At 72.7% G+C, this 57,671-nt stretch carries 49 protein-coding genes and 1 pseudogene (1 of these 50 running past the window's edge); 36 read left to right on the plus strand and 14 right to left on the minus strand.

Going from position 1 to position 57,671, the window contains the following annotated elements:
- Positions 1-393 (minus strand): IS607 family transposase (locus tag ABZV00_RS19860; protein WP_355608224.1); only part of this gene is annotated, 393 nt, incomplete at its 3' end.
- A 163-nt stretch (positions 394-556) separates the two neighbouring features.
- Between ABZV00_RS19860 and ABZV00_RS19865 the strand changes: the two are divergent.
- Positions 557-1,012: pseudogene (locus ABZV00_RS19865) on the plus strand (hypothetical protein); the annotation flags it as partial.
- Between the two features lie 25 nt (positions 1,013-1,037).
- On the opposite strand, the gene ABZV00_RS19870 reads toward ABZV00_RS19865, so the two are convergent.
- Positions 1,038-1,280 (minus strand): CPCC family cysteine-rich protein, encoded by a 243-nt coding sequence (locus ABZV00_RS19870; RefSeq protein ID WP_355608226.1) that lies wholly within the window; start codon positions 1,278-1,280, stop codon positions 1,038-1,040.
- 154 nt (positions 1,281-1,434) lie between these two features.
- On the opposite strand from ABZV00_RS19870, the gene ABZV00_RS19875 reads away from it, so the two are divergent.
- Positions 1,435-2,034: a hypothetical protein gene (locus ABZV00_RS19875; protein WP_355608229.1), complete on the plus strand. Its 600-nt coding sequence runs from the start codon at positions 1,435-1,437 to the stop codon at positions 2,032-2,034.
- Between the two features lie 35 nt (positions 2,035-2,069).
- On the opposite strand, the gene ABZV00_RS19880 is transcribed toward ABZV00_RS19875, so the two are convergent.
- Positions 2,070-6,734 carry an ATP-dependent helicase gene (locus ABZV00_RS19880; RefSeq protein WP_355608232.1) on the minus strand — a complete coding sequence of 1,555 codons (4,665 nt, stop codon included), beginning with the start codon at positions 6,732-6,734 and terminating at the stop codon, positions 2,070-2,072.
- 178 nt (positions 6,735-6,912) lie between these two features.
- On the opposite strand from ABZV00_RS19880, the gene ABZV00_RS19885 reads away from it, so the two are divergent.
- The 10 genes from ABZV00_RS19885 to ABZV00_RS19930 all read left to right on the plus strand — a co-directional run bounded on the left by ABZV00_RS19885 (position 6,913) and on the right by ABZV00_RS19930 (position 17,258).
- A complete protein-coding gene (locus ABZV00_RS19885; protein ID WP_328424727.1) occupies positions 6,913-7,299 on the plus strand; it encodes a hypothetical protein in 387 nt (128 codons plus the stop codon).
- A gap of 170 nt (positions 7,300-7,469) precedes the next feature.
- Entirely contained in the window at positions 7,470-10,304 is a 2,835-nt protein-coding gene (locus ABZV00_RS19890; protein ID WP_355608236.1) for a Na+/H+ antiporter subunit A, read from the plus strand.
- Positions 10,305-10,359: 55 nt separating this feature from the next.
- Entirely contained in the window at positions 10,360-10,836 is a 477-nt protein-coding gene (locus tag ABZV00_RS19895; protein ID WP_355608239.1) for a Na(+)/H(+) antiporter subunit C, read from the plus strand.
- Complete coding sequence (locus tag ABZV00_RS19900) at positions 10,836-12,341, plus strand: Na+/H+ antiporter subunit D (RefSeq protein WP_355608241.1); 1,506 nt, start codon at positions 10,836-10,838, stop codon at positions 12,339-12,341. Before ABZV00_RS19895 ends, ABZV00_RS19900 begins: the two co-directional genes overlap by 1 nt.
- The gene (locus ABZV00_RS19905; protein ID WP_355608244.1) at positions 12,338-12,946 is read left to right on the plus strand and encodes a Na+/H+ antiporter subunit E; all 609 of its coding nucleotides are present in this window, start codon (positions 12,338-12,340) and stop codon (positions 12,944-12,946) included. Before ABZV00_RS19900 ends, ABZV00_RS19905 begins: the two co-directional genes overlap by 4 nt.
- Positions 12,943-13,206 carry a monovalent cation/H+ antiporter complex subunit F gene (locus tag ABZV00_RS19910; protein WP_355608247.1) on the plus strand — a complete coding sequence of 88 codons (264 nt, stop codon included), beginning with the start codon at positions 12,943-12,945 and terminating at the stop codon, positions 13,204-13,206. The genes ABZV00_RS19905 and ABZV00_RS19910 overlap by 4 nt, the downstream gene beginning before the upstream one ends.
- Positions 13,206-13,565 (plus strand): monovalent cation/H(+) antiporter subunit G, encoded by a 360-nt coding sequence (mnhG, locus tag ABZV00_RS19915; protein WP_355608492.1) that lies wholly within the window; start codon positions 13,206-13,208, stop codon positions 13,563-13,565. The genes ABZV00_RS19910 and mnhG overlap by 1 nt, the downstream gene beginning before the upstream one ends.
- Before the next feature lie 183 nt (positions 13,566-13,748).
- On the plus strand, positions 13,749-15,116 hold the full coding sequence (locus ABZV00_RS19920) for a hemolysin family protein (protein ID WP_355608249.1): 1,368 nt from the start codon (positions 13,749-13,751) through the stop codon (positions 15,114-15,116).
- On the plus strand, positions 15,113-16,177 hold the full coding sequence (locus ABZV00_RS19925) for a hemolysin family protein (protein ID WP_355608251.1): 1,065 nt from the start codon (positions 15,113-15,115) through the stop codon (positions 16,175-16,177). Before ABZV00_RS19920 ends, ABZV00_RS19925 begins: the two co-directional genes overlap by 4 nt.
- A 151-nt stretch (positions 16,178-16,328) precedes the next feature.
- Positions 16,329-17,258 (plus strand): sporulation protein, encoded by a 930-nt coding sequence (locus tag ABZV00_RS19930; protein ID WP_355608254.1) that lies wholly within the window; start codon positions 16,329-16,331, stop codon positions 17,256-17,258.
- Between the two features lie 11 nt (positions 17,259-17,269).
- Here the strand turns inward: ABZV00_RS19930 and leuE are convergent, their stop codons facing one another.
- Both leuE and ABZV00_RS19940 read right to left on the minus strand, forming a co-directional pair.
- Positions 17,270-17,941, minus strand: a complete 672-nt coding sequence (gene leuE / locus ABZV00_RS19935) for a leucine efflux protein LeuE (protein ID WP_355608256.1) — start codon at positions 17,939-17,941, stop codon at positions 17,270-17,272.
- The gene (locus ABZV00_RS19940; RefSeq protein WP_355608259.1) at positions 17,941-19,182 is read right to left on the minus strand and encodes a bifunctional pyridoxamine 5'-phosphate oxidase family protein/GNAT family N-acetyltransferase; all 1,242 of its coding nucleotides are present in this window, start codon (positions 19,180-19,182) and stop codon (positions 17,941-17,943) included. Before ABZV00_RS19940 ends, leuE begins: the two co-directional genes overlap by 1 nt.
- A gap of 34 nt (positions 19,183-19,216) precedes the next feature.
- Here ABZV00_RS19940 and ABZV00_RS19945 point away from each other — a divergent pair, with 34 nt between their 5' ends.
- The 8 genes from ABZV00_RS19945 to rny all read left to right on the plus strand — a co-directional run bounded on the left by ABZV00_RS19945 (position 19,217) and on the right by rny (position 28,286).
- Positions 19,217-20,557, plus strand: coding sequence for an aminotransferase class I/II-fold pyridoxal phosphate-dependent enzyme (locus ABZV00_RS19945; protein WP_355608262.1), 1,341 nt, complete (start codon positions 19,217-19,219; stop codon positions 20,555-20,557).
- 294 nt (positions 20,558-20,851) lie between these two features.
- Positions 20,852-21,556 carry a UdgX family uracil-DNA binding protein gene (locus ABZV00_RS19950; protein WP_355608265.1) on the plus strand — a complete coding sequence of 235 codons (705 nt, stop codon included), beginning with the start codon at positions 20,852-20,854 and terminating at the stop codon, positions 21,554-21,556.
- Between the two features lie 91 nt (positions 21,557-21,647).
- On the plus strand, positions 21,648-23,030 hold the full coding sequence (locus ABZV00_RS19955) for an MFS transporter (protein WP_355608268.1): 1,383 nt from the start codon (positions 21,648-21,650) through the stop codon (positions 23,028-23,030).
- A 4-nt stretch (positions 23,031-23,034) separates the two neighbouring features.
- Entirely contained in the window at positions 23,035-23,235 is a 201-nt protein-coding gene (locus ABZV00_RS19960) for a DUF3046 domain-containing protein (protein ID WP_074318010.1), read from the plus strand.
- A 184-nt stretch (positions 23,236-23,419) separates the two neighbouring features.
- Complete coding sequence (recA, locus tag ABZV00_RS19965; RefSeq protein ID WP_053656326.1) at positions 23,420-24,466, plus strand: recombinase RecA; 1,047 nt, start codon at positions 23,420-23,422, stop codon at positions 24,464-24,466.
- A 14-nt stretch (positions 24,467-24,480) separates the two neighbouring features.
- Positions 24,481-25,179 carry a regulatory protein RecX gene (locus tag ABZV00_RS19970; RefSeq protein ID WP_328424757.1) on the plus strand — a complete coding sequence of 233 codons (699 nt, stop codon included), beginning with the start codon at positions 24,481-24,483 and terminating at the stop codon, positions 25,177-25,179.
- 48 nt (positions 25,180-25,227) lie between these two features.
- Positions 25,228-25,932 (plus strand): 3-keto-5-aminohexanoate cleavage protein, encoded by a 705-nt coding sequence (locus ABZV00_RS19975; protein WP_355608277.1) that lies wholly within the window; start codon positions 25,228-25,230, stop codon positions 25,930-25,932.
- A gap of 587 nt (positions 25,933-26,519) precedes the next feature.
- Complete coding sequence (gene rny / locus ABZV00_RS19980) at positions 26,520-28,286, plus strand: ribonuclease Y (RefSeq protein ID WP_328424761.1); 1,767 nt, start codon at positions 26,520-26,522, stop codon at positions 28,284-28,286.
- Positions 28,287-28,485: 199 nt separating this feature from the next.
- On the opposite strand, the gene ABZV00_RS19985 is transcribed toward rny, so the two are convergent.
- From ABZV00_RS19985 to ABZV00_RS20000, 4 genes are read right to left on the minus strand one after another with little or no spacing between them, the layout of a single operon-like run.
- Positions 28,486-29,463 (minus strand): amino acid ABC transporter permease, encoded by a 978-nt coding sequence (locus ABZV00_RS19985; protein ID WP_355608280.1) that lies wholly within the window; start codon positions 29,461-29,463, stop codon positions 28,486-28,488.
- Positions 29,460-30,167, minus strand: coding sequence for an amino acid ABC transporter permease (locus ABZV00_RS19990; protein ID WP_328424765.1), 708 nt, complete (start codon positions 30,165-30,167; stop codon positions 29,460-29,462). The genes ABZV00_RS19985 and ABZV00_RS19990 overlap by 4 nt, the downstream gene beginning before the upstream one ends.
- Positions 30,168-30,208: 41 nt before the next feature.
- Entirely contained in the window at positions 30,209-31,084 is an 876-nt protein-coding gene (locus ABZV00_RS19995; RefSeq protein WP_355608283.1) for a glutamate ABC transporter substrate-binding protein, read from the minus strand.
- Between the two features lie 57 nt (positions 31,085-31,141).
- Positions 31,142-31,897, minus strand: coding sequence for an amino acid ABC transporter ATP-binding protein (locus ABZV00_RS20000; RefSeq protein WP_328424769.1), 756 nt, complete (start codon positions 31,895-31,897; stop codon positions 31,142-31,144).
- A 194-nt stretch (positions 31,898-32,091) separates the two neighbouring features.
- Here ABZV00_RS20000 and selD point away from each other — a divergent pair, with 194 nt between their 5' ends.
- Together selD and ABZV00_RS20010 are read left to right on the plus strand one after the other, a co-directional pair.
- Complete coding sequence (gene selD / locus ABZV00_RS20005; RefSeq protein ID WP_355608287.1) at positions 32,092-33,081, plus strand: selenide, water dikinase SelD; 990 nt, start codon at positions 32,092-32,094, stop codon at positions 33,079-33,081.
- A 236-nt stretch (positions 33,082-33,317) separates the two neighbouring features.
- Entirely contained in the window at positions 33,318-33,797 is a 480-nt protein-coding gene (locus ABZV00_RS20010; RefSeq protein ID WP_328424773.1) for a hypothetical protein, read from the plus strand.
- Positions 33,798-33,848: 51 nt separating this feature from the next.
- On the opposite strand, the gene ABZV00_RS20015 is transcribed toward ABZV00_RS20010, so the two are convergent.
- Entirely contained in the window at positions 33,849-34,103 is a 255-nt protein-coding gene (locus ABZV00_RS20015) for a DUF2277 family protein (protein ID WP_328424775.1), read from the minus strand.
- Positions 34,104-34,273: 170 nt separating this feature from the next.
- On the opposite strand from ABZV00_RS20015, the gene ABZV00_RS20020 reads away from it, so the two are divergent.
- The 6 genes from ABZV00_RS20020 (at position 34,274) to fxsT (ending at position 43,477) form a co-directional block, all read left to right on the plus strand.
- Positions 34,274-34,462: a hypothetical protein gene (locus ABZV00_RS20020; protein WP_328424777.1), complete on the plus strand. Its 189-nt coding sequence runs from the start codon at positions 34,274-34,276 to the stop codon at positions 34,460-34,462.
- A gap of 63 nt (positions 34,463-34,525) precedes the next feature.
- Positions 34,526-36,820, plus strand: a complete 2,295-nt coding sequence (locus ABZV00_RS20025; protein ID WP_355608292.1) for an FxsB family cyclophane-forming radical SAM/SPASM peptide maturase — start codon at positions 34,526-34,528, stop codon at positions 36,818-36,820.
- Complete coding sequence (locus tag ABZV00_RS20030; RefSeq protein WP_355608294.1) at positions 36,804-37,631, plus strand: AAC(3) family N-acetyltransferase; 828 nt, start codon at positions 36,804-36,806, stop codon at positions 37,629-37,631. Before ABZV00_RS20025 ends, ABZV00_RS20030 begins: the two co-directional genes overlap by 17 nt.
- A gap of 52 nt (positions 37,632-37,683) precedes the next feature.
- Positions 37,684-38,343 (plus strand): TIR-like protein FxsC, encoded by a 660-nt coding sequence (locus ABZV00_RS20035; RefSeq protein ID WP_328424783.1) that lies wholly within the window; start codon positions 37,684-37,686, stop codon positions 38,341-38,343.
- Positions 38,340-39,611, plus strand: coding sequence for a TIR-like protein FxsC (locus ABZV00_RS20040; RefSeq protein WP_355608297.1), 1,272 nt, complete (start codon positions 38,340-38,342; stop codon positions 39,609-39,611). Before ABZV00_RS20035 ends, ABZV00_RS20040 begins: the two co-directional genes overlap by 4 nt.
- Complete coding sequence (fxsT, locus tag ABZV00_RS20045; protein ID WP_355608300.1) at positions 39,608-43,477, plus strand: FxSxx-COOH system tetratricopeptide repeat protein; 3,870 nt, start codon at positions 39,608-39,610, stop codon at positions 43,475-43,477. The genes ABZV00_RS20040 and fxsT overlap by 4 nt, the downstream gene beginning before the upstream one ends.
- A 67-nt stretch (positions 43,478-43,544) precedes the next feature.
- Here the strand turns inward: fxsT and ABZV00_RS20050 are convergent, their stop codons facing one another.
- Positions 43,545-44,453: an alpha/beta hydrolase gene (locus ABZV00_RS20050; protein ID WP_355608302.1), complete on the minus strand. Its 909-nt coding sequence runs from the start codon at positions 44,451-44,453 to the stop codon at positions 43,545-43,547.
- A gap of 218 nt (positions 44,454-44,671) precedes the next feature.
- Here ABZV00_RS20050 and miaB point away from each other — a divergent pair, with 218 nt between their 5' ends.
- On the plus strand, positions 44,672-46,165 hold the full coding sequence (gene miaB / locus ABZV00_RS20055) for a tRNA (N6-isopentenyl adenosine(37)-C2)-methylthiotransferase MiaB (protein WP_328424791.1): 1,494 nt from the start codon (positions 44,672-44,674) through the stop codon (positions 46,163-46,165).
- A 387-nt stretch (positions 46,166-46,552) separates the two neighbouring features.
- On the opposite strand, the gene ABZV00_RS20060 is transcribed toward miaB, so the two are convergent.
- A complete protein-coding gene (locus ABZV00_RS20060) occupies positions 46,553-47,761 on the minus strand; it encodes a DUF349 domain-containing protein (RefSeq protein WP_355608305.1) in 1,209 nt (402 codons plus the stop codon).
- Positions 47,762-47,911: 150 nt separating this feature from the next.
- Here ABZV00_RS20060 and ABZV00_RS20065 point away from each other — a divergent pair, with 150 nt between their 5' ends.
- Genes ABZV00_RS20065 through dapF form a run of 3 tightly spaced genes read left to right on the plus strand, consistent with a single transcriptional unit; the run spans position 47,912 to position 50,467 of the window.
- Complete coding sequence (locus ABZV00_RS20065) at positions 47,912-48,679, plus strand: hypothetical protein (protein WP_355608308.1); 768 nt, start codon at positions 47,912-47,914, stop codon at positions 48,677-48,679.
- On the plus strand, positions 48,676-49,608 hold the full coding sequence (gene miaA / locus ABZV00_RS20070) for a tRNA (adenosine(37)-N6)-dimethylallyltransferase MiaA (RefSeq protein WP_355608311.1): 933 nt from the start codon (positions 48,676-48,678) through the stop codon (positions 49,606-49,608). Before ABZV00_RS20065 ends, miaA begins: the two co-directional genes overlap by 4 nt.
- Positions 49,609-49,615: 7 nt before the next feature.
- Positions 49,616-50,467, plus strand: coding sequence for a diaminopimelate epimerase (gene dapF / locus ABZV00_RS20075; RefSeq protein WP_355608314.1), 852 nt, complete (start codon positions 49,616-49,618; stop codon positions 50,465-50,467).
- 86 nt (positions 50,468-50,553) lie between these two features.
- On the opposite strand, the gene ABZV00_RS20080 is transcribed toward dapF, so the two are convergent.
- Positions 50,554-52,020, minus strand: a complete 1,467-nt coding sequence (locus ABZV00_RS20080; RefSeq protein WP_328424801.1) for an NAD-dependent malic enzyme — start codon at positions 52,018-52,020, stop codon at positions 50,554-50,556.
- Between the two features lie 184 nt (positions 52,021-52,204).
- On the opposite strand from ABZV00_RS20080, the gene hflX reads away from it, so the two are divergent.
- Together hflX and ABZV00_RS20090 are read left to right on the plus strand one after the other, a co-directional pair.
- Complete coding sequence (hflX, locus tag ABZV00_RS20085) at positions 52,205-53,659, plus strand: GTPase HflX (protein ID WP_355608317.1); 1,455 nt, start codon at positions 52,205-52,207, stop codon at positions 53,657-53,659.
- 49 nt (positions 53,660-53,708) lie between these two features.
- Positions 53,709-55,403: a hypothetical protein gene (locus tag ABZV00_RS20090; protein WP_355608319.1), complete on the plus strand. Its 1,695-nt coding sequence runs from the start codon at positions 53,709-53,711 to the stop codon at positions 55,401-55,403.
- 96 nt (positions 55,404-55,499) lie between these two features.
- Here the strand turns inward: ABZV00_RS20090 and lexA are convergent, their stop codons facing one another.
- On the minus strand, positions 55,500-56,285 hold the full coding sequence (gene lexA, locus ABZV00_RS20095; protein ID WP_074318043.1) for a transcriptional repressor LexA: 786 nt from the start codon (positions 56,283-56,285) through the stop codon (positions 55,500-55,502).
- Between the two features lie 592 nt (positions 56,286-56,877).
- Between lexA and nrdR the strand changes: the two genes are divergently transcribed.
- Entirely contained in the window at positions 56,878-57,381 is a 504-nt protein-coding gene (nrdR, locus tag ABZV00_RS20100) for a transcriptional regulator NrdR (protein WP_328424809.1), read from the plus strand.
- 62 nt (positions 57,382-57,443) lie between these two features.
- On the plus strand, positions 57,444-57,671 hold the beginning of the coding sequence (locus tag ABZV00_RS20105; RefSeq protein ID WP_355608323.1) for a vitamin B12-dependent ribonucleotide reductase. It continues 2,664 nt past the right edge of the window; 228 of the gene's 2,892 nt are visible here — the first part of the coding sequence; its start codon is at positions 57,444-57,446; the stop codon falls past the right edge of the window.

The raw sequence follows: 57,671 nt of genomic DNA on the forward strand, positions 1-57,671 counted from the left end.
TATCTCCACCATGTCCCGCACCAGGTCGTCTTCGACTTCACCTTCGTCCAAGACGACGAGACGACGGCCGTGGGCGGCGAGCGTGGCTTCGACCAGCTCCACATTCATCCGGCCCAGCCGGTCCTTGTGCTCCACCACCACGATGCTCACCTGCGGGTCGGCCAGCAGCCGACGGGCCTTGGAACGGCCACCGTTCATCCCGGAGCCGATCTCCGACTCCACACGGACGACACGGTGACCAGCCTGCGCTGCCCACCGGGCCAAGCGGGCGGTCTGCCGCTCCAGATCGTCCGTCCGGCCATGCGCGGAAACACGGGCATACAACCCGACACCACCGACCGTTTCCGGCACGGTGTTCGCTTCGATGTTCACCAGGATCGTGCGCGGCCCCACCCGTCGCGCAGGACCGGCAACGTGCCCTCACGGAACCAGCGATACGCAGTACGCGGTGCAACACCTTGCGCCTTAGCCCATTCCGTCAGATTCACAACGAGGATCATACAACACTAAAAGCACCTAACAGTCACTCATGGACACTCCACAACAAGCAGTTAGCAACCCCTCCGCGGTGCGGGAGAACTGGAAGAACCTGCCGCAGGGCCGACCCGAGGCGCAGGCCGCGTACCAGTCCGGCTACAACGGCGGGCGGGACCAGTTCGGCCGCACCGTGCTCAACCCGGCCGGCGTCGACCTGGCCGACGGCACCTTCTGGGACGGCTTGAAGCTGACCACCAACGCCTGGGTAGACGTGGCCTACCTGTGGACCGGTGGCGGGCCGCGCGGGGTGGTGGGCGACGGGCCGCTCAACATCCGTACCGCCGCCAGCACGTCGTCCCCGATCCGGGGCCTCGCCGCCCGGTTCGCCAACGTGCCGATCCAGTGCTAAGTCACCGGCCAGTCGGTGGCCGGCCGCTACCGCACCACCACCCGGTGGAACCGCCTGGCCAGCGGGCAGTACGTCAGCCACGCGTACATCTCCAGCTTGTACGGAGGCGCGGTGCCGGTCTGCTGAGCCGAGTTCGTTCCGTCGGGCGCCGTCAGGGGCGCTCGTCGGAGCGGGCCTGGCGCACCATGTCCTGGTAGCGCGGGTGGCTGGCACCGTAGACGGCGTAGTTGAGGCGGGCGTGCGAGAGGCTGAGATCGCCGTTGGGGCCGCCCCGGACGGCGTCGGCATCGGCGTCGGTCTGACCGTCGTCGGTCCAGAAGCAGACCGGGCACGTCCCGCCGCCGGTCCGGGAGGCGCAGCAGGGACAACCCACGGGAACTACGTGTTCACCCACCGGGGAAGCATTCCACAGTTGAATATCAGCGGGCGACCCGCAGGAGGTCGCCCGGAGCCACCCCAAAGGCCCACCGCCGGCTGGCGGATATGGGACAGGCGCACTGGCCCACCGGCCACTCCCGCCGCCGAGTGCCGTTGGGGAGACTGCCCTGGTGACATATCGGAGCATGCCGGCCGTCGGAGCACTCATGGTCGCCGTCGCCCTCACCGCCGGCTGTGGCAGCGACGACGCCGACCGGCCGGACGCCTCGTCCGTCTCGGCTCCGGCGGCCACCGGGCTGCCGGCGGCGCCGATGCCCTCGACAGTCGCGCCCAGCGCCGGCAGTGCCGCGCCCTCGTCGGCTCCGTCAGCCCGGCCAGTCCTGCCGGCCCCGCCGCCCGCCGCTCCGCAGGGGCCGACTGAGCGCCGGTCCAGCCCGCCGCCGGTGGTGCTGCCCCAGCGCCCACCCGGGGCGCCCGGCGCGAAGCAGGTCGTCGACGCGTTCGTCGCCGCCGGTCTGAAGGCGACGCACCCGAAGGACCGCTCGGTCGACTGCGGCCCGGACGGGCTCGGCCTGGGCTGTTCCGAGCTCATCGCCACCGACGCCGTCACGGTGTACGTGTTCCCCGACGAGATCAGCGCCAGTGACATCGCGGCGACCTGGAGCGGCCAGTCGTACCAGCGCGGTGCGGTGGTGCTCAACTACCTGGAGGCGAAGACCCCGGCCGCCGACCGCCCGCGCTACGAGAAGGTCCTCGCCAACCTGCGCTGAGCACCGAGCCGGCGTAGGCCGTTCGGCAGGCGGGGTCAGCCGCGGAGGCGCAGGCCGCGCGGGGTGGCCCGGAAGCCGGCGGCGGTCAGCGCGTCGCGCAGCGCCGACGAGCGCACCGCCTCGCCGTCGGCCCGCTCCACCGACATGGCACCCAACGCTCCGGAGTGGACAGCGTCGGCGAGCGCCTTGCCGGCTGCGGCGAGCGTGTCGCCTTCGTCGGTGAAGGAGAGCAGCGTCCGGCCGCCGCGCTCCACGTAGAGCACCAGGTCGCCGCCGACCTGCACCACCAGGGCGCCCGCCTTACGGCCGGCCCGGTGCCCGGTCGCGGGGACGGCCCCGTCGCCAGAGTCGACCACCCGTTCCGGCCAGGGCAGCGCCGCACCGTACGGATTGGCCGGGTCGGTGGCGGCGAGCACCGTGGCCGGGGTGCCCCGGCCACGGGCGCCGTCGGCCGGCTCTGCCAGTGCGCGCAGCCGGTCGACCGCGCCGGGCACCGCGAACTGCGCTGCGCCCAGCCCTTCCACGAAGTAGCCCCGGCGGGCCGCGCCGCGCTCCTCCAACGCCGACAGCACCGGGTAGACGGCGGCGAACCCGCCGACCACCTGCTCGGCCATCACCGCGCCGCGAGTGACCACCCCGTGCCGCTCCAGCAGCACGTCGGCGAGGGCGGCGGCGCGCCGGGTCGGGTCGAGGTCCCGCTCCGGCAGCCGCGACCAGCGGCCGGCGACCGTCGGCGGACCTCCCCGGCTGGGCAGCGCCACCCGGCCCGGCCGCCGGTAGCGGGTACGCGGCGCGGACGGTCGGGAGCGGTGCGCACCGCCGGCGCCGAGCACCGCGCGTAGCGGGGCGAGGGTGTCGTTGGTGAGGTGACCGGCCCAGACCAGGTCCCAGATCACGGCGGTCAGCGCCGCGTCGTCGGTCGCGCCGACCCGGTCGGCCAGTGGCCGGAAGAACAGCGCCTGCCCGTCGCCGAGTGCGTCGAGCACCGCCTCGTGCAGCGGGGTCCGGGTCAGCGCCTCGTCGGGCGGCGGGAGCAGCAGCGGCGCGGAGTCCGCGTACGCCAGGGTGACCCAGCCGTCGCCGCCGGAGATCGCCCCCGACCCGGCCCAGAGCACCTCCCCGCTGGCGCACAGCTCGTCGAGCTGGGCGGGGGAGTAGTCGGCGACCCGGCCGGGCAGCACCAGCCGCTCCAGGGCGGACGCTGGCACCGCCGCGCCCTGCAACTGCTCCACGGTCGCGGCGAGCGCCTCCACCCCCCGGGCGGACGAGCCGACCTGTTGCCAGCGGGGCAGGAAGGTGGCCAGCGCGCGGGGCGGCACCGGCTCGATCTCCCGGCGCAGCGCCGCGAGCGAGCGGCGGCGCAGCAGCCGCAGTACCTCCGCGTCGCACCACTGGGCACCGGCCGAATCCGGGGTGAACTCCCCGGAGACGACCCGCCCGGTGGCGCCGAGCCGGCGCAGCGTCTGCTCCACCACGAACACGCCGAGCCCGAAGCGGGCCGCGCAACTCGCCGCGGCGAACGGCCCGTGGGTGCGGGCGTAGCGGGCCACCAGGTCGCCGAGCGGGTCGGCCACCGGGGCGAGGTACGCCTCGGCCACCCCGACCGGCAGTGCCACGCCGAGCGCGTCGCGCAGCCGGGCGGCGTCCTCGACGCCGACCCAGCGCTGCTGGCCGGCGATCCGGACCCGCAACACCCGGCGGGCGGCCTCCAGCTCGGTCAGCCAGGTCTCCGGCGCGCCCCGCTCGGCCAGCTCCGCGGTGCTCAGGTCGCCGAGCACCCGCAGTAGCTCGACCACGTCCTCGGCGTCGCGTGGGCGGCGCTGCTCGGTCAGCCAGCGCAGCTGCCGCTCGGTCTCGGCGAGCACCGTCGGGTCCAGCAGTTCGCGGAGGTCGACCCGGCCGAGCAGCTCGCCGAGCAGCGTCGAGTCCAGGGCGAGCGCGGCGGCGCGCCGCTCGGCGAGCGGGGCGTCGCCCTCGTAGAGGAACGCCCCGACGTAGCCGAAGAGCAGTGACCGGGCGAACGGGGACGGCTGGCTGGTCTCCACCTCGACCAGCCGCACCTTGCGGTTGGCCAGGTCGCGCATCAGCCCGGCCAGCGCAGGCTGGTCGAAGACGTCCTGGAGGCACTCCCGGGCGGCCTCCAGAGTGACCGGGAAGTCGGCGTACTCGCGGGCCACGTCGAGCAACTGCGCGGCACGTTGCCGCTGCTGCCAGAGCGGTTGGCGGCGGCGCGGGTCGCGGCGGGGCAGCAGCAGCGACCGGGCGGCGCACTCCCGGAATCGAGCGGCGAACAGCGCCGAGGTGCCGACCGACTCCTCCACGAGCTGGGCGATCTCGTCGGGCTCGAAGACCACCACGTCGGCGCCGGGTGGCTCGTCGGCGGTGTCCGGCAGGCGCACGACGATGCCGTCGTCGGAGGGCATCACCTGGGCGTCCACCCCGTAGCGCTCGGCCAGCCGGCGGCCCACCGCGAGGGCCCACGGCCCGTTGACCCGCGCGCCGAGGACGCTGTGCACGGCCAGCCGCCAGTCGCCCAGCTCGTCGCGGAACCGCTCGACCACGATCGTCCGGTCGTCGGGCAGCGAGCGGGTGGCTTCCCGCTGCTCGCGCAGGTACGCCATCAGGTTGGCGGCTGCCCAGTCGTCCAGCCCGCCGGCGCGCAGCGCGGCCAGCGCCGCCTCGTCGGTCTGGCGCAGCAGGGTGCGCACCCGGGCGCCGATGGCGCGGCCCAGCTCGACCGGCCGGCCCAGCTGGTCGCCCTTCCAGAACGGCATCCGGGCCGCCTGCCCGGGGGCCGGCGAGACCAGCACCCGGTCCGGGGTGATCTCCTCGATCCGCCAGGAGGACGAGCCGAGCAGGAAGACGTCGCCGACGCGCGACTCGTAGACCATCTCCTCGTCCAGCTCGCCGACCCGGGCGGCGCGCTCGGCGCCGGCCAGGAAGACCCCGAACAGGCCCCGGTCGGGGATGGTGCCGCCGCTGGTCACCGCGAGTCGCTGCGCGCCGGGGCGGCCGGTGAGCAAGTCGGTGGCCCGGTCCCAGACCAGCCTGGGGCGCAGCTCGGCGAAGGCGGTGGACGGGTAGCGGCCGGAGAGCATGTCCAGTACGGCGTGCAGCGCGGAGTCGGGCAGCTCGGCGAAGGGCGCGGCCCGGCGGACCAGCACGGCCAGGTCGCCGACCCGCCACGGCTCCAGTGCCACCATGGCGACGATCTGCTGGGCCAGCACGTCCAGCGGGTTGCGCGGGTAGTGCAGCTCCTCGATCGCGCCGTCGGTCATCCGCTCGGCGACCACCGCGCAGGAGAGCAGGTCGCCGCGGTGCTTGGGAAAGACCACCCCGCGGGAGACCGCGCCCACCTGGTGCCCGGCCCGGCCGACCCGTTGCAGCCCGGCGGCCACGCTCGGCGGCGCCTCGATCTGCACCACCAGGTCGACCGCGCCCATGTCGATGCCCAGCTCCAGGCTGGAGGTGGCCACCACCGCCGGGAGCTGGCCGGACTTGAGCGCCTCCTCGATGTGCTTGCGCTCCTCCCGGGAGACGCTGCCGTGGTGCGCCCGGGCGATCACCGGCGTCGCGCCGGTGGCCGCGCCGGACTGGGCCATGACCTCGGCTGGGGGCCGGCTGCGGACCGGACCGGCCGGGCCACCCCACCGCGGCGCGTCGCCCACCGGGCCGTCGCCCGGCGACCACCCGTCCGGTACGCCGACCGCGCCGTCGCCTGCCTGTGCGGCGGCCTGCGCGCTGGCCACCTCCTCGGCGGCCAACTCGTTGAGCCGCGCGCAGAGCCGCTCGGCGCTGCGCCGGGAGTTGGTGAAGACGATGGTGGAGCGGTGTGCCCCGATCAGGGAGAAGACCCGCTCCTCCACGGCCGGCCAGATCGAGGCGCGGCGCGGCCCGGGACCGCCGAGGGCGTCCTCCGACGGCTGCTCCTGCTCGTCCAGGCGGGTCATGTCCTCCACCGGGACCTGCACGCTGACCTCGATGGTCTTCGGCGTGGCCGGCTGCACGACGTCGACCGGCCGGGCGCCGCCGAGAAAGCGGGCGCAGGCGTCGATCGGCCGGACGGTCGCGGAGAGGCCGATCCGCTGTGCCGGGGCGGGCAGCAGCTCGTCGAGCCGTTCCAGCGAGAGGGCGAGATGGGCGCCGCGCTTGCTGCCGGCCACCGCGTGCACCTCGTCGACGATCACCGTCTGGACGCCGCGCAGTGAATCCCGGGCGGCGGAGGTGAGCAGCAGGAACAGCGACTCGGGCGTGGTGATGAGGATGTCCGGTGGGGTGCGGGCGAAGGCTCGGCGCTCGTCGGCCGGGGTGTCGCCGGTGCGCATCCCGACGGTGATGTCGGGCGGGGCGACGCCGAGCCGGGTCGCCGCCTGCCGGATGCCGGCCAGCGGGGCGCGCAGGTTGCGCTCCACGTCGACGGCGAGCGCCTTGAGCGGGCTGACGTAGAGCACCCGGCACCGCTGTCGGGCCTCGGCCGGAGCCGGCTCGCGGGCCAGCCGGTCCAGCGACCACAGGAAGGCCGCGAGCGTCTTGCCGGAGCCGGTGGGCGCCACGACGAGGGCGTTGCGGCCGGCGGCGACCGATCGCCAGGCGCCGGCCTGGGCGGCGGTGGGCGCGGCGAAGGCGGCGTCGAACCAGGCGCGGGTGGCCGGGCCGAACCCGGCGAGCGCCGCGCCGGTGTCTGCGTCTGCGCCGGTCACCGGTCCATCGTGCCCCGCTGGTACGACAACCACGAACGATCCACGGTGGAATGTGTCCGGCTGAACGGCATAAGCACCGAACGCGCGCTTAATACGTTAAGTCTCACTTAACTGCTTGCTTCTGAGGAGCAACATAAAGTAACTTCACTCGCAACGCGAACCGGGGTGGAGGGATCGGATGGCCGGCGAGCAGCGCAACGTCGAACCCGGCACCGATGTGCTGATCCGCAAGGTCGACAGCCACCTCGCCACGCTCCGCGGCGGCCTGCACGGTGCCGAGCTGCAGCTCGCCGAACGCCTCGCCCGCTGCCTGCGCGAGTTGGTCGTCTCGACCGCCCAGGCCAGCGCCGCCGACCGCGGCCAGGTCCGCGTCGCCGTCCACTACTTCGTGCTGCGCCGGGAGAGCCGTGGCCGGCTGCTCTCGGTGCGGTCGCTGGCCGCCGCGGAGCGGGTGGTCGACAAGGTCGCGCGTCAGCTCGGTCGCGTCGACCTGCTCGCCGAGTTGGCACGAGGCCGCCCGGCCAGCGACGACACGGTGCCCGTCGAGGACGCCCTGCTGCGCTGACCGCCGACGATGTCCGCGGCCTGCTGCCGCACCTCGCACGCCTGGCGCACCCGCCCGTCGCCGACAGCGCACGAATTCCGGCAAAACGGCCCGGCGAGCGACGAACTGACGTCTGATCGCTGCTAGGCGCCACCGCTGTCCGGCGTCGGCCACCTCGATCGGGAGCGCGAGTGCTGGTACTGCTCATCCTCCACCTCGTGGCGGCCCTATCCGCGCCGCTGCTCGTCCGGTGGTGGGGGCCACGAGCGTGCTACCCGCTGGCGCTGGCGCCGGCCGCCGCGTTCTGCTGGGCGGTGGCCCGCACCCCGGCCGTCAGCCACGGCGGGGCGGTGGTCGAGACGTACCCGTGGATCCGGCAGTTGGGCCTCGACATCGCGCTACGGCTCACCACGCTGTCCTGGCTGATGACCCTGCTGATCGGCGGCATCGGCGCGCTGGTGCTGGTCTACTGCGCCCGGTACTTCGCCGCCGGCTCGACCGGGCTGGCGCAGTTCGCCGGGGTTCTGGTCGCCTTCGCCGGCGCGATGCTGGTGCTGGTCTTCGCCGACGACCTGCTGCTGCTCTACGTGGGGTGGGAGCTGACCACGATCTTCTCGTACCTGTTGATCGGCCACAGCACCGAACGGCGGTCCAGCCGGTGGGCGGCAGCGCACGCGTTGACCGTCACCACGCTGGGCGGGCTGGCAATGCTGGTCGGGTTCATCATGCTGGGCGAGCACGCCGGCAGCTACCGCTGGTCCGAGATAGCCGCACAGCCGCTGCCCGGCGGCGGGTACCTGGTCACCGCGGTGCTGCTGATCCTGACCGGCGCGCTGTCCAAGTCGGCGGTGCTGCCGTTCAGCACCTGGCTGCCGGCCGCGATGGCGGCACCCACCCCGGTCAGCGCGTACCTGCACGCCGCCGCCATGGTCAAGGCCGGCGTCTACCTGATCGGGCTGCTCGCGCCGGTGCTCGCCACGGTCGGCCCGTGGCGGCCCGTGGTGCAGGTCGCCGGCCTGGCCACCATGCTGTTCGGCGGCTGGGCGGCGCTGCGGCAGACCGACCTGAAGCTGTTGCTGGCATACGGGACGGTCAGCCAGCTTGGCCTGCTGGTCACGGTGACCGGGGCCGGCACCCCGGACGCCGCCCTGGCCGGCACCGCGATGCTGCTGTCGCACGCGCTTTTCAAGGCGGCGCTGTTCCTGGTCGTCGGCGTCATCGACCACAGCGCCGGCACCCGCGACCTGCGCCAACTGTCCGGGCTGCGGCACTGGTCCCGGCCGCTGTTCGTGGTCGCTGTGCTGGCCGCGGCGTCGATGGCCGGGTTGCCGCCGCTGGTCGGCTTCGTGGCCAAGGAGGCAGTGTTCGCGGCGTTCACCGACCAGCCGGTGATCCTCGCTGGTCTGGTTGCCGGGACGGTGCTCACCGTCGCGTACAGCGCCCGCTTCCTCTGGGGCGCGTTCGCCGACCGGCCCGGCGTGGAGCCGGTCCAGGCAGGCCGGGTCGCCGGGTCGCTGCTGGTCCCACCGGCCGTGCTGGCCGGCGCCAGCCTGCTCGCCGGCCCGGCCGCCAGCGTGCTGGACGGCCTGCTGCGCCCGTACGCCGATCTGCTCGGCGGGGTGCACGCGCATCTGGCGCTCTGGTCCGGACCCAGCCCGGCGCTCGGCCTGACCGTGCTGGCGCTCGCCGGCGGCGGCCTGCTCTTCGCCCTGCGCGGACCGCTCGCCCCGGTGCTGGCCCGGACCCACTCGCCGATCACCGGCAGCCAGGGGTACGAGTGGATCGTGGGCCGGTTCGACCGGATGGCCATCGAGGTCACCGGAGCGACCCAGCGTGGCTCCCTGCCACAGTATCTGGGCATCATCCTGGTCGTCCTGGTGCTGCTGCCCGGCGGGGCGATGCTCGCCGCGGGCCCGTGGCACGCTCGGATCCCGCTCTGGGACTCCGCGCTGCAACCGGTTGTCGTGGTGGTGATCGCGGTGGCCGCGGTGCTGGCGGTCGGTGCCCGCCGCCGGCTGACCGCGATGCTGCTGGTCGGGATGACCGGCTACGGCATCGCCCTGCTGTTCGTCCTGCACGGCGCGCCCGACCTCGCGCTCACCCAGTTCCTGGTGGAGACCGCGACCATCGCGGTCTTCGTGCTGGTGCTGCGCCGCCTGCCGGAACGGTTCTCGGCCCGCCCGCTGCGCCGCAGCCGGTGGGCCCGCCGGGCGATCGGGGTGGCGGCCGGCGTGGTGGCCGCCGGGCTGGCCCTCGTCGCGGCGGGCGCCCGCCGGGCACCGGAGATCTCCGCCGCCTTTCCGGATCTGGCGGTGGCCCAGGGATACGGCCGCAACGTGGTCAACGTGACCCTGGTCGACATTCGGGCCTGGGACACCATGGGGGAGCTGTCGGTGCTGGTGGTGGCCGCGACCGGGGTGGCCAGCCTGGTCTTCGAGCGGTCCCGCGGCGGGCCACGGCCGCGCCGGCCGGGGTCGGACAGTCGGGCCACCCGAACCGGCCGGCCGGTGTGGCTGCGCGGAGGGCCCACGCTGCACGAGGAGCGGCGGTCGATCGTCCTGGAGGTGGTCATCCGGCTGATCTTCCACACCGTGGTGCTGTTCTCCCTGTTCCTGCTCTTCTCCGGGCACAACGCGCCGGGCGGCGGCTTCGCCGGTGGGCTGGTGGCGGGTCTCGCCCTGGTGGTCCGCTACCTGGCCGGCGGCCGGTACGAGCTGGCCGAGGCTGCCCCGGTCGGCGCCGGCACGGTCCTCGGCGCCGGGCTGGCCGTGTCGGTGGGCACGGGCGTGGTGGCGCTGCTGGCCGGCGGATCGGTGCTGGAGAGCGCCAAGGTCGATCAGTCCCTACCGCTGATCGGCGACACCCACCTGGTCACCTCGCTCTTCTTCGACGTCGGCGTGTACCTGGTCGTGATCGGGCTGGTGCTGGACGTCCTGCGCAGCCTGGGAGCCGAGGTGGACCGGCACATCGAGGCGACCGGAACCGCCACCGGCGGGCTCGCCGTCGACAAGGGGGATCGGGCGTGAGCGCGAGGAGTGAGCCGGTTTTGCGAGCCCCGCAGTCGCGATCAGAGGTGGCACCGTGACCGGCGGCGCGGGGCCCACGCTGGTGCTGGTGCTCGCCGTCGGGGTGCTGGTCGGGTGCGGGGTGATCCTGCTGCTGGAGCGCAGCCTGACCCGGATCCTGCTCGGCGTGATCCTGATCGGCAACGGGGTCAACCTGCTGATCCTGTTGGGCGGCCGGTCCGGTGGGGCACCGATCGTCGGCACCGGCCCGGTGGACCGGATGAGCGATCCGCTGCCGCAGGCCATGGTGCTGACCGCCATCGTGATCACCTTCGGGTTCACCGCGTTCCTGCTCGCCGTGGCGTACCGCAGCTGGTATCTCAGCGGCGACGACGAGGTGCCCGACGACCTTGAGGACCAGCAGATCATCCGCCGGGCCGAGCGCAACGAGACGGGCGCCATGGACGTCGGTGGGGAGGGCCCGGACGAAGACCCGGAGCAGGTCGATCCCGAGCCCGCCCGGCGTCGGCTGCGGCGCGGGGACGAGGCGTGATGAGCGCGCTGCTGCCGCTGCCGGTGGTGGTGCCGCTGCTCGGTGCGGCGCTGACCCTGCTGCTGGCTGCCCGGCCCCGGCTCCAGCGGGCGGTCAGCACGCTCTGCCTGAGCGGCACCCTCGCCGTGGCGGTTCTGCTGCTGGTGCAGGCGTACCGGCACGGGCCGGTGGTGATGGCGGTGGGCGCTTGGCCGGCGCCGGTCGGCATCGTCCTGATCGCCGATCAACTCGCCGCACTGATGCTGGTGGTCTCGTCGGCGGTCACCCTCTGCGTGCTGCTCTACTCGATCGGCCAGGGCGGGAGCGAGAGGGACGAGACCGCGCCGGTGGCCATCTTCCACCCGACGTACCTGGTGCTCACCGCCGGCGTCACCAACGCGTTCCTCGCCGGTGACCTGTTCAACCTCTTCGTCGGTTTCGAGATCCTGCTGGCCGCCAGCTTCGTGCTGATCACGCTGGGCGGCACCGAGACCCGGATCCGGACCGGCTCGACGTACGTCGTGGTCAGCATCCTCTCATCGATGATCTTCCTGACCGCGGTGGGGCTGGTGTACGCGGCCACCGGCACACTCAACCTGGCCCAGCTCGCCCAGCGCCTCGACGACCTGCCGGACAGCGTCCGGCTGACCCTCGAGCTGATGCTGCTGCTCGGCTTCGCGATCAAGGCGGCGGTCTTCCCCCTGTCGGCCTGGCTGCCGGACAGCTACCCCACCGCGCCAGCCCCGGTCACCGCCGTCTTCGCGGGGTTGCTCACCAAGGTGGGCGTCTACGCGATCATCCGCACCGAGACGCTGCTCTTCCCGGGCGGGCAGGTCGACGGGCTGCTCATGGTCGTCGCCGGGCTGACCATGCTGGTCGGCATCCTCGGCGCGGTGGCCCAGTCGGACCTGAAGCGGCTCCTCTCGTTCACCCTGGTCAGCCACATCGGCTACATGATCTTCGGGGTGGCGTTGAGCACGGCCGCCGGCCTCGCCGGCGCGATCTTCTACGTGGTGCACCACATCACCATCCAGACCACGCTGTTCCTGGTCGCCGGGCTGGTCGAGGAGCGGGCCGGCAGCACCGACCTGCGCCGCCTTGGCGGGCTGGCCCGGATGGCGCCGCTGCTCGGCGTGCTGTTCTTCGTCCCGGCGATGAACCTCGCCGGGGTGCCGCCGTTCTCCGGCTTCCTCGGCAAGCTCGGCCTGCTCCAGGCCGGGGCGGCAGCCGGCGGTCCGCTGCCCTGGGCACTGGTCGCGGCCGGCACGCTGACCAGCCTGCTCACCCTCTACGTGGCCTCCCGGGTGTGGAACATCGCCTTCTGGCGGTCGCCCCGGCTGGCCACCGCGGAGCCCGCCGTCCGAGTACCCACGCTGATGCTCGGGGCCACCGGGGGCCTGGTCGCGTTCGGGCTGGCGCTCACCGTGCTGGCCGGCCCGATCTTCGACGTCACCGCCGACTCGGCCGCCGACCTGATCTCGCGTACCCCGTACGTGCGGGCCGTGCTGCCGGGTGGCGCACCGTGACCGGCCCGCGCGGGACGGCTCCGGCGGCCGCCGGCCCACCCCCGCGGCGGGGTCGGCTCGGGCGCTGGCGGGACCAGGCGCTGGCGCTCGGCTGGCTGGTGGTGGTCTGGAACCTGCTCTGGGGCGAGGTCAACTGGGCCAACCTGGCCGGCGGCCTGCTGGTGGGCGGTGCGGTGCTGCTGTTCTTCCCGCTGCCGCCGGTCACCTTCGGCGGCCGCCTGCGCCCCTGGGCGCTGCTGGTGTTCGTGGTCAATTTCGGCACGGAACTGGTGAGCGCGAGCCTGCACGTCGCCCGGATCGCCGTGCAGCCCGGCTACCGGCCGCGCGGGGCGATCATCGCGGTTCAGCTGCGGGTGCCCACCGACCTGAACCTGGCGCTCACCGCCGAGGCGGTCTCGCTGGTGCCCGGCACGCTGATCCTCGAGCTCGACCGGGATTCCGGGACGCTCTACCTGCACGTGCTGGACACCCACGGGCCGGCGGACCTGACCGCCGCCCGGGAGCGCACCCTCGCCGTCGAGCGGCGGATCATCCGCGCGGTGGGCTCCGCCGCCGAGCTGCGCCGCGTCCAGTCCGATCCCGTCGAGAGGGGTACCCGCCCGTGACCACGTTCCTGGCCGTCGTCCTCACCGCCCTGCTGTCGGTGACCGCGCTGCTCGCGCTGGCCCGGCTCTACCGGGGCCCATCGCTGCTGGACCGGGTGATCGCCGCGGATGTGCTGCTCGCCACCATGGTCGGCGCGGTGGGCGCCGAGGCGGCGGTCAACCGACACGCCACCACGCTGCCCGTGCTGGTGGTGCTCTCCCTGCTCGGCTTCGTCGGCACGGTGTCAATGGTCCGCTTCGCCGTCCGGGAGCAGCCGTGATCGGGACGATCGCGGACTGGCTCGGTGCCGGTTGCCTGGTGGCCGGCGCGCTGCTCGGCCTGGCCGCAGGGATCGGCGCCCTGCGCTTTCCGGACGCGCTGTCCCGGATGCACGCGGCCACCAAGCCGCAGGTGCTCGGGGTGCTCCTGCTGCTGCTCGGCATCGCGCTGCGACTGCGTAGCCCGGCGGATCTCGGCATGATCCTGCTGGTGGGGGTCTTCCAGCTGGCCACCGTGCCGGTCGCGGCGCAGATGGTCGGCCGCGCGGCGTACCGGTCCGGCCGGCTGGACCGAAATCTGCTCGACGCGGACGAACTGGCCGGACGCAACCCGGGTGGCGGCCGGGCAGGACCGGCGTGACGATCGAACGGCGGCGCGTGAACCGGACGATCAGGCCCCTTCGGCCCACCCCCAGCGGAGTCCCAGACAGCGCCGATAAAATAGCGACATGATCGACTCGTCTGCCCAGGAGGGCAGCAGTAGCCAGCCGGGTTGTGCCCGGCATCTTCCCGCCCCGACGACCCCGGGAGCCCTGAGCGACCCGTGTTGATCGTCGTTGGCCTTCTTCTGATTATCGTGCTCACCGCCGCCACCGGTTACTTCGTGGCGCAGGAGTTCGGCTATGTCGCCGTGGACCGGGGCAAGCTCCGCCAGCTCGCCGATGACGGCGACCAGGCCGCCGCCCGGGCACTGGCCGTCACCAGCCGGCTCTCCTTCATGCTCTCCGGAGCGCAGCTCGGCATCACCGTCACCGCACTGCTGGTCGGGTACGTCGCTGAGCCGTTCCTCGGCGGCGGCCTCGCCGACCTGTTCGGCCTGGCCGGCGTCAGCGAGGCGATCAGCCTGCCGCTGTCGGTGGCGCTGGCTCTGATCTTCGCCACCGTGGTGCAGATGGTCCTCGGTGAGCTGGCCCCCAAGAACCTGGCCATCGCCCGGGCCGAGCCGCTGGCCCGAGTGCTGAGCCGGTCCACCCTGGTGTACCTCGCCATCGCCGGGCCGGTGATCCGGCTCTTCGACCGGGCGTCGGTGCGGCTGCTCCGCCGGATCGGCATCGAGCCGATCGAGGAGCTGCCCAGCGGTGCCACCCCTGCCGACCTGGAACAGATCATCGCCGAGTCCCGCGAGGAGGGCACGCTGGACGCCGAGATGTCCACGCTGCTCGACCGAGGTCTGGACTTCCGGGAGCTGACCGCCGGCGAGGCCATGGTGCCCCGGGTCGACGTGCACACCGTACGGGCGCACGAGCCGGTGAGCCGGGTGGTGGAGTTGCTGGACACCGGTCACTCCCGGTTCCCCGTGCGCGGCGCGGACGGCGTCGACGACCTGATCGGCATCGTCGGCATCGCCGACGTGCTGGGCGTACCGCCGGGGGAGCGGGCCACCACCCCGGTGAGCGCGGTGGCCGGGCCGCCGCTGCTGGTGCCGGAGACGCTGCCGCTGCCCACGGTGCTCGACCGGCTGCGGTCCGGGCACCGACAGATGGCCTGCGTGGTCGACGAGTACGGCGGCTTCGCCGGCGTGATCACGTTGGAGGACATCGCCGAGGAACTGGTCGGCCCGATCCGGGACGAGGACGACCCGCCCGAGCGGGCGCCCGCCCGGCAGGACGACGGGTCCTGGGTGGTGCCGGCCCGCTGGCGGATCGACGAGGTCGCCGACAGCACTGGCATCGCACTGCCCGAGGCCCCGGAGTACGACACCCTCTCCGGGCTGGTCATGCGGGAGCTGGGCCGGGTACCGGAGGTCGGCGACCGGCTGGAGATCAGGCTGCTGCCCGAGGGCGCCGACGCCGAAGACGGCGAGGCGGAGCCCCGGGCGCTGGTCGAGGTGCTGGCCGTGGACCGGCACGTGGCCGACTCGGTCCGGCTTCAGCTGACCGAGCCGGGCGAGCGAAGCGAGGTGTCCGCATGAGCCCCGGGATCGCACTGTTCGTCTCGGTGGTCCTGCTGGCGCTGAACGGGTTCTTCGTGGCCGCCGAGTTCGCCCTGATCGCCAGCAAGCGGTACCGCCTGGAGCAGGCGGCGGCGAGCGGCGGCCGGGCGGCCCAGGCCGCGCTGGACGGCGTCCGCGAGCTGTCGCTGATGCTGGCCGGCGCGCAGCTCGGCATCACGCTGTGCACCCTGGGGCTCGGCGCGCTGGCCGAGCCGGCCATCGAGCACCTGCTCAGCCCTCTGCTGCACGCCGTGGGTCTGCCGGACGCGGCCAGCCACGGGATCGCTCTGATCTTCGCACTCGGTGTGGTCACCTTCCTGCACCTGGTGGTGGGGGAGATGGCGCCGAAGTCGTGGGCGATCACCGACCCGGAGCGCTCGGCCATCCTGCTCGCGCTGCCGTTCCGTGCTTTCGCCCGGGTGTCCCGGCCGGTGCTCTCCGCGCTCAACGCCATGGCCAACGCGATCCTGCGGCTGTTCGGGGTCAACCAGCAGGATCAGCTGGCCCAGGTGCACGGCCCGGACGAGCTGCGGATCCTGCTGGAGCAGTCCCGCGAGCACGGGTTGCTCGGTGCCGAGCAGCACCAGCTGCTCACCAGCATGCTGGAGTTGCAGGGCACATCGGTCGCGCAGGTGATGGAGCCGTTCGCCACCATGGTCACCGTTGGCAGGGACGACCCGGCCGAGCGGATCGAGCAGGTCAGCCGGGACAGCGGCCGGTCCCGGCTGGCGGTGCTGGACGAGGCGGGTGACGTCTGCGGCCTGGTGCACGTCCGGGAGGCGGTGCGGGTGGTCACCGCCGGCCGCAGCGCCACCGTCGGGGAGCTGATGACCCCCGCGTTCACCCTGCCCGCGACCTCCTCGGTCACCGAGGCGGTGGCCGCGATGCGGGCCCGGCAGTCCCAGCTCGCGCTCGTGCGCAACGGGGGTGGCCCGGCCCGGCCGATCGGTTTCGTGGCGCTGGAGGACCTGTTGGAGGAGGTCATCGGCGAATTCGACGACGAGACCGACACGGTGCCGCGCGGCCGCCGCATGAGATGAAACCGGAGGGGTGGTCCCTCTTCGCGGAAGTTGAGGTGGCCATGCGCGGGGTCCGCGAGAGTTGAGGGGGCCACGCGCGGGGTCCGCGAGAGTTGAGGGGGCCTCGCGGGGGTTGAGGTGGCTGTGAGCGTGGCCTGGTGGAGGGGGCGCGGTGCGGCTGACGGGGGTGTCCCGGGAGTCCGGCTGGACCGGGCTGTCCGTGCAGACCACGCTGGCCAATCCGAGCACCCGACCGGGCCTGCGCCTGCCAGGGCGGGTGACGCTGGCGGCCGGGCCGGACGACGTGCTGGTGCGGCACATCCGGCTCGGCCTGGTCACCACGGTCGAGCCGGATGACCCGGCCGCTGCCCGGCGCCTGATGCAGTTCTGTCAGGTGCCGATCGCCGGCCGGTTCGTCGTGCCGGCCGGTCGTCGGCGAGCGGTCGACTTCGCGATGCCGTTGCCGTGGGAGACCCCGGTGACCATCTTCGGCGGGGTGCCGCTGCTGAACCTGCGGATGGGGCTGCGGACCGAGGTGTCTGTCGACCCGGAGCTGGATCAGGGCGCCATGGTGCCGGTCTTCGTGCACCCGATCCCCACCCAGCAGCACGTGCTGGCGGCGCTGGAGACGCTGGGTTTCGTGATCCGCCAAGCCGGGTTGCAGGAGGGTGGGCTGCCCGGGGTGGAGCACACCCTGCCGCTGCACCAGCGGTGGGGCTACTGGGTGGCGCCGCTCTACGCCGGCCCGATCACCGAGCTGGAGGTGATCTTCGTGACCAACTCGGCGGGTCTGGAGGCGATTCTCTGGATGGACCGCCGGCTGGCGCTGGCCGGGATCACCCACCAGAGCATCAGCCGGTTCCGGATCTGGCACGCGGACGCCGACCGGCGGGACTGGGTCACCACCGTGGACGGCTGGTTGCGCCAAGCCATCAACCGGCACGCCGCCGCAGCCGCGCACGCCGATTGGTCCGCGCAGATCAGCGAGTCCGCCCATGTGAGTCGCCATCCCGACGAGCCGGTCCGGCCCGGCTTCGGCCTGGGCGGCACCGCTGGCGGGGCCGGCGTCGGTGGTGGCGGCTCCGGCGGTGACGGCACCTGACCAGGGTCGGGTCAGCCGGCGCTGGCGGTGGCGAGCTTGAGGCTGAAGGCGAGGAAGAGCGCGGCGACGGCGGTGGTGCCGCCGGCGGCGAGCCGGCGGCGCTGGCTGAACTGCGCGGCCAGGAAGGTGCCCGCGAAGATCAACGCGGTCAGGTAGAGCGCGCTGGTCACCTGAGCGATCAGCCCCAGCAGCAGGAACGACAGCGCCGGCCAGGCGTAGCCGGGGTCGACGAACTGGATGAAGAACGAGATGAAGAACAGGATCGCCTTCGGGTTCAGCAGGCTGATCACCAGCGCCTTGCGGAACGGGCTGCGCATCGCCGCCGGCTCCGCGGCGTCGATGAGCCGCGGCGTGCTCGGGTTGTTGCGGTCGCGCCAGCGCCGCCAGGCGCCGCGCAGCATGGTCACCCCGACATACCCGAGGTACGCGGCGCCGACGTACTTGATCACCATGAACACCGGCGGGTACGCCTTGAGCAGCGACGCCACCCCGGCGGCGGAGAGGAACATCAGCACCCCGTCGCCGACGAACACCCCGCCAGCGGCCCGGTAGCCGGCCCCCACGCCCCGTTTGGCGGCGGTGGAGAGCACGAAGAGTGAGTTCGGCCCGGGCAGCAGGATGATGGCCACGGTGCCCAGCACGTACGTCCAGATGTCGGTGATCCCCAGCACGCCCGCCATCATCACGCCACCGGTGCCGTCCGGCGAAGCCTTTCCCGGAGCCTGAGCTGTGCGTTCGGCCACTCGTCGACGGTCATCGCGTACTGCACGGTGTCCCGCCAGGAGCCGTCCGGGCGTTGCCGGTGCATCCGCAGCACGCCCTCCCGGGTGGCGCCGAGCCGTTCGATGGCCGCCTGCGAGCGTTCGTTGCGGATGTCGGTGTGCCAGGCCACCCGCACCGCGCCCAGCTCGTCGAAGGCCCGACTGAGCAGCAGCAGCTTCGCCTCGGTGTTGATCCCGGTACGCCACCACGGCCGGCCCAGGAAGGTGTAGCCGATCGCGACCGACCGCCGTTCCGGGTCGATCTCGTAGTAGGACGTGCTGCCGACCACCGCCCCGGTCGCCGCGCAGCGCTGCACCCAGGGCACCCGCTCGCCGCGGTGCTGCGCGGCCAGCGCGGCGGCGATCACCTCGGCGGTCCCGTCTGGCGCGCTCGGTGCCGCGACGTTCATGTGCCGCCAGACCTCCTCGTCGGCGGTGGCGGTGTGCAGCTCGTCGGCGTGGGCCAGGTCCAGCGGCTCCAGCCGGACGTGTTCGCCGCTCATCGGGGCCGGGTCGTGCCAGGGCGTGCGGGGCGCCCGGAGGTACGCCGGCAGCGGCGCGGTGACTCCGGCGTCCGGCTCGGGCAGCCCGGCGGTCAGCCGCAGCGGCAGGACCCCGGCCCAGTGCGGCAGGTGCAGGTCGGCCTCGTCCTCGCGGACTCCTCCGCTGCGGGCCCGGACCGACACCTCGCGCAGCGGCAGTGCCAGTACGGCGGTCTCGGCCAGCTCCCGCCGGCTGGGCGGGCGGCTGTCCGCGCTGCGTCCCGCGCCCACCTTCTCCACCAGCGCGGTGAGCATGGCGATCTTCTCCCGCTCGTCGGTGACCAGCCGGGCGGTGCCCAGCGCGACCACTGAGCGGTAGTTGGCGCTGTGGTGGAACTGGGAGCGGGCGTAGACCAGCCCGTCGAGCAGGGTCACCGTGACGCAGACCGGCAGCCCGTCGCCCCGGGCGGCGAGCAGCGGCCGGCTGCCGGTGGAGCCGTGCAGGTAGAGCGTGTCGCCGATCCGTACGTGCAGGGTGGGTAGCACCCGCGGCTGGCCGTCGACGGTGAACCCCAGCGCGCAGTGGTACGCCTCGTCGAGCACGGCGTGCGCGGCGTCCCGGTCGTAGCTCATCTTGTCGCGGGAACGGTTGGGAGTGGTCCGGGCGGTGGGTGGGTACATGCTCGCCCCTTTGTTCTAGTACAATCTCCGATTTGTGTCAGCACGCTATCAGTTCGCCGGGACGACGGCCGTCGCGATTTCGGCCAGCATCGAGTCGGGCATCCGTACGGGTGCCCTGCCACCCGGGACCGCCCTGCCACCGGTCCGGGTGCTCGCCGCCGAGCTGGGCGTCAGCCCGGCCACTGTCGCCCGCGCCTACCAGGAGCTGCGCCAGCGCGGCCTGCTCGCCACCGCCGGGCGGCACGGCACCCGGGTGCGCCCCCGCCCACCGGTGGCCGCCCGGCGCTCCGCGCTGCGCCCGGCGCCGTTGCCCGGCGCCCGTGACCTGTCCCGGGGCGAGCCCGACTCCCGGCTGCTGCCCTCGCTCGGCCCGCACCTGGCGGCCCTCGCCGCCGAGGCCGGCCCGCCGGTCGGCTACTCCACCGCCGGAGTGCTGCCCGAGCTTGCGGCGGCGGCCCGCGCCCGGCTGAGCGCCGACGGAGTGCCGGCCGGGGAGCTCACCCTCACCGGTGGCGCGCTGGACGGCATCGAGCGGCTGCTCGGCGCCCACCTGCGTCCCGGCGACGCGGTGGCGGTGGAGGATCCGGGCTGGGCCAACCTGCTCGACCTGGTCGCCGCGCTGGGGCTACGCCCGATCGGCGTACCGCTGGACGACGAGGGTCCGTTGGTGGCCGGGGTGGCGGCCGCGCTCGCTGCCGGTGCGCGGGCGCTGGTGGTCACCAGCCGGGCGCAGAACCCGACCGGCGCGGCCGTCTCCGCCGCCCGGGCCGAGGCGCTGCGGGCGCTGCTCGCCGGCCGGCGGGACCTGCTGCTGATCGAGGACGACCATGCCGCCGAGCTGGCCCGCGTACCCCTGCACCCGCTGGCCGGGGCGACCCCGAGCTGGGCCTTCCTCCGGTCGGCGAGCAAACCCTTCGGCCCGGACCTGCGGCTGGCCGTGCTGGCCGGCGACGAGACCACGGTGGCCCGGGTGACCGGCCGGACGCGGGTGGGCGCCGGCTGGGTCTCCACCGTGCTGCAACGACTGGTGCTCGCGCTGTGGCGGGACCCGGCGGTCGCCGAGCTGGTGGAGCGGGCGGCGGAGAGTTACGAGCAGCGGCGCGAGGGGCTGCTGGCCGCGTTGGCGGAGCACGGCCTGACCGCGCACGGCCGCAGCGGCATCAACGTCTGGCTGCCGGTGGCCGACGAGACCAGCGCGGTCACCGCGCTGCGCGACGCCGGCTGGTCGGTGGCCCCCGGCAGCCTCTACCGAATCGCCGCCCCGCCCGGCCTCCGCATCACCATCAGCCCTCTCGCCACGTCCGATCTCGCCCCGCTGGCCGCCGCGCTGGCCCAGGCCGCGGACCCGACCCCACTCCCCGGCTTCTCCACCTGACCCACCTCTCCCCGACCAGGTCCCGTCAGACAGAAAGCGGGAGATCGCGACGGTTTGGGCTGCGTGGGGTGGGTATGCGGGGCGCCGGAGGTGGGGACCATGGCTTCAGGTGGGACGCGCAAGGGGATCTGGATCGCGGTGGCGGTGGTGATCATCATCATCGTGATCGTGCTGATCGCGATGGCGTCCGGCGACGGCGGCGGCGGCAACGGGTACTGACGCGGTACGACCGGCTGCCCGCAGTCGCCGGGGCGTACCCGGCACGAGGCACCGAACAGGTATATAACAGTCGGCATGGCCAAGGAGACCGGGAGTGCCCCGGGCGCCCAGCGGTTCATCCCTCCCGACGCGGACACCATCGACGAGCTGCGTGCCGCCGCGGGTGGCTGTCGGGGGTGCGAGCTGTACCGGGACGCCTCGCAGACGGTCTTCGGCCGGGGCGACGAGAGCGCGCGAGTGGTGCTGGTCGGGGAGCAGCCCGGCGACCTGGAGGACCAGAAGGGGCTGCCCTTCGTCGGTCCGGCCGGTCGGCTGCTGCGCCGCGCGGTCGACGACGCCGGGCTGGACCCGAGGCAGCTGTACCTCACCAACAGCGTGAAGCACTTCCGTTTTGAGCTGCGCGGCAAACGGCGGATCCATCAGACCCCGGACCAGGTGCACATCACCGCCTGCCGGCCCTGGCTGGTCGCCGAGTTCGCCCGGCTCCGGCCGGAGATCGTGGTGGTGCTCGGCGCGACCGCCGCCAAGGCGCTGCTCGGCCCGTCCTTCCGGGTGACGAAGCAGCGCGGGGAGTTGCTGCCCTGGCCAGCCTCGGCTCAGCACCCGGAGGACTTCACCCGTGTGCCGGTGGACAGCGCCGGCACGGTGGCCGACGTGCCGCCGGCCCGGCTGCTGGCCACCATCCACCCGTCCGCCGTGCTGCGCGCCGACGACCAGGACAAGGCGTACGAGGGACTGGTCGCCGACCTCACCGTCGCCACCCGCGCCCTGCCCGCCTGAGAACGAGCGTCGGATCGGCTGACAGCGAAACCCACTGCCGTCGGCGGCAGCGGGTGCGCGAGGATGGGCACCCCCGTCCTGAGGAGCGCCGATGGCCACCGACCTGAGCGCGCCACGTACCGTCCGCCCCGACGTCGCGCCGATCCAGCGGCGTACCCTGCGGCTGCTCTTCACCACCCAGATCATCGGCGGCATCGGCGTGACCATCGGCATTGCCGTCGGTGCGCTGCTCGCCGCCCGGATCGCCGGCACCGCGGTAGCCGGCCTGGCGCAGAGCGCCGGGGTGGTCGGCGCGGCGCTGCTCGCCATCCCGGTCACCCGGATCATGGCGCGGCACGGCCGGCGGCCGGGCCTGGTGGTGGCGTACGCGGTGGGTGCCGTCGGCGGCGTGCTGGTGGTGCTGGCCGCGGTCACCCGCTCGGTGCCGCTGCTCTTCCTCGGCATGCTGTTCTTCGGCGGAGGCACTGCCGCGAACCTCCAGGCCCGTTACGCGGCGGTGGACCTCGCCGAGCCTGCCCGCCGGGCTCGCCAGCTCTCCCTGATCGTCTGGGCCACCACCATCGGCGCGGTGGCCGCTCCGAACTTCGCCGCCCTGGCCGACCGGGTCACGAGTGGCTGGGGGCTGCCGCCGCTGGCCGGCCCGTTCGCATTCAGCGCGGCCGCGTTCGTGCTGGCCGGCGGCGTACTTCTCGGGTTGCTCCGGCCCGACCCGCTGCTCACCGCGCGCCGTCTCGCGGCGGCTGACGCGCCGGTGGCCGACGTGCCGGCGGCCGTGCTGGCCGCCGAGGCGCCAGCGGACGGCGGCCCGGTCGGTGGCGGTGTGGCGCCGGCCGCCGCGCCGGTCGAGGTGCGCGCGCCGCGCGGCGCCGGGATGCGGGTGGCCTGGTCGGTGGTACGCGGGCGGCCCGCCGCCCGGCTCGGCATCGCGGCGGTGGCGGTCGGCCATCTGGTGATGGTGGCGGTGATGTCGATGACCCCGGTGCGGCTCGGTGAGTCGCACGCCGACGCCGACGTGCTGCGGCTGGTCGGCATCGTGCTGAGCCTGCACATCGCCGGCATGTACGCCCTCTCCCCGCTGGTCGGCTGGCTCACCGACCGGCTCGGTCGGCGGGTGGTGATCCTCGGTGGGGTCGGGCTGCTGCTGGCAGCCTGTGCGGTCGCCGGCACCGCCGGGCACCACACGCCCCGGCTCTCGGTGGGTCTGGTGCTGCTCGGGCTGGGTTGGTCGGGGACGATGGTGGCCGGCTCGACGCTGCTCTCCGAGTCGGTGCCGGCCGGCGTGCGGCCGAGTGTCCAGGGGCTGTCCGATCTGACCATGGGGCTGGCCGGGGCTGGCGCCGCCATGGCTAGCGGGTTTGTCATGCAGGTCGCCGGTTATCCGGTGCTCACCCTGCTCGCGGCGGTCGCGACGGTGCCCCTGGTGGCGCTAGCGTTGCGCCCGGTGCCGACCGGGGCACCGGACGAGGAGGGCTGATCACGTGCGGCTGACCGACTTCTGGGCGCGGCTGGAGGAGGCGTTCGGGCCCGGCTACGCGGCCAGCATCGCCCGTGACCAGGTGCTGTCCCAGCTCGATGGACGCACCATCGAGCAGGCGTTGGCGTCGGGGGAGCAGACGCACGTGGTGTGGCGGGCGGTGTGCGCCGCGTACCCCGACCGAGTGCCCGCCCGACTACGCTGAGCAGCCTTTTCGGCGCTTCCGCGTGTCGCTTGTCGAGTCGTACACCTGTTCGGCTATTGTCCACAGCGGGGTGCTCGTCCACAGCTCGCGGCCCGTCGGCTGGTTTTCTGTCGGACCCAGCGCCTAGCGTGTCCGCGTGACGCGAAGCTCAGCAAAGACGCCGGCGAAGGCAGGGGTGGCAACCATGGCAGCAGGGCCTGACCGGGAGAAGGCACTCGACCTAGCTCTCGCTCAGATTGACAAGCAATTCGGCAAGGGCTCGGTGATGCGGCTGGGGGACCGGCCCGTCGTCCAGACCGCGATCATCCCGACCGGCTCCATCGCGCTCGACGTGGCACTCGGCATTGGTGGCCTGCCGCGCGGCCGGGTGGTCGAGATCTACGGCCCGGAGTCCAGCGGTAAGACCACGGTGGCGCTGCACTCGGTGGCCAGCGCCCAGCGGCTCGGCGGCATCGCTGCCTTCATCGACGCCGAGCACGCGCTCGACCCGGAGTACGCGAAGGCCCTCGGGGTCGACACCGACGCGATGCTGGTCTCTCAGCCGGACACCGGCGAGCAGGCGCTGGAGATCGCGGACATGCTGATCCGCTCCGGCGCGATCGACATCATCGTGATCGACTCGGTGGCGGCCCTGGTGCCGCGCGCCGAGATCGAGGGTGAGATGGGCGACAGCCACGTGGGCCTCCAGGCCCGGCTGATGAGCCAGGCGCTGCGGAAGATCACCGGTGTGCTCAGCAACACCGGCACCACGGCGATCTTCATCAACCAGCTCCGGGAAAAGATCGGCGTGATGTTCGGCAGCCCGGAGACCACCACCGGTGGTCGGGCACTGAAGTTCTACGCCTCGGTCCGGCTCGATGTGCGACGCATCGAGAGCCTCAAGGACGGCACCGACGTGGTCGGTAACCGCACCCGGGTCAAGGTCGTGAAGAACAAGGTCGCGGCCCCGTTCAAGCAGGCCGAGTTCGACATCATGTACGGCAAGGGCATCTCGCGCGAGGGCTCGCTGATCGACGTCGGCGTGGAGCAGGCGATCATCCGCAAGTCCGGCGCCTGGTACACGTACGACGGCGACCAGCTCGGCCAGGGCAAGGAGAAGGCCCGGGAGTTCCTCAAGGAAAACCCGGACGTGGCCGCCGAGATCGAGAAGAAGATCCTGGAGAAGCTCGGCGTCGGGGTCGGTGCGGGTGACGCCGCCGGCGGCCCGGAGCTGCCGCCGGTCGACTTCTGACCGGTCGCTGACCCATGGCAGGACGACGCGCCCGTACGGGACGGGGCTGGGATGCCAGCCCACCCCGTACGGGCGATGCCAGTGACCCGCCCCGCCCTCGCCGGGGTCGCCGTGGCCGGTCCGAGGAGGCCGACGCCGTCGAGTCCTCGGCGCCGCCTCGTGACGAGTCGGAGGTGGCGCGCGAGATCTGCCTGCGCCAGCTCGCCGTCCGGCCACGCACCCGGGCCGAGCTGGCCGGGGCGCTGGCCAAGCGGGGCATCTCCGAGCAGGTCTCAGCCGAGGTCCTCGACCGGTACGACGAGGTCGGCATCATCGACGACGCCGCGTTCGCTCGGGCCTGGGTGTCCAGCCGGCACACCGGGCGTGGCCTGGCCCGCCGGGCGCTCGCCAACGAGCTGCGCCAGCGGGGCGTGGACGGCGAGGTGGCCACCGAGGCGCTGGGCGAGCTGGACGAGGAGACCGAGGCGGAGACCGCCCGTGCCCTCGTGGAGCGGAAGCTGCGCACCGCCCGAGGTGAGCCCGACGCGATCTTCCGGCGACTGGTGGGCATGCTGGCCCGCAAGGGCTACCCACCCGGCGTGGCGATCCGGGCGGTGAAGGACGCGATCGCGGCGCAGAGCGCCGAGGCGGCCGAGTTCGCCGAGCAGATCGACGCCGACGCGCTCGCCGACGCCGAGGGCGAATTGGACCGCGACAACCGTCCGGTCGAGTGAGCGGCCCGGTCGGTGGTCCGGGGCGAATCCCGATGGGGTGTGGGCCGGATGCTGAAGGCATGTCTGAACGGCGGGCGCGGCCGGGAGGCCCATCCGGCCGTGCCGCTCACTCCGACGGAGTTGGCCGCCGACGCGGCCCGCTGCGCGGCACTCGGCGTCGCGGCCGTGCACGTCCATCCCAGGGACGCGGCCGGCGTCGAGTCACTGCGGCCGGCGGTGACCGCTGACGCGCTGACCGCGATCCGCGCCGCCCGGCCGGGGCTGCCGGTCGGGGTGAGCACCGGAGCCTGGATCGAGCCGGATCCGGCCGCCCGGGTCGCCGCCGTCCGGGCCTGGCCGGTGCTGCCCGACTTCGCCTCGGTCAACGCACACGAGCCCGGCGCCGAGGCGGTCGCCGCCGCCCTGCACGAGCGCGGTGTGCTCGTCGAGGCGGGGCTGTGGACGCTCGACGCGGTCGCGGCGTACCGGAGCTGGCGGGTGCCGGCCGGGCGGGTCCTCGTCGAGTGCATGGCCGAGGACGTGGCGGTCGCGCTGGTCGACGCATCCCGGATCCTCGCCGTGCTGCCGTCAGACGCACCGCCGGTGCTGCTGCACGCCGAGGGTCCGGCGACCTGGCCGGTCCTCGCCGAGGCGGTACGCCGGAGTCTGGGCGTGCGGATCGGGCTCGAGGACACCCTGCACCTGCCGGACGGCTCGCCCGCTGCGGACAACGCGGCGTTGGTGGCGGCAGCGGTGGCGGCCGGCGCCGGCTGACCGGAGTCGGGCCGGGTCTCGGGCCGGTGTCCTCAGTTAGACGGATGGGTCACACCCCGCTCGGTCGTCGGCCGTCGCCTGACAGCCGACTGGGCGCGGGCTGAGCAGGCCCGACACGTCCAGGGGGCAGTGCGCCTCGCGGAGTTTGTCCCCTCCTGTCCGACGCGACATCAGCACGCCGTGACGCTGTAACTTCTCTCCGTTCGGGGGGTTTGATCATGAGTCCTTGACCAGACCGCCCCTGGCGACCTAGCCTCGCCATACAGGCTCACATTGCCCGACCAGCGCAGGCTAAGCGCACAACATAGATCGCGTAACAGAACAGCATCACTTTGGCCGACTCCGCGGCCTTTGGCGGCAGTTCCGGACAGGCCGGTCCGGAACGCCGCGACAACTGCACCCGGTCGCCGACGTTGCCCGAGGGCACCGCCGGCGGAGAAAGCTAACCACGGCCAGCCGCTCCGGTCGGGCGTCCACAGCCGCAGGAGTGTGCCCCCGGCACAGTCGCTGCGGTCTCGACGTTCAGGGGAGGCGGCCATGGCGGGGCGGCGGCACAGGTTCACCAGCGGGCCCCACGGGGTCCCGGCATGAACGCCTTCGACATCGTGCTCCTCGCGGCCGTCCTGATCCTCGCCGTGGTGGTGGTCGGGGCCGTGCTGGTCGGCGTCCGGACGCTGCGCCGGATGGGTGCGGCACCGGCGCCGGAGGATCCCGCCTTCATCGCCGAGAAGGACCGCCAGGAGCAGTCGCTGGCCGCCCTGCGCACCGCGGCCGACAAGGCGAACAGCACGATCGACGTGGCGAAATCCGCAGCGGCCGCCGCCCGCGCTGAGGCGGCGGCGGCTACCGCCGAGGCGAAGGCCGCCCGGGCAGAGGCCCGCCGGGTGCTCGACGACGCCCGCGCCGAGGCGGACACTGTGCTGGAACGCGCGCACAAGCAGGCCGAGGCGGACGCCGAGCAGTTGCGCACCACCGCCCGGCGCAGCGGCGAGCGGGAGGTCGCGGTGCTCGCCGCCACCACCCGGGAGCAGGCCGCCGAGGTGGAGCGCCGGGCAGCCCGGATGGACGAGCGGGAGCGGCTGCACACCGAGGAGGTGGAGCGGTTCGCCGAGCGGGAGCGGCAGCTCACCGAGGCGAGGGCCGCGCTGGCGGCCCGGAAGTCCGCGCTCAGCCAGCGCGAGACCGACCTGGCCGAGGCGGAGGAGTTGCGCCGTCGGGAGCTGGAGCGGGTGGCCGGGCTCACCGCCGAGGCGGCCCGGCTGGAGCTGATCGAGGCCATCGAGACGCAGGCCAAGCGGGAGGCCGCGCTGTTGGTGCGGGACATCGAGTCCGACGCGCGCAGCACCGCCGAGCAGCGGGCCCGACACATCGTGGTGGACGCGATCCAGCGAGTGGCCAGTGAACAGACCGCGGAGAGCGTGGTCAGCGTCCTGCACCTGCCCGGCGACGAGATGAAGGGGCGGATCATCGGCCGGGAGGGCCGCAACATCCGCGCCTTCGAGTCGGTGACCGGGGTCAACCTGATCATCGACGACACCCCGGAGGCGGTGCTGCTGTCCTGCTTCGACCCGGTACGCCGGGAGGTCGGCCGGCTCACCCTGGAAAAGCTGGTGCTGGACGGGCGGATCCACCCGCACCGGATCGAGGAGGTCTACGACCTGGCCCGGCACGAGGTGGAGGAGCTCTGCCAGCGGGCCGCCGAGGACGCCCTGGTCGAGGTCGGCATCACCGAGATCCACCCGGAGCTGGTCACCCTGTTGGGTCGACTGCGCTACCGCACCTCGTACGGCCAGAACGTGCTCAAGCACCTGGTCGAGACCGCGCACATCGCCGGCATCATGGCCGCCGAGCTGCGGCTGGACGTGCCCATCATCAAGCGGTCGGCGTTCCTGCACGACATCGGCAAGGCGCTCACCCACGAGGTGGAGGGCAGTCACGCCATCATCGGCGCCGACCTGGCCCGCAAGTACGGCGAGCACGAGGACGTGGTGCACGCCATCGAGGCGCACCACAACGAGGTGCCGCCGCAGACCATCGAGGCCGTGCTCACCCAGGCCTCCGACGCCTGCTCCGGCGGGCGGCCGGGCGCGCGCCGGGAGAGCCTGGAGGCGTACGTCAAGCGGCTGGAGCGGATCGAGGAGATCGCCGCCAGCAAGCTCGGCGTGGACAAGGTCTTCGCCATGCAGGCCGGCCGGGAGATCCGAGTGATGGTCAAGCCGGACGACGTGGACGACATCGGGGCGGCCGTGCTGGCCCGGGACGTCGCCAAGCAGATCGAGGAGGAGCTGACCTATCCGGGTCAGATCCGGGTCACCGTGGTCCGCGAGTCCCGCGTCACCGAGATCGCCCGCTGAGTCAGACCGCCAGCCCTCACCGGGCGGACCGCCCGGGCGGACCGAGCGGCCGGGCGGACCTCCCGACCAAGCGCCCGGGCGGACCAAGCGGCCGGAGTCAGCGTTCCAGATCGCCGACGGGATGGCACGACCCTGGCATTGACCGAAGGGCCGCCCCGAATCATTCCGGGGCGGCCCTTCTTGGTCGGTGTGGCGTGGCTCAGATGCCGCCGCCCCCGCCGCCGCCTTCGGCCTGCGACATGAGCGCGGCCGGCGGCAGGTGGTCCGTCGCGATGCCTGCCGTCTTGCGGCCCCGGGAGAGCCGACGCTGGACGTACTGGGCCAGCTTCGACAGCGAGTAGTTCACCGCGATGAAGAGCACGGCGATCACGACGTACACCGGGATTGGGTTGCCCAGCACGCCGATGATCTGCTTGCCGATGTTCAGTGTTTCCTCGTAGCTGATGATGAAGCCCAGCGAGGTGTCCTTGAGCACCACGACCAGCTGGCTGATCAGCGCCGGCAGCATGATCCGGAAGGACTGCGGCAGCAGGATCATCCGGGTGATCTGCGCCGGGGAGAGCCCGATGGCGGCAGCGGCCTCCGCCTGACCGCCCGGCAGCCCCTCCATGCCGGAGCGGAGGATCTCGGCGATCACCACCGAGTTGTAGATGGTGAGGCCGATCACCAGGTACCAGAGGTTGTCGAAGTAGAGGCCGAACTCGGGGAAGCCGCGGGCCACGAAGAAGATGGTGAGCACCACGGGCAGGCCGCGGAACACCTCGACGCAGACCCGGGTGACCGCCGACAGCAGCGAGCTCAGCCCGCGCAGCAGGTACGCCACCGGCGTCGCCGCGCCGGTGAACCGGCGCCGGGTCAGGCTCTTGAGCTGGATCCGCAGTACGGCGAGCAGCGTGCCGACCACCAGCGAGGCCAGGATGGCCAGTGCCGCCGCGATCAGGGTGTTCTTGAAGCCGAGGCCGATCCGATCCCACACCTGCGAGAAGTTCTCGTTGGAGGGGTCGACCAGCGGGCCCCACAGCTCCATCGACAGCTGGCCCTTGTCGTCCAGCGGCAGGTAGATCAGGAAGTACGCCCCGATCAGCAGCACCACCGTGGCGACCAGGCTGCTGATGAGCGTGATCCGCCGCTGGCGGGGGCCGGGAACGTCGTAGAGGACGCTGGTCTGCCGGGTCATCGGGCCACCGCCTGTCGCTTCTCCAGCCGGTCCAGCAGGGCGCCGAGCGGCACAGTCATGATCAGGTATCCGATCGAGATGCCGATGGCGACGGGGATGAAGGCGTAGCCCTCGGCCGAGGTGAGCTGGTCGGCGGTCTGCGACAGGTCACCGACCACCCCGAAGAAGCCGACCAGCGCGGAGTTCTTGATCATCGCGATGATCACCGAGCCGAGCGGCACCACGGAGGCCTTCCAGGACTGCGGCAGCACCACGTGGCGCAGGTTCTGGCCGAAGGTGAGCCCGAGCGAGCGTGCCGCCTCGGCCTGCCCCGGCGGAACCGCGTTCACCCCGGAGCGCAGCGCCTCGCAGACGAACGCCGCGGTGTAGAGCACCAGAGCGATCAGGGCGAAGCGGAAGTACGGCAGGTCAGTGCCGAGCCGGTTGAACAGCGAGTCCAGGACGGGGATGCGCAGGAAGTCGGCGTTGGAGCCGAGCGCCGGCAGACCGAACGCGGCGAAGAACATCACCACGGTCAGCGGCATGTTGCGGAAGACGTTGACGTAAACCGTGCCGACCGCCCGCAGCGGCGGCACGGGGGAGATCCGCAGTACCGCCACGATGGCGCCCAGGATCAGGGCGCCGATCGCGGCGAGTACGCAGATCTGGAGGGTGAGCCAGAAACCACCCGCAAAGACGTCGAACTTGTCGATGAGCACGTTCACGGGTCGGTGTTCCTCCCCACCCTCCAGATCGAAGGATCAGATCAGTAGCGGTTGATGGTCGGAGCCGCGCCCAGTTCCGCGCCGAACTTGCCGGCGGTGTCGTCCCAGGCCTTCTTCCAGCTACCGTCGGCGACCGCCTTGTCCAGCGTGTCGTTGATGAAGCTGCGGAAGTCCGCGTCCTCCTTCTTCACACCGATGCCGTACGGCTCCTTGGTGAAGTTGGTGCCGGCCAGCTTGAAGGACGCCTCGTCCTTGGCGATGTAGCCGAGCAGGATCACGTTGTCCGTGGTGACGGCGTTGACCTGGCCACCCTTGAGGGCGTCGCGGCACTTGTCGTAGGTGTCGAAGAGCACCAGCTGGGTGCCGACGTCCTTGACGTACTGCTTGATCGTCTCGGCCGGGGTGGAGCCGGTGACCGAGCAGACCTTCTGGGTGCCGTCCTTGAACGAGTCCGGACCGGTGATGGTGGTGTCGTCCTTCTTGACCAGGATGTTCTGGCCGGCCTCGTAGTACGGGCCTGCGAAGGCGATCCGCTCCTTGCGCTTGTCGTTGATCGTGTACGTCGCCGCGACGAGGTCGACGTTGCCGTTGACGATGACGTCCTCACGGACCTTCGACGGCGTCTCGACGTACTCGATCTTGTCCTCGGGGATACCGAGCTCCTTGACGATGATCTTGGCGATCTCGACGTCGAAGCCCTCCGGCTTGCCCGACAGGCCCTTCTGGCCGAAGCCCGGCTGGTCGAACTTGGTGCCGATCTTGATCTTCTGCGCCTTGTTCAGCTTCTCCATGGTGCTGCCGGCCGCGAAGGACTTGCTGCCGGAACCGGCGTCCTCCCCGTCGTCACCGCCACAGGCGGTCAGGCCGAGCGCCAGAGCGGCGACCGCGGCGACCGCGGCAACGCGCTTGATACGCATACTCTTCTCCTTCTTCGACGGAGCCCACCGGTGTCCGGCGCGCCCCACTGCGGACACCTAGTGCGTGAGGATCTTGGAGAGGAAGTCCCGGGCGCGCTCACTGCGCGGGTTGGCGAAGAACTCCGCCGGCGGGGCGTCCTCGACCAGTTGGCCGTCGGCCATGAAGATGACCCGGTTCGCGGCGTGCCGGGCGAAGCCCATCTCGTGGGTGACCACGACCATCGTCATGCCGTCGCGGGCCAGCGAGGTCATCACGTCCAGCACCTCGCCGACCATCTCCGGGTCCAGCGCGCTGGTCGGCTCGTCGAAGAGCATCGCCTTGGGCTGCATGGCCAGCGCCCGGGCGATGGCCGCCCGCTGCTGCTGGCCGCCGGAGAGCTGGGCCGGGAACTTGTCCGCCTGGTTGGCGATGCCGACCCGGTCGAGCAGGGCCAGGCCGCGCTCGCGGGCTGCCGCCGGCTTCTCCTTGCGCACCTTGACCGGACCGAGGGTGACGTTCTCGAGGATGGTCTTGTGAGCGAAGAGGTTGAAGGACTGGAAGACCATGCCAACCTCGCTGCGCAGCTTGGCGAGGGCCTTACCCTCGGCCGGCAGTGGCTCGCCGTCGAAGGTGATGGTGCCTGAGTTGATCGGTTCCAGTCGGTTGATGGCGCGGCACAGCGTCGACTTGCCGGAGCCGGACGGGCCGATCACCACGACCACCTCGCCCCGACCCACCGACAGCGAGACGTCATCCAGCACGTGCAGCGGTCCGAACCATTTGTTGACCGCGTCCAGCACGATGAGCGGTTCGCCCGTCGTCACGTCGTCCACCGTCCCTGTCGTCTCCCGGATCGGGGTCGGTTGACCCCCGGTGCGGCCACTGTAGGCGGCGCTATGTGGCAGAACGCAACCTGGCGGGTCACGGAGCGGTAACACCGGTCACGATCGTCGTGCCGAGTCCGATTCCGGTCACTGTGCGGACTGCGGCGGTGGCATCGGCCGCGAGTAACCGAAATCATAGGGGGATGACCGAACCGGTACGGCTGACCCGTTACGCCCGCGGTGGCGGCTGCGCCTGCAAGATTCCCCCGGGCGAACTCGAGATCATGGTGGCGGGTCTCGGCCCGGCCACCGGCACCGCCGAGCTGCTGGTCGGTCTGGACCACGGCGACGACGCGGCGGTGGTCCGCCTGGACGAGCGGACCGGCCTGGTCACCACCGCCGACTTCTTCACACCGGTGGTCGACGACGCGTACGACTGGGGGCGGATCGCTGCCGCCAACGCGCTCTCCGACGTGTACGCCATGGGTGGCGTCCCGCTGGTCGCGCTCAACCTGCTCTGCTGGCCGCGCGACGTGCTGCCGCTGGAGCTGGCCCGCGAGGTGCTGCGCGGCGGCCAGGACGTGGCCCGGGAAGCCGGCTGTCACCTGGCCGGCGGGCACAGCGTGGACGACGACGGCCCGAAGTACGGCCTCGCGGTCACCGGCACGGTCCGGCCGGAGGAGCTGATCACCCTCGACGCCGGCCGGGCCGGGGTGCCGCTGTCGCTGACCAAGCCGCTCGGGGTGGGCGTGCTGAACACCCGGCACAAGAACACCGGCGAGAGCTTCCCGGAGGCGGTGGCCACGATGAGCGCGCTCAACCGTGATGCCGCCCGGGCGGCGGTCGCCGCCGGCATCCGTTGCGGCACCGACGTGACCGGATTCGGTCTGCTCGGGCATGCCTCGAAGCTGGCCCGGGCCAGCCGGCTCACGGTGGCGATCGACACCGCCCGGGTGCCCTACCTGGCCGGTGCGCGGGAGGCGCTGCGCGACGGGTACGTCAGCGGCGGCACCCGGCGCAACCTGGACTGGGTCACCCCGTGGACCGACTTCGGCGCCGCGGACGAGGGCGAACGGCTACTGCTGGCCGACGCGCAGACCTCGGGCGGCCTGCTGGTCGCCGGTGAGCTGCCGGGCGCGCCCGTGGTGGGTGAGTTGCTGCCCCGCAGCGAGCACCTGGTCGTCCTGCGCTGACCGGCCGGGCGGCCCCGCCGTCGGGGCCCGGAACACGCGGCGGCGGTGGTGCAGATGGCGCACCATACCCGATAAACTGTCACCTTCCGGCCACTCGAAGCAATGCTGCTCGGGGAAATTTTGCCCGGAATGGTCACAGACCGGTAACTTGCCCCCGGCTGAGGTCAAATGCCCCCCACCATCGTCAGTAAGGCCCGATCCGGAGGCCGGTGGGACGAACGCAGCGAGGAGGCGGAATGACCGAGCTGTGGAACTGGAGAATCGACCGGGTACGACCCGTGGAGGTCTACCCGGCGCTGGCCGAGGCGCTCGGTCGGGTGGTGATGCCGCTGGCGGTGGCCGACCCGGCCCGACTGCCGGCGTACGCGGTGGTCTGCGACGTCTGGCAGGCGCCGGGCGACTTCGCGACGATCGTGGACTGCTACGGGGTGCCCGAGCGGCTCTCCGAGCACGCCAGCATCGCCGCGCTGGCCCGGCTACTGGACCGCAACTGCCTGCTGCGCGACGACACGCTCGACGCCGGCCGACACCTGCTCGTCGCTCCGGACGGCACGGTCCGCCCGGTGCACTTCGACATCCGGGACACCGACGACGGCGAGGTGCTCAGCAGGCAGCGGCTCTGCACGCTGGCCGACCCGGGCTGCCGGGGCTGGTCGCAGTGCCACCGCTCGCGTTGGGCGCCGGACACGGTCGCTCCGGTGCTCGCCGCGGCCTGACCCTCCGGTCCGGTCCGGCCGGCTCCCGGTCACCGGGTGCCGCCCTGGCGATCAGCCGCGGCCGGAGGCGGTGGCCGGCTGGTCCGCGGCGGCCGGCCCGGCACCCCGCACCACAAGCTGGTCGAGCAGGGTGCGGGTGGCCTCGGTCACGGCGGCCACGGCGGCGTCGAACGCGGCGGCGTTGTGCGCGGCGGGCGCCCGGAAGCCCGAGATCTTGCGGACGTACTGCAACGCCGCCGCCTCGATGTCCGCCTCGGTCACCTGCGGGGTGAACGGCTCACGCAGCGTCTTGATGCTCCGGCACATATGACACTCCTCGTCTGTCGCTGTCGATACCCCGACTGCCACCGGTGGTGCCGGCGATTGTACCGACGGTGACACTGGGTCGATATTTGTCTATCCTGGTCACGGACCAGAGCCTTTCGAGCCATTGCCGCCGCTCGCGCTCCCGCGCCCCGGGCCCCCGGAGACTCATTGTGGACCATGCCCCCACCCGCCCATCCCGTCCCGCGCTCGCCGATCTGACGCGTTGCCTGCACACCCCGCTGGAGCGGATCGCCGTCGACCATGCCGACTTGGTCGCGACGGTCCGGCAGCGCGTCCTCGCCGGCGATTCGATGCCCTCGGGCACCGTTCCCGTCGCCGCCTTCAACTCGTCCATCTGATCGATGGTCTGCTGGTGTGGTTCGCCCGGGTCGGGCGGATCGTGCCGGCGGATCAGCCAGTTCGTGCTGAAGGTGCACAGCAGGTGTGACCTCAGCTGCGACCACTGCTACGTCTACCAGCACGCCGACCAGACCTGGCGTGGCCGGCCGGTCCGGATGCCACTGGCCACCGTCCGGGCCGCCGCGAAGCGGATCGCCGAGCACGCGCGCGACCACGGGCTGCCGGTGGTGCACGTGGTGCTGCACGGCGGCGAGCCGCTGTTGCTCGGTGCGGCCGGGCTGCGCGAGGTGCTGGTCGAGTTGCGGGCGGCGATCACTCCCTGGACCAAGCTCGACCTGCGCATGCAGACCAACGGCGTGCTGCTCGACGAGGAGCTGTGCGGCGTGCTGGTCGACCACGACGTGAAGGTCGGCGTGTCGTACGACGGCGACCGCGCCGCCAACGACCGGCACCGCGTGTTCGCCCACGGCGGCAGCAGTCACGACCACGTCCGGCGGGCTCTGGCCCTGCTCCGGCACCCGGCTCATCGCGCCAGCTACGCCGGCATCCTCTGCACCGTCGACGTCCGTAACGATCCCGACCGGGTCTACGAGGCACTGCTGGCCGAACACCCGCCCCGGGTCGACCTGTTGCTGCCGCACGCCACCTGGGATCACCCCCCGGCCCGCCCCGATGTCACGGCCACCCCGTACGCGGACTGGCTGGGGCGCATCTACCGGCGGTGGGTGGACGACGGGCGGCCCGTGTCGATCCGGCTGTTCGAGGCGCTGCGCCCGGGTGGAGGCGGCACCGAAGCGTTCGGCCTCGCCCCGGCCGATGTGCTCGTGGTCGAGGCGGACGGCACCTGGGAGCAGGTCGATTCGCTGAAGACCGCGTACCACGGCGCGGCCGGCACCGGATTCGACGTGTTCGGTCAGTCGGTGGACGAGGCCGCCCGGCACCCGGGGGTCGCCATTCGACAGGACGGTGTGGCCGGGCTCAGCGCCACCTGCCGGGCCTGCCCGGTCGTCGACCGGTGCGGCGGGGGCCTGTACGCCCACCGTTGGCGCACCGGTTCCGGCTTCGACAACCCCTCGGTGTACTGCGCCGATCTGCGCGGCCTGATCGACACGGTGGCCGCGTACCCGCCACCGGGCCACGCCGCCCACCCCGCGTCACCCGAGCGGGACGACTCGCCCGTCGACGAGCTGCTGGACGAGCTGGCGACCGGGCACGAGTCGGAGCAGACCCTGGATCTACTCGCCGCCACCCAGCTCTCCATCACCCGGGCGCTGCTGGCGGCGTGGCGGGAGAAGACCGGCCGCACCGCCGCCTGGGAGCTGCTCGCGCACCTCGACGGCACGGCACCGGACGCGGTCCGGGCGGTCCTCACGCACTCCTTCGTCCGCCCGTGGCTGGCGCACTGCCTCGGCCCATCGGCCCGGTCCGGGCTCGCCCGGGCGGTTGACCCGCTACCGGCCCTCGCCATTGCCGCCGCCCTCCGGGCGGGCGTCCCGACCGCGCTGAGCATCCCGGTGCCGGCCGGCACGATCACGCTGCCCACGCTCGGCAGCCTGGTGTTGCCGAGCGGTAGCGGCGAGAGCGCCGAGGTGACCGTCCTCCCGGGCGAGTTCCGGGTCCGAGTCGGGCCGGCGGAGCAGGTGGTGTCCCTCGATCCGGCTGGGCCGCCGTCGGCCGGCTGGCGACCCACGCGCGGCGTGCCGGTGCCCGGTCGTCACCTGTTCGTCGAGGACGGCGACCCGTACCGGGACTGCTACGGCCAGCCCGTCGCGCCCCGCCTGGACGACGCGGCGGCGCGTGCGTTGGGCCGTACCCTGGCCGACGCCTGGCGCGTCGTGCACCGCGACGTGTCGGCCCACGCGGCCGCGCTCGACGCCGGTCTGCGCGCCGTCGTGCCGCTGGCCCCCGACCCGGCGAGACCGCTGCGGAGCGCCACCGCCCGGGACGCGTTCGGTGCGATCGCCGTCACCCCCATCCCGGACCCGGAGACGATGGCAGTGCTGCTCGTGCACGAGTGGCAGCACGCGAAGCTCGGTGCGGTGCTCGACCTGTACGACCTCGTCGAGCCGAGCTCGGCCACCCGGATCCGGGTGCCCTGGCGCCCCGATCCCCGGCCGCCGGAGGGGGTGCTCCAGGGGGTGTACGCCCACCTGGCGGTCACCCAGGTGTGGCGGTCCCGGGCGGACGCCGACCGGCCCGGCCACCGGGACGCGCCCGCGCACGCAGCCCGTTACCTGTCGTGGACCCGCAACGGCGCCGACGCGCTGCTGGCCAGCCGCACGCTCACCCCGGCGGGGGAGCGGTTCGTCGGCCGGATCCGGCACGCCCTGGAGGAGACCCGTGTCGGGCCCGGATGAGGCGCGCGAGCCGCCCGCGCTGGGCCGCCCCCGCCTCGCCGCGGACCTGCGGGCGTTGGGCGTCCGTCTGGGTGCGTGCCTCCTGGTGCACTGTGGCCTCCGGCGGGTGGGTCCGCTGGAGCGCGGCCCCGCGACACTCGCCGGTGCGCTGCGCGACGTCCTCGGCCCGGCCGGCACGCTGCTGGTCCCCACCCAGACCGCCGGCAACTCGACCACCTCCCGGACCTACCTGGCGGCCACCGCCGGCATGGACGCGGCGCAGCTCGCCCGGTACGAGGCGGCCCTGCCGGGCTGGGACGGCCGGACCACCCCCTCACAACGGATGGGGGCGCTCGCCGAGTTCGTCCGGTGTGCCCCCGGTGCGGTGCGCAGCGATCATCCGCAGACCTCGTTCGCCGCGCTCGGTCCCCGAGCGCGGCAGCTCACCGACCGCCACGACCTCGACTGCCACCTGGGCGAACGCTCACCGGTGGGTGCAATGTGCGCGGCGGACGGGCAGATCCTCCTGCTCGGCGTCGGCTACGAGGCGTGCAGCGCGCTGCACCTGGCCGAGTACCGGCTGCCGGTGCCGCCGCCGGAGCGGGACTACCGCTGTTTTCGGCTCGTCGACGGGCGTCGGGTCCGCCTCGACTTCCGCGCCCTCGACCTGGACGACAGCGACTTTCCGACAGTGGGGGCCGCGCTCGACGGCGAGCCGTTCGTCCGGCACGGTCGGGTCGGCCGGGCGAGCGCGCGACTGCTGCCGCTGCGCGCCACTGTGGACTTCGCGGTCGGTTGGTTCGCCGCGAACCGCTTGGCGGCCAGGCATTGACGTGGGGACTACTCTGATGGTCCGGCCGCGTGGGGAGGGCGGAGGGACTGCAGTGAGCACAGTGGACCCGCACTCCGGCACGCGCGCCCCACTGTTCTTCCTCAGCTACTCACGGTCGCCGGTCCGCCGGGCCACCGGCAACCCCGCCGAGTACGTCTCCCGTTTCTACGAGGACCTGTCGGTTCACGTCAGCGAACTGGTCGGCCCGGTGACCGGAGTCGACCCCGGCTTCATGGACAGCTCCATCGCGGGTGGCGAACGCTGGAGCCCGGAGCTGCTCGAGGCCGCCGGCACCTGCCAGGTCTTCGTTCCGCTGGTGTCCAGCGCGCTGCTCGGCAGCGACTGGTGTGGCCGGGAGTGGGATGCCTTCTCCCGCAGGCGGATCGTCCGGCGGCCCGGCGCCGCCTCGGCGCACGAGACGGCGATCGTGCCGGTCACCTGGTCGCCGACGAACGGCACGCCACTGCCCCGGGTACTCCGCGACATCCAACGGTTCACCCCGACCGCGATGCCGGATCCGGACATCGCGGTGCACTACCAGCGGGATGGGGTCTACGGATTGCTCACCATGCAGTGGGAGAACGCCTACCGGGCGGTGGTCTGGCGGCTCGCCCAACGGATCGTGGCCATCCACCGGTCGTACCTGGTGGAGCCATGGGTGCCGGCGAGCGTGGACGACCTGTGCAACCGGTTCGCCGAGGAACCGGGATGAGCCCGCCGACGGGCCGACGCCGGGCGGCGGCCCGGGGGACGTACTTCTTCCTCAGCTATGCCCACTCCGCGCCGCCGCAGGGCGCGCGGGCCGACTCCGACGTCTGGGTCGGCCAGTTCTTCGACGACCTGACCGCGGAGGTGACCCGCCAGGCGCGGCCGGTGGCGGGGTTGCGGATCGGGTTCTTTGACCAGCACATTCCGTTGGGCGCCGATTGGAAGGCGGCCCTCGCGGAGGCGCTCGGTGACGCGGAGGTCTTCGTCCCGCTCTACTCGCCCGGTTACTTCAGCCGCCCGTGGGCGCTGGGAGAACAGGAATCGTTCCGGGCCCGGCTGGCCGCTGCCGGGCAGGCCCGGACCGCCGCCGGCCACCTCACCCCGGTGCTGTGGATCCCCTTCCCGCCCTGGGAGACCCACCCGGAGCTGGACGGCGCCCTGGACCTGGGCCGGGACATCCCGGAGTACGCCGAGAACGGCCTGCGCGCGCTCTGCATGCTGGCCTCCTACCGGGCACAGTACGAACTCCTGCTGAGCCGGTTGGCCGCCCGGATCGTGCACACCGCCGAGCGGCAGCCGCTGGGCCCGTCCCGGGCGCCCGGCCTGGACGAGGTCACCCGCCCGGCACCGACCGACCCGGACTTCGTCGTCGCCGTCCTGGCCCCCACCCGGGACCACCTGCCGGCCGACCGTGATCCCGCCGGCTACGCCGCCAGCGGCCGGCTCTGGCGGCCGTACGGCAGCCGTCAGGAGCTGCCCGCCGCCGAGTACGCGGCCAGCACGGCCGAGCGGCTCGGGCTGTCGGCCCGCACGGCGGACTTCGCGCAGGCCGCCGGGCTGCTCGACCGCCGACCGGCCGTGCTGTTGGTCGACCCGTGGATCGTGGCGGCGCCGGACGCGCCCGGCACCCTCGAAGGCCTGCTGCACGGCCTGCGGGAGTGGGTCGTCCCGCTCGTGGTCACCGACGACGACGATCCGCAGGACGCCTCCCGATGGGCCACCGAGGTGACGGAGCTGCTGCACGACGCCGGCCTGCCCCAGGTGAAGCAGGCGTGCACCATGCGGGAGTTCGTCGACCTGATGCCGGCGCTGGTGACCGAGGCCCGCCGCCAGTTCCTCAAGTACGCCCCGGTCGTCGCCTTCCCCCCGCCGCCGGAGCCGGTGCCGAGCCTGCGCGACGTGCCGCCCGGCCCTGGCCCGGCGAATCCGCCCGACCTTGCGTCCCCGCCCGATGATCCGGCGACACCGCGTCCCCACGGAGAGAACCGATGAGCAACGATCGCGAAGGCCAGGTCGTCACCTTCTACTCGTTCAAGGGTGGGACGGGCCGGACGATGGCGCTGGCGAATGTGGCCTGGATCCTGGCGGCCAGTGGACGGCGGGTGCTGGTCGCGGACTGGGACCTCGAGTCACCCGGCCTGCACCGCTTCTTTCACCCCTTTCTCGACGCCGAGGCCATCCAGGGCACCAGCGGCGTCATCGACCTGATCCGCGACTACGAGTGGGAGACCACCCGGACCGACGACCGCCCCGAGCGGTGGATGGAGCAGTACGCCCGCGTCGGCCGCCACGCGTTCTCGCTGCGCTGGAACTTTCCGGACGGCGGCGGGCTCGACTTCCTCTCCGCCGGCCGCCAGAACAGCGACTACGCCGTCTCGGTGAGCGGGCTGGACTGGGACAACTTCTACAACCGGCTGGGCGGGGCGCAGTTCTTCGAGGCGCTGCGGGCGGACATGAAGCGGCAGTACGACTTCACGCTGATTGACAGCCGGACGGGGCTGAGTGACGTCGCCGACATCTGCACCCTGCACCTGCCGGACACCCTGGTCGACTGTTTCACCCTCAGCGACCAGGGCATCGACGGCGCGGCCCGGGTCGCGCACTCGGTGCGGGACCGCTATCGGCGGCGGGACATCCGGGTCCTGCCGGTGCCGATGCGGGTGGACCAGGCCGAGAAGGAGCGCGCCGAGGCGGGCCGCCTGTTGGCCATGCGCCGGTTCGGGGGGCTACCGGCCGGCATGACGGAGGCCGAGCGGCGGCGGTACTGGGCGGCGGTGGAGGTCCCGTACCGGCCGTTCTACGCGTACGAGGAGACGCTGGCGACGTTCGGCGACCCGCCCGGCTCCCCGACGTCGCTGCTGGCCGCGTTCGAGACGTTGACCGGGATCCTCACCGAGGGAGCGGTGACCTCGCTGCCGGTCATGGACGAGTCGGTGCGGGAACGGGGCAAGGCCCGCTTCCGCCGGCGTACCGAGGCGATCGACGACCAGATCGTGCTCCGCTGCGCCCCGGAGGACGCCATCTGGGCCGAGTGGCTGGAGCGGGTGCTCAGCTCGGCCGGGATGCGGGTGGTGGACCCCGGGTCCGCCGTCGGGTCCGCCGGTACGCCCGCCCCGCGCACGCTGACGGTGGTGTCGCCGGCCTACGTGGCGACACCGTCCGGTGGCCTGCCGGCCCGCGACACCAGCACCGGCTCCACGGCCCTCGCCGTGTACGTCTCCGACCTGCGCCCGCTGGCGGAGTTCCCGGCCCAGAGCTCGACCAACCTGGTCAACGTGAGCGCCGCGACGGCCGTGGAGCGGGTGTTGCGGCTGGTCGGCCGACCGGTGCCGTCGCCAGCGGACGGTCCGGCGGGCGGGGGTGCCCGCTATCCCGGCGCCGAGCCGTTGATCTTCAATGCGCCCAACCGGAACGCGCGGTTCACCGGCCGCGAGGACGACCTGGCGCAACTGCGCGCCCAGTTGCAGAGCGGCGGCAGCGCGGTGGTGCTGCCGGTCGCTCTGCAGGGCATGGGCGGCGTCGGCAAGACGCAGGTCGCCCTGGAGTACGTGCACCGGTTCAAGGCCGCCTACGACGTGGTCTGGTGGATCGTCGCGGACCCGCCGCAGTTCGTCGACACCGCCCTGGCCGACCTCGCCACCCGGCTCGGCATCACCGCCGGGCCCACCACGCCCGACACCGTCCGGTCGGTGCTGCAGGTGTTGGGCCGGGGCGAACCGTACGAGCGGTGGCTCGTCGTGCTCGACAACGCCGAGGAACTCGACCAGATCGAACCGTTCCTGCCACAGGGGCCCGGGCACGTCCTGCTGACCTCCCGCAACCGCGCCTGGGGTGATCGGGCGAACCCGATCCAGGTCGATGTCTTCGACCGGACGGAGAGCGTCGCTCACCTCGCCCAGCGGGTGCCCACGATCAGCGGAGAGGAGGCCGACCGGGTGGCCGATGCGCTCGGCGACCTGCCGATCGCGGTGGCCGCCGCGGGCGCGTGGCTCGCCGACACCGGCACGTCGGTCGCCGACTACCTGCGGCAGATCGAGCGGCACGGCCCCAGCGCGCTCTCCGTGGAGGCCACCTGGGACCTGTCGTTGAACCGGCTGCACGATCAGGCGCCCGCCGCGTACCGGCTGTTGCAGCTCTGCTCGGTGCTGGCCCCGGAGATCGCCCTCGACCTGATCTACAGCGACGAGATGGCGGCGGCCCTCGTGCCGTTCGACCCGTCGGTGTCGGAACGGCTCGTGCGCGGCGCGCTGATCCAGCAGATCAACCGGCTGGCGCTGCTCAAACTCGACGTCCAGGGCGGTCGGGTCCAGGTGCACCGGTTGTTGCAGGCGGTAGTGCGGGACCGGATGACCGACGACGAGATCGTCACCGTTCGGCACCAGGTGCACCTGGTGCTGGCCGCGTCCCGACCGCGCGGGGACGTGGACGATCCGACCACCTGGCCCCGGCTGCGCATGCTCTGGCCACACCTGGAGGTCTCCGACGCGGTGTCCTGCCCCGACGAGTCGGTGTGTCAACTGCTGATCGATCGGGTCCGCTACCTGTGGCAGCGCGGCGGCCTGGAGCAGGCCAACGGGTTCAGCGAGCAGGTGGACGAAACCTGGTCCGCGCGGCTGGAGGGCCTGGACGACGAGGGTGAGGCCACGGCGCTGGGTCGCCAGTTGCTGTACCTGCGGTTCAACCGGGCGAACATCCTGCGCAGCCTGGGCCGGTTCGACGAGTCCCGGGACCTGGACGAGGCGGTGCTGGCCGAGCAGCGCCGGCTCCTGGGCCCGTTGCACCCGCACAGTCTGATGACCGCCGGCAGTCTCGCCGGTGACCTGCGGGCACTCGGCCGGTACGCCGAGGCGCTGGAACGGGACCGGTCCACGTACGCCTCCTGGCTCCAGGTGTTCGGCGAGGACCATCCCCGGACGTTGAGCGCGGCCAACAACCTCGCTGTCTCGTACCGGCTGGTCGGCGACTACCGGTCGGCCCGCCGATGGGACGACGAGGTGCACCAGCGGCGGCGGCTGGTGCTTGGCCCCACCAACCCGTACACCCTGGTCTCCGCCGTCCGACTGGGCAGCGACCTGCGCGAGGCCGGCGAGTACGAGAGGTCGGCCATCCTGCTGCGCACGGTGTACGACGCGTACTGCGAGGTGCTGGGGCCCGACGATGGCCTCTCTCTCGGTGCCCAGGTCAACCTGGCGGTGTCGCTGCGCAGTACCGGTCGGGCGGGCGAGGCCGCACCCTTGTTCGAGGCGGCCTACCGGAAGCTCGACGAACGCTTCGGGCCGGACAACCCGGACACGGTGTCGTGCCGGGCGAGCCGGGCGGCGAACCTGCTGGCCGTCGGCGACGCGGCCCGGGCGCTCACCGAGATGACCGCGGTCAGCCAGGCGTACGAGGAGGATCTGCGCCTCGGCCCCACGCACCCGCACACCCTGGCGACGTTGAGCAACATCTCCGCCGCCGAACGTGCGGTCGGCCGCCGGTCGGAGGCCCGCGTGTCGGCCGCGCGGGCGGCCGGCGAGCTGCGCAAGGTGCTCGGCCCGGATCACCCGCACACCCTGGCGGCGGAGGTGAACCAGGCGGTGTGCCTCGCCGAGGAGGGTGAGTGGGTGCCGGCGCGGGAGCGGCTGCGGGAGACCGCCGACCGGCTGTCCGAGGTGATCGGCGCGGCTCACCCCGACACGCTTCGCTGCCTCGGTGATCTCGCCCTGGTGTCGAGACACGCTGGTGACGGCGCTCCCGCCGAGGCCGTGGCCGCGGTGGCCGACCGGCTGGCCGAGGTGATCGGCCAGGAGCATCCGACCGTGCAGACCCTGCGTGAGCGGCGGTTCGTGGTCCGGGTGATCGACCCGCACTCGTTCTGACCGAGGGCAGGTGGCGGCTCGGCGGCCGGTCCGGTCGTCCGGGCCGTCGCCGTGCTGCGGCTCGGGCTCAGAGCTGCGGGCTGGCCGCGAGTTCCGGTGTGGTCAGCCAGGCCAGGGTCTGCGGCAGGATCTCCACCGCGCCGAAGTGCGCGGCCCCGGCCTGCACCTGGACCTCGGCGTGCGGGATCCGTGAGGCGAGCCACCAGGAGTGCTCGACCGGGGAGAAGCGGTCCTGCTCGCCGTGCCACAGCCGCACCGGCGCGCGGATGGCGCCGAGGTCGAACCCCCAGCCCCGCCGCATCGCCAGGACGTCGTCGATCCAACCCTCGGGGCCGTGCCGCAGCGCTTCGGCGTACATGTCGGTCAGCAGCCGGCGGATCGCGACGTCGTCGACCACCCGGATGTCCGCCTCGGGCAACTGAGGGCGGAGGAATTCCAGCAGCGTCATCGGGTCCCGCCGGGTTTGTTCCGCGCGGACCTTCAGGTTGAGCGTGAGTTCGGCCAGGTCCTCATCGGCCTGCCCGTAGTCCTCGACGTTGGTCTCGGACATGCCGGCGTACCAGTCCAGGTCGGGTGCGCCGGCCGGGGCGAGCCCCACCAGCACGGCGGCCCGGGTGACCCGGTCCGGCAGCAGCGCGGCGCAGGCCAGGGCGTGCGGCCCGCCGCCGGAGCGGCCCACCACCGCGAACCGCTCGATGCCGAGGTCGTCGGCGATCGCCGCCACGTCGGCCGCCGCGTCGGCCACCCGTCGACCCTCGTGCCGGCTGGAGTCGCCGTAACCGGGCCGGTCGTAGCAGACGAGTTGGATGCCGAGGCGGTAGAGGACGATGCCGCGAGGGCGGGGACCGCTGCGGCTGCCCGGTGTGCCGTGCAGCAGGAAGACCGCGGGCCCGTCCGGCGAGCCGGAGGTCTCCACCGCGAGGCGGCGGCCGTCCGGAGTGGCGACGGAGTGCTGTGCCGCATGTTGTCGCGTCACGGTTGCCTCCCGCGGGTCGTCATGTGGTCCCCCGAGTACGGAGCCGCGCATCGGCGGCACCGAGTGCAAAGCCCCCGAAATCGCCCAGACATATTCTTGTTGTGCAGCGTACTGCCCGCCGTGAGCCCCCGCCATGGGCCACCGGGTCAATGCCGGTCGGCTGGGCCTGCCGACCGGGCCGCTACCCTGGTAGCCCGAGGGGAAGGGGCACCAAGAGGGTGGCTAGGACCTACAACGTCGTGACGTACGGCTGCCAGATGAACGTGCACGATTCCGAACGCATCTCCGGCCTGCTTGAACAGGCCGGCTACGTGCGTGCGGTGCCGGCCGACGACACCCCCGACATCGTCGTTTTCAACACCTGCGCGGTCCGGGAGAACGCCGACAACCGGCTCTACGGCAACCTCGGTCGTCTGCGCCCCGTGAAGGACAAGCACCCCGGGATGCAGATCGCGGTCGGCGGCTGCCTGGCCCAGAAGGACCGTGGCGAGATCGTCCGCAAGGCTCCCTGGGTGGATGTGGTCTTCGGCACCCACAATATCGGTGCGCTGCCGGTGCTGCTGGAGCGGGCCCGGCACAACGCCGCCGCCGAGGTGGAGATCCTGGAGTCGCTGGACGTCTTCCCGTCCACGCTTCCCACCCGGCGCGAGTCGACGTACGCCGGCTGGGTGTCGATCTCGGTGGGCTGCAACAACACCTGCACGTTCTGCATCGTGCCGGCGCTGCGCGGCAAGGAGAAGGACCGCCGCCCCGGCGACATCCTCTCCGAGGTGCGCGCCCTGGTCGACGAGGGCGTGCTGGAGGTGACCCTGCTCGGGCAGAACGTCAACTCCTACGGCGTCGAGTTCGGGGACCGGTACGCGTTCGGCAAGCTGCTGCGCGCGTGCGGCGACATCGACGGGCTGGAGCGGGTCCGGTTCACCAGCCCGCACCCGAAGGACTTCACCGACGACGTGATCGCCGCGATGGCCGAGACGCCGAACGTCTGCCACTCGCTGCACATGCCGTTGCAGTCCGGATCCGACGACGTGCTCCGGGCGATGCGCCGGTCCTACCGCTCCGAGCGCTACCTGGGGATCATCGAGAAGGTCCGGGCGGCCATGCCGGACGCCGCGATCACCACCGACATCATCGTCGGCTTCCCCGGCGAGACCGAGGCCGACTTCCAGCGCACCCTGGACGTGGTCCGCGAGGCCCGGTTCTCCTCGGCATTCACCTTCCAGTACTCCAAGCGCCCCGGCACCCCCGCCGCCACCATGGACGGCCAACTGCCCAAGCAGGTCGTGCAGGAGCGCTACGAGCGGCTGGTCGCCACCGTCGAGGAGATCACCTGGGCGGAGAACAAGCGCCTGGTGGGGGAGACCGTCGAGGTGCTGGTCGCGGTCGGCGAAGGCCGCAAGGACGAGCAGACCGGGCGGATGTCCGGCCGGGCCCGTGACGGTCGGCTGGTGCACTTCGCGACGGGAACGGCCGACGGCGGGTCGATGGCCGGCCAGATCCGGCCGGGGGACATCGTGCACACCACCGTCACGTACGCCGCGCCGCATCACCTCAACGCCGACGGTGCGCCGCTGTCGCACCGGCGGACCCGGGCCGGCGACGCCGCCGAGGCGGGGCGCTCTCCGCGTACTCCCGGGGTGTTGCTGGGGCTGCCCACGATCGGCGCCCCCGCGGTCGTGCCCGCACCCACCAGCGGCTGCGCCGCGCACTGATCCGACGGTAGGGGTCCCTTGTTGTCGCCCGGCGACAACAAGGGACCCCTGCTCACGCCGTGATCCGGCGGCCCGGCGGCTCAGCAGCCGGTGTCGGTGAGCTTCACCGTGCCGCTCGCCGTCCGCGCTGCCCGTGCCTCACGCCCGCGCCACCCTGCCCGCGGCGCGCGTACCCCGCATGATCGTGCTCGATCCTGGTTGTAGTGGTCTCGCTCCGATCCTGATGCCACTACTTCCTGGATCGAGCACGATCATGGGCGCGGGGCGCGGGGCGCGGGGCGCGGGGCGCGGGCCGCGGGGCGCGGGGCGCGGGCCGCGGGCCGCGGGCCGCGGACGTGCGGAAGCCCCGGTCCCCTAGCGGGGCCGGGGCTTCCGGAACGCGTCAGCTCAGCCGGCCTGCTCGGCGAGCTGGAGGAACTGCCGCTTGGCGGCGAGGGCCTGCTCGGCCTCCTTGATCCGGCGGGCGTCCCCGGCGCTCTGCGCCCGGGCCAGCCGGTCCTCCGCCTCCGCCACCTGCGCCCGCATCTGGGCGAGCAGCGGGTTGTCCTCCTTGGTGGTCCGGCGCCACGCCGAGTCCATCACCTCGCGGACCTTGTCGTCGATGACGCGCAGCCGGCGCTCCAGCCCGGAGGCGGCCTCCCGGGGAACCCGGCCGGCCTCGTGCCACTGGGCCTGGATCTCCCGCAGCTTGGCCTGGGCGCCCTTCGGGTCACCGTCGATGTCCAGTGCCTCGGCCTCGGCCAGCAGGGCCTGCTTGCGCTCCAGGTTGCCGCGCTGCTCGTTGTCCCGGGCGGAGAAGACCTCACTGCGCCGGCTGAAGAAGGAGTCCTGTGCGGCCCGGAACCGTTCCCAGAGCTTCTGCTCGGCCTCCTTGGAGGCGCGCGGCGCGGCCTTCCACTGGGTCATCAGCTCCTTGAGCTGGTTGGCGGTGGCCGCCCACTCCGTGGAGTCGCTGAGCTTCTCCGCTTCGGCGACCAGCTCCTCCTTGGCCGTCTGCGCCTGCTTGCGCTGCGCGTCCAGGGAGGCGAAGTGCGCGCCCCGGCGGCGGGTGAAGCCGTCCCGGGCGGCGGCGAACCGCTTCCACAGCTCACCGTCGGCCTTCTTGTCGACCCCGCGGATGGACTTCCACTCGTCGAGGATCTCCTTGAGCCGGTCCCCGGCGGTCTTCCAGCCGGTGGACTCGGCGGCGAGCTTCTCGGCCTCTTCGACCAGCGCGGTCTTGCGGGCCAGGGCCTCGACGCGAGCGGCGTCCCGGGCAGCGCGCGCCTCGCCGGCCTTCTCCTCGGCGAGGGTGGCCAGCTTGTCCAGCCGCGCGGCCAGCGCGTCGATGTCGCCGACCACGTGGGCTTCGGGCAGCGAGGCGCGGATCCGCCGGATCGTGCTCAGCGAGTGCCCGGCATCCGCCGCGCCCGAGTTGAGCCGCGCCTCAGTCAGGTCCACCTCGGTCACCAGGTCGGCGAAGCGGCGTGCGAAGTGCGCCAGGCCCTCCTCAGGTGCTCCCGCCTGCCAGGATCCGACCACCCGCTCGCCCTCGGTGGTCTTGACGTACACGGTGCCGTCCGCGTCCACCCGTCCGAAGGCAGTCCAGTCGCTCATGTGCCCATCCTCGTTCTCCCGGCGTCGAGGGAACTGGCCCCCGTCGCCGCCACGGCGCAGTCAAGTTGCTTCCGGCATTGTCACAGGTCCGACCCCGTCCGCGTCGAGCGCCTATCGCCGACCGTGACCATACGGTGTCCTAGCGCCCGAATGACCGGATCGGCGCGGAGACGCACCGAGCATTCCCGCTACGGTGAACGAGTGCCACTGGTCGCCGCCGCAGTCTGCCCCCATCCGCCCCTGCTCGTGCCCGAGGTGGCGGCCGCCGCCGCACCGGAACTGGACGACCTGCGGGCGGCCTGTGACATCGCCGTACGCGGCCTTTTGACCGCCGACCCGGACGCCGTGGTGCTCCTCGGCGCCGGCCCGGCCACCGGCCCGATCCTGCCACCGGCCACCGGCTCCCTGCAGCCCTGGGGCGTCGACCTGGACGTGCCGCTGACTCCCGGCCAGCCCGACCGGGGCGCGGTCCTGCCGCTGAGCCTGACCATCGGCGCATGGCTGCTGGCCCGGCACCGTGTGCGGCCGCCGGTGACCGCCGTGCAGGTGGCCGCCGACGCCGGCCCCGCCGAGCTGGCCGCGCTCGCCGACCAGATCAGCGCCGTCGGCGCCCGGGTGGCGCTGCTGGTGCTCGGGGACGGGTCGGCCTGCCGGGGGGAGAAGTCTCCCGGGTACGACGACCCGCGCGCCCGCCCGTACGACCAGCGGGTCGCCACGGCCCTGGCCGGGGCGGACCTGGACGTCCTGCTTGACCTCGACCCCGGCCTGTCCGCGGAGCTGAAGGCCGCCGGCCGGGCGCCCTGGCAGGTGCTCGCCGGCGCGGCCCGGTCGGCGGGGCGCCGGTGGCGGGGCGAGCTGCTGCACGACGCCGCCCCCTACGGTGTCGCCTACTTCGTGGCGTCCTGGGAGCCCGCGTGACCCGCGACGGGGTTCGCCCGGTCGGCACGGTCGTCGCGGTGGTCGGCCCGACCGCGGCGGGTAAGTCGGCGCTGAGCATCGCGTTGGCGCACGCCCTGGACGGGGAGGTGGTCAACGCCGACTCGATGCAGCTCTACCGGGGCATGGACATCGGCACCGCCAAGCTGACCCCCGCCGAGCGGGATGGGGTGCCGCACCACCTGCTGGACGTCTGGGAGGTCACCGAGCCGGCCAGCGTCGCGGAGTACCAGCGACTGGCCCGTGCCGCCGTGGACGACATCCTGTCCCGGGGGCGGGTGCCGCTGCTGGTCGGCGGCTCAGGGCTGTACGTGCGGGCGGTGCTGGAGCACTTCGACTTCCCGGGCACCGACCCGGCGCTGCGCGAGCGGCTGGAACGGGAGCTGGCCGAGGTCGGCCCGGCGCCGCTGTACGCGCGGCTGCGCGCCGCCGACCCGGCCGCCGCCGAGGGCATCCTGCCCGGCAACGGCCGGCGGATCGTCCGGGCACTGGAGGTGATCGAGCTCACCGGTGCACCGTTCGCCGCGTCGCTGCCCGAGCCGACGCCGTACTACCCGTCGGTGCAGCTCGGGGTGGACCTGGACACCGGGCTGCTGGACGAGCGGATCGCCCTGCGGGTCGACCGGATGTGGGCCGACGGCCTGGTCGCCGAGACCCGCGAGCTGGTCGGGCGAGGGCTGCCCGCGGGGCGGACGGCCAGCCGGGCGCTCGGCTACCAGCAGGTGCTGCGCCTGTTCGCCGGTGAGCTGACCGAGGCGCAGGCGCACGAGGAGACGGTCCGGGCGACCCGGCGGTTCGTCCGCCGCCAGCGTTCCTGGTTCCGGCGCGACCCCCGGATCCACTGGCTGGACTCGGCAACGCCGGACCTGATCGAGGCCGCCCTGCGCCTGGTGCCCGCCGCTGCGCGATGATGGAGACGTGGAGTTCACCAAGGGCCACGGCACCGGCAACGACTTCGTCCTCCTTCCCGACCCGGACGGTCAGCTCGATCTGACCCCGGAGTTGGTCGCGGCACTCTGCGACCGACGGCGGGGCATCGGCGCGGACGGGGTGCTGCGGGTGGTCCGCGCGGCCAAGCATCCCGACGGCGCCGGGCAGGCCGGTGAGGCCGAGTGGTTCATGGACTACTGGAACGCCGACGGCTCGTTCGCCGAGATGTGCGGCAATGGCGCCCGGGTTTTCGTCCGCTACCTGATCGACACCGGGCTGGCCACGCCCGCGGGCACGGCGCTGCCGGTGGCCACCCGCGCCGGCCTGGTACGCGCGCTGGTCGAGGGGGACACCGTCGCCGTCGAGATGCGTCGTCCCCGGCTGCACGCCGGCTCGGCGGCCACCTTGGGCGGGCTGACCCTGCCCGGCACCGCCGTGGACGTCGGCAACCCGCACCTGGTCTGTGTCCTGCCGGCTGCCCTGGACCTGTCCGCGCTGGACCTCAAGACCGCGCCCGGGTACGACCCGGAGGTCTTCCCGGCCGGGGTGAACGTGGAGTTCATCGTGGCGGGCGAGCCGGTCGACGGCACTGACGAGCACACCCTGATGCGGGTGTACGAGCGCGGCAGCGCGGAGACCCTCTCCTGCGGCACCGGCGCCTGCGCGGTGGCCGCCGTGGCCCTGCGCGACGGCGGACGGGACGCCGGGGTGGTCGCGGTGGACGTCCTCGGTGGCCGCGTCACGGTCACCGTGACGGACGACTCCTGCTGGCTCTCCGGCCCTGCCGTCCTGGTGGCCACCGGAGAGGTCGACCTCGCCGCGCTGCCCGGGGCCGCCTGACCCTGCCCTCTGTTGATCAAGAGGTTTGCGTCACCAGCGGGGCGCTGGATGACGCAGACCTCTTGATCAACAGGGGTCGGGAAGGGTCAGGGGGTGGCGGAGGCGTTGGCGGCGATCTCGGGGAGGTCGGCGGGGCCGGGGTCGGCGGCCGGCAGCGGGCTGGGGTTGTGGGCGGCGGCGCGTACGGCGGCGGCGACCGCCGGGGCGACCCGGGGGTCGAAGACGCTCGGCACGATCACCGTCGGGTTGATCTTTTCCTCGCCGACCACGTCGGCGATGGCCCGGGCAGCCGCGATCGCCATCTCCTCGGTGAACTCCTCGGCGTGCGCGTCGAGCATGCCGCGGAAGACACCCGGGAAGGCGAGCACGTTGTTGATCTGGTTCGGCTGGTCCGAGCGGCCGGTGGCGACCACCGCGGCGTACTTGCGCGCCTCCCGCGGGTCGACCTCCGGGTCCGGGTTGGCGAGCGCGAAGACGATCGAGTCCTTGGCCATTCCGGCGATGTCGTCGCCGGTCAGCAGGTTCGGCGCGCTCACCCCGATGAACACGTCGGCACCCTGGATCGCGCCCGGCAGATCGCCGGAGTAGTTCTCCTTGTTGGTGTTCTCCGCCAGCCACTGCCAGGCCGAGTTGAGCCCGGTCTGCCCGCGGTGCAGGGCGCCCTCCCGGTCGTACGCGATGATGTCGCCGACGCCCTGGCGCAGCAGCAGCTTCATGATCGCGGTGCCGGCCGCGCCGGCACCGGAGACCACCACCCGGACGTCCGCGAGCTGCTTGCCCACCACCCGCAGCGCGTTGGTCAGCGCGGCCAGCACGCAGATCGCGGTGCCGTGCTGGTCGTCGTGGAAGACCGGAATGTCCAGCAGCTCCCGCAGCCGGGCCTCGATCTCGAAGCAGCGCGGCGCGGCGATGTCCTCCAGGTTGATCCCGCCGTACGCCGGCGCGATCGCCTTGACGATGGCCACGATCTCGTCGGTGTCCTGGGTGTCCAGCACCACCGGCCAGGCGTCCACCCCGCCGAAGCGCTTGAACAGCGCCGCCTTGCCCTCCATCACCGGCAGCGACGCGGCCGGCCCGAGGTTGCCCAGGCCGAGCACCGCGGAGCCGTCGCTGACCACCGCGACGGTGTTGCGCTTGATGGTCAGCCGGCGGGCGTCCGCCGGGTTCTCGGCGATCGCCATGCAGACCCGGGCAACCCCCGGGGTGTACGCCCGGGACAGCTCGTCACGGTTGCGCAGCGCGACCTTCGAGGTCACCTCGATCTTGCCGCCCAGGTGCAGCAGGAACGTCCGGTCCGAAACCTTGCGCACGTCGACGCCGTCCAGCGCGGTCAGCGCGTCGACCACCTGGTCGGCGTGGCTCGCGTCGGCGGTGTCACAGGTCAGGTCGACGATCACGTGGGTCGGGTCCGAGTCCACCACGTCCAACGCCGTGACGATCGCCCCGGCTTCGCCGACCGACGTGGTGAGCCGGCCGATCGAGGAGGCGTCCGCGGTTACGGCGATCCGGATGGTGATTGAAAATCCGGCGCTCGGCAGTCGGGTGATGGCCACGGGATCCCTCCGTCACGGCTGGGCGGCCGCTCGGCCGCCGCCCCGCATTTCTACCGGGTTGTCGAGGTCGACCGGCATTCGCCCCCACTTTTGGTGACCCCTGGGGTGGGCATATAGCAGGTGCGCTCAGCGTTGCGTCATGTCAGGATTACTTTCTACTTATCAAAACGGACAGGAGACCCGCTTGCGAGACCAGGAGAGCTTCGTCCCCGTCGAGGACGAGTTCGACGACGTCACCACTGGCGAGATGGAGCTGTCGGAGCGGCAGTCGCTGCGACGCGTACCGGGCCTCTCCACCGAGCTCACCGACGTCACCGAGGTGGAATACCGGCAGCTGCGGCTGGAGCGGGTCGTCCTGGTGGGTGTCTGGACCGAGGGCACGGTGACCGACGCGGAGAATTCGCTGACCGAGCTGGCCGCGCTGGCCGAGACCGCTGGTTCGCAGGTGCTCGAAGGGCTGATCCAGCGCCGCACCCGACCCGACCCGGCCACCTACATCGGTCGCGGCAAGGTTGAGGATCTCGGCGCGGTGGTGCTGTCCAGCGGTGCCGACACGGTGATCTGTGACGGCGAGCTGTCCCCGTCCCAGCTGCGCAACCTGGAGCAGCGCACCAAGGTCAAGGTGGTCGACCGGACGGCGCTGATCCTCGACATCTTCGCCCAGCACGCCAAGAGCAAGGAAGGCAAGGCGCAGGTCGAGCTGGCCCAGCTCGAATACCTGCTGCCGCGACTGCGCGGTTGGGGCGAGACGCTCTCCCGGCAGACCGGTGGTAGCGGTCGCGGCGGTGGCGCCGGCGGCGGCGTGGGTCTGCGTGGTCCCGGTGAGACCAAGCTGGAGACCGACCGGCGTCGGATCCGTACCCGCATCTCCCGGCTGCGCCGCGAGATCAAGGGCATGAAGACGGTACGCCAGACCAAGCGTGCGCGGCGTTCCCGTAACGCTGTCCCCGCGGTGGCCATCGCCGGCTACACCAACGCCGGCAAGTCCAGCCTGCTCAACCGGCTGACCGGCGCGGGCGTGCTGGTGGAGAACGCGCTGTTCGCCACCCTGGACCCGACGACCCGTAAGGCCACCGCCTCCGACGGACGGCTCTACACCCTCTCCGACACGGTCGGTTTCGTCCGGCACCTGCCGCACCAGATCGTCGAGGCGTTCCGCTCGACGCTGGAGGAGGTCGCCGAGTCGGATCTGGTGGTGCACGTCGTCGACGGCACCCACCCGGATCCGGAGGAGCAGGTTCGGGCGGTCCACGAGGTGCTCGCCGAGGTGGGCGCGGAGCGGCTTCCCGAGCTGCTGGTGGTCAACAAGACCGACTCGGCCGACGAGGACACGCTGCTGCGGCTCAAGCGGCTCTGGCCGGACGCGATCTTCGTCTCCGCGCACTCCGGGTGGGGCATTGACGGGCTGCGCGAGGCGATCGAGGAGCGGTTGCCGCGTCCGGCGGTGGAGGTCCGCGCTGTGCTGCCGTACGACCGGGGTGACCTGGTGGCGCGGGTGCACCGCACGGGCGAGGTGCTCAGCACGTCACACCTGCCGGAGGGCACCCTGCTGCACGTCCGGGTCGGTGCGGCGCTCGCCGCTGAGCTGGCGCCGTTCGATGTCGAGCGGCAGGGTCAGGCGGCTGGCGTCCGGGCCTGAGCGTCCACGCGTCATCCAACAGAAACGCGTGGCATGCGACACTGGCCGAATGCGCCGCGTTGTTTCCTCGGTCACGGTTGCCCTCGGCCTGCTTGGGGCAACCGTGGCGCTCGCCGGAGTCGCCGCTGCGGCACCCGCTCCCGGGTCGTCCGAGCAGCCTGCCGTCACGCCTGGTAAGAAGCGTTGCACGATCGTCGACGAGCGGCTCCGGGAGTTGTCCGGGCTTGTGGCCACCAAGAGCGGCTACATCGTCATCAACGACGGCACCGACAACGCGGCACGCAAGCGGGTCTTCTTCCTGGACAGTAAGTGCAAGATCTCGAAGGAGCCGGTCCGGTACTCGGGGCAGGGTCCGTTCGACACCGAGGACCTCGCCCTCTCCAAGGACGGCGCGACCCTCTGGATCGCCGACATCGGCGACAACGCCACCTCGAAGGAGCGCCGTACCCGGATCGCGCTCTGGTCGATGCCGGTCACCGGCGCCAAGCAGCCGGTGTTGCACCGGCTCTCCTACCCCGAGGGCAAGCCGCACGACGCCGAGGCGCTGATCATCGGCGACGACGGCAAACCGCTGATCATCACGAAGGTGACCAGCGGCAAGGCCGAGATCTACACGCCGGCAGCGGCGTTGAAGAACGGTGACACCGACCCGGTGCCGATGCGCAAGGTCGGCGACATCTCACTGCCTCGGACAGAGACCGAGAACCCGCTCAACACGTTCGGTCGGGTCGCGATCACGGGCGCGGCGCGGTCGCCGGACGGCGCGCGGGTGGTCCTGCGCACCTACGCGGACGCCTTCGAGTTCGACGTGACCGGCGGTGACATCGTCGGTGCGCTCACCACCGAGAAGCCCCGGGTCACGCCGCTCGCCGACCCGTTCGGTGAGGCCATCACCTACACCCTGGACGGCAAGACCTTCCTCACTGTCTCCGACGGTCAGCAGTTCACCGAGGACGACACGGTCGACATCCTCAGCTATACGCCGTCCACCTCGACGGCGGCGCCGCTGGCGGCCGCCGGTGGCGCCAAACCGGCCGCCTCGAAGTCCTGGATCGACGGGCTGAGCTTCGACGACATCACCTACCTGGTCGGCGCGGTCGGGCTGATCGGTCTGCTGCTGGTCGGTGCCGGCATCATCGGCATCCTTCGTGCCCGCCGCCGGCCGCCGGCCGCCGACGCGTCTGACCGCTCTGATCCGGACGGCGCTCCCGTCGACCGGCGCGGCGGCCGTGCCGACGACGGTTTCCCGGCGGCCGGTGACCGCTCGGGCGGTGTCTACGGCGGCGGCGCGCCGGCTGGCGGCGCGGTCTACGGCGGGGGTCGTGGTGGTCCGGGCCCGGCGGGTGGTGCGGCCCCGGCAGGTGGCGCGGTGTACGGCGGTGGCCGTCCGGCGGCTGCCGATGGTGGCTACGGCCCGGCCCGGCCCGGCGGCGGAGGAGCCGGTGGTGGTGTCTACGGCGGCGGTCGTCCCCCTGCGGGTGGCGGTGGCCGGCCTGCGGGTGGCGGTGGCGGTCGTCCCCCTGCGGGTGGCGGCGGTCGTCCCGGCGGTGGCGTGTACGGCGGCGGTGGCCAGCCCGGCGGCGGCCAGCCTGGCGGCGGTCGTGCGGAGCCGCCCCGGCGTGGTGGTCAGGAGCCCGACTACCGGGGCCAGCGGCCCGGCCGTCGGCGTGACGAGGAAGTGCCCGGTGACCCGTACGGGCAGTATCCCGGTGGCGGTCGTGGCCACCGGGGCGACCGCTACTGACGCCTCGGATCAGGGCCGTGGCGTGCGATGGCCGATCGGTCGAACCGTCGTCGGGTCAGCGCGGGTGAGCGCTGTCGGCACTCACCCGCGGACCGGTCAGATCCGACGTAGCACCGCCACGACCCGGCCCATGATGGTGGCGTCGTCACCGGGGATCGGGTCGAAGGCCGGGTTCTGCGGCATCAGCCAGACGTGCCCGTCGCGCCGCCGGTAGGTCTTCACCGTCGCCTCGCCATCGAGCATGGCTGCGACGATCTCGCCCGAGTCGGCGGTCGGCTGCTGCCGGACGACCACCCAGTCGCCGTCGCAGATCGCCGCGTCGAGCATCGAGTCACCCTTGACCTGGAGCATGAAGACCTCGCCCTCGCCCACCAGCTCGCGGGGGAGGGGGAAGATGTCCTCCACCGCCTGCTCGGCGAGGATCGGCCCACCAGCGGCGATCCGGCCCAGCATCGGCACGTACGCCGGAGTCGGCCGCTGTGCCCGGCTCAGCTCGTCGTCGATGGCCTCGCTGGGGGCGCGGACGTCCACCGCGCGCGGCCGGTTGGGGTCGCGGCGCAGGAAGCCCTTCTTCTCCAGCTCCTTGAGCTGGTAGGCGACGCTGGACGGCGACACCAGGCCGACCGCCTCGCCGATCTCCCGGACGCTTGGCGGGTAGCCGTGCCGCTCCACCCAGTTGCGGATGAACTCCAGGATGCGGCGCTGGCGGGCGGTCAGGTCGACCGTCGCCGGGTCGGGGAAGGTGCTGACCACCGGAGTGACCGGGCGCACGGCGGGCTGGCCCGTCCGGCTGCGCGCGGCGCTGCGGCGTCGGGTGGCCGGTGGGCCCGCCTCGGTGATCTGCTGCGGGCTCTTCGGCCGGCTGGCCCGGTCCTCGGTCACGTCCGTCCTCCCTGGTCGGCGCTGGGTGCCTCGTCGGCTCGTGGTGCGTGCAGTGGTGCCACGACGGTGCTGAGGGTGGTGCGTCGCCGGGTGTGCTGAAGATCCATCACGCCCGGTTGTTCCTGACCGTATAGGTGAGATCGGTCATTTTCAAACATCTGTACGACCTCTCACCGGCGTGTCGGGGTGAAAAACGGCTCCTGTCGTACGGATGTTCTGATAAATGGTACGTCGGGTAGCACGGGTGTTCGATCGTCGGCCGTTTTCCGGGCCGCTTCGGCCTGCCGGCCGGCAACTCGCGCGGCGCCCCGACGTTGGGTCTTCCGGCGGGGCGTTGGGGTGCTGATGACCGGATGGTCCGTGACGCGCCGGACATGCCAGCCAACTTGACCCGGGTTCGCCCGCGACATACGGTCAACCCCTAGATGTAGTAGTGACACGGGCGTAAGTTGCCTACAGGTTGGGTCCGACTACCGACCGCACTCCCGTAGGGTTGCTCACGGCGGGGGCCATCTGAGGGTGGCGCCGTCGCGGTGAGCCATGTCCGGGGGTGCCCGGTGCGGCCGAGTTGATCATGATTAGGAGGTAGGCGATGCGGTGTCCGTACTGCCGGCACGCTGACTCCCGGGTGGTCGACTCGCGGGAGGCCGACGACGGCCAGCTCATCCGACGGCGACGGTCCTGCCCGGAGTGCGGCAAGCGGTTCACCACTGTCGAGGAGGCGGTCCTCGCGGTCGTCAAGCGCAGCGGGGTGACCGAGCCGTTCAGCCGTACGAAGATCATCGGCGGGGTGCGCAAGGCGTGCCAGGGCCGGCCGGTCGACGAGGACTCGATCGCGCTGCTGGCCCAGAAGGTCGAGGAGACCGTACGGGCGAAGGGCGCGGCCGAGATCCCCAGCCACGACGTGGGGCTGGCCATCCTGGGCCCTCTGCGGGACCTGGACGAGGTGGCGTACCTGCGGTTCGCCAGCGTCTACCGGTCCTTCGACTCGCTCGCCGACTTCGAGCAGGAGATCGAGACATTGCGGGCCGCCGCCCGCGCCCGGGAGGGCGCGGTGGAGGCCGGGGCGGCGGGGACCGCCGGCCGTACCAATTGAGGTTTGTGTTGCTGACAGGTGGACGCGCGGCGGGTGACCGCGTGGACGAGGGGGCGGATGAGATGTCGGGGGATGGTGTGACGACAAGCAGGTCACGGAGCAAGGCCAGCGCGAGCGCCGGGCTGAAGATCGAGCGCGTGTGGACGACCGAGGGGGTCCACCCGTACGACGAGATCGCCTGGGAGCGCCGCGACGTCGTGATGACGAACTGGCGGGACGGCTCGATCAACTTTGAGCAGCGCGGGGTGGAGTTCCCGGAGTCGTGGAGCGTCAACGCGGCCAACATCGTG

Origin of the sequence: Micromonospora sp. NPDC005173 (genome assembly GCF_040608515.1) — a bacterium.
GTDB lineage: Bacteria > Actinomycetota > Actinomycetes > Mycobacteriales > Micromonosporaceae > Micromonospora.

What these genes read in the sequence shown, in the direction of transcription:
- ABZV00_RS19940 (WP_355608259.1), bottom strand. Translation starts at nt 19,182, where the DNA reads ATGTACCCACCCACCGCCCGGACCACTCCCAACCGTTCCCGCGACAAG.
- ABZV00_RS19995 (WP_355608283.1), bottom strand. Translation starts at nt 31,084, where the DNA reads ATGCGTATCAAGCGCGTTGCCGCGGTCGCCGCGGTCGCCGCTCTGGCG.
- ABZV00_RS19950 (WP_355608265.1), top strand. Translation starts at nt 20,852, where the DNA reads ATGGCCAAGGAGACCGGGAGTGCCCCGGGCGCCCAGCGGTTCATCCCT.
- ABZV00_RS19885 (WP_328424727.1), top strand. Translation starts at nt 6,913, where the DNA reads ATGGCCGGCGAGCAGCGCAACGTCGAACCCGGCACCGATGTGCTGATC.
- nrdR (WP_328424809.1), top strand. Translation starts at nt 56,878, where the DNA reads ATGCGGTGTCCGTACTGCCGGCACGCTGACTCCCGGGTGGTCGACTCG.
- ABZV00_RS19955 (WP_355608268.1), top strand. Translation starts at nt 21,648, where the DNA reads ATGGCCACCGACCTGAGCGCGCCACGTACCGTCCGCCCCGACGTCGCG.
- ABZV00_RS19985 (WP_355608280.1), bottom strand. Translation starts at nt 29,463, where the DNA reads ATGACCCGGCAGACCAGCGTCCTCTACGACGTTCCCGGCCCCCGCCAG.
- selD (WP_355608287.1), top strand. Translation starts at nt 32,092, where the DNA reads ATGACCGAACCGGTACGGCTGACCCGTTACGCCCGCGGTGGCGGCTGC.
- fxsT (WP_355608300.1), top strand. Translation starts at nt 39,608, where the DNA reads ATGAGCAACGATCGCGAAGGCCAGGTCGTCACCTTCTACTCGTTCAAG.
- ABZV00_RS20015 (WP_328424775.1), bottom strand. Translation starts at nt 34,103, where the DNA reads ATGTGCCGGAGCATCAAGACGCTGCGTGAGCCGTTCACCCCGCAGGTG.
- ABZV00_RS19900 (WP_355608241.1), top strand. Translation starts at nt 10,836, where the DNA reads ATGAGCGCGCTGCTGCCGCTGCCGGTGGTGGTGCCGCTGCTCGGTGCG.
- ABZV00_RS19970 (WP_328424757.1), top strand. Translation starts at nt 24,481, where the DNA reads ATGGCAGGACGACGCGCCCGTACGGGACGGGGCTGGGATGCCAGCCCA.
- rny (WP_328424761.1), top strand. Translation starts at nt 26,520, where the DNA reads ATGAACGCCTTCGACATCGTGCTCCTCGCGGCCGTCCTGATCCTCGCC.
- recA (WP_053656326.1), top strand. Translation starts at nt 23,420, where the DNA reads ATGGCAGCAGGGCCTGACCGGGAGAAGGCACTCGACCTAGCTCTCGCT.
- leuE (WP_355608256.1), bottom strand. Translation starts at nt 17,941, where the DNA reads ATGATGGCGGGCGTGCTGGGGATCACCGACATCTGGACGTACGTGCTG.
- ABZV00_RS20090 (WP_355608319.1), top strand. Translation starts at nt 53,709, where the DNA reads ATGCGCCGCGTTGTTTCCTCGGTCACGGTTGCCCTCGGCCTGCTTGGG.
- ABZV00_RS20040 (WP_355608297.1), top strand. Translation starts at nt 38,340, where the DNA reads ATGAGCCCGCCGACGGGCCGACGCCGGGCGGCGGCCCGGGGGACGTAC.
- ABZV00_RS19925 (WP_355608251.1), top strand. Translation starts at nt 15,113, where the DNA reads ATGAGCCCCGGGATCGCACTGTTCGTCTCGGTGGTCCTGCTGGCGCTG.
- ABZV00_RS20060 (WP_355608305.1), bottom strand. Translation starts at nt 47,761, where the DNA reads ATGAGCGACTGGACTGCCTTCGGACGGGTGGACGCGGACGGCACCGTG.
- ABZV00_RS19975 (WP_355608277.1), top strand. Translation starts at nt 25,228, where the DNA reads ATGCTGAAGGCATGTCTGAACGGCGGGCGCGGCCGGGAGGCCCATCCG.
- ABZV00_RS20010 (WP_328424773.1), top strand. Translation starts at nt 33,318, where the DNA reads ATGACCGAGCTGTGGAACTGGAGAATCGACCGGGTACGACCCGTGGAG.
- ABZV00_RS20065 (WP_355608308.1), top strand. Translation starts at nt 47,912, where the DNA reads ATGACCGGATCGGCGCGGAGACGCACCGAGCATTCCCGCTACGGTGAA.